The 57,671-nt window shown below is 39.9% G+C and carries 55 protein-coding genes (1 of these 55 running past the window's edge); 30 read left to right on the plus strand and 25 right to left on the minus strand.

What is annotated here, in order from left to right:
- Positions 1-162 precede the first annotated feature (162 nt).
- From AC1M9P_RS06880 to AC1M9P_RS06890, 3 genes are all read right to left on the minus strand, one after another.
- Positions 163-1,536, minus strand: coding sequence for a dihydrolipoyl dehydrogenase (locus tag AC1M9P_RS06880; RefSeq protein WP_481587133.1), 1,374 nt, complete (start codon positions 1,534-1,536; stop codon positions 163-165).
- A gap of 317 nt (positions 1,537-1,853) precedes the next feature.
- On the minus strand, positions 1,854-2,279 hold the full coding sequence (locus AC1M9P_RS06885) for a protein tyrosine phosphatase family protein (protein ID WP_092768903.1): 426 nt from the start codon (positions 2,277-2,279) through the stop codon (positions 1,854-1,856).
- On the minus strand, positions 2,272-2,607 hold the full coding sequence (locus tag AC1M9P_RS06890) for a protein tyrosine phosphatase family protein (protein ID WP_035269714.1): 336 nt from the start codon (positions 2,605-2,607) through the stop codon (positions 2,272-2,274). Before AC1M9P_RS06890 ends, AC1M9P_RS06885 begins: the two co-directional genes overlap by 8 nt.
- 123 nt (positions 2,608-2,730) lie before the next feature.
- On the opposite strand from AC1M9P_RS06890, the gene AC1M9P_RS06895 reads away from it, so the two are divergent.
- The 3 genes from AC1M9P_RS06895 to AC1M9P_RS06905 all read left to right on the plus strand — a co-directional run bounded on the left by AC1M9P_RS06895 (position 2,731) and on the right by AC1M9P_RS06905 (position 4,501).
- On the plus strand, positions 2,731-3,630 hold the full coding sequence (locus AC1M9P_RS06895) for an alpha/beta hydrolase (protein ID WP_481587134.1): 900 nt from the start codon (positions 2,731-2,733) through the stop codon (positions 3,628-3,630).
- Positions 3,627-4,052 carry a thioredoxin TrxC gene (trxC, locus tag AC1M9P_RS06900; protein WP_180000527.1) on the plus strand — a complete coding sequence of 142 codons (426 nt, stop codon included), beginning with the start codon at positions 3,627-3,629 and terminating at the stop codon, positions 4,050-4,052. Before AC1M9P_RS06895 ends, trxC begins: the two co-directional genes overlap by 4 nt.
- 80 nt (positions 4,053-4,132) lie before the next feature.
- Positions 4,133-4,501, plus strand: coding sequence for an acyl-CoA thioesterase (locus AC1M9P_RS06905; protein ID WP_218945426.1), 369 nt, complete (start codon positions 4,133-4,135; stop codon positions 4,499-4,501).
- A gap of 72 nt (positions 4,502-4,573) precedes the next feature.
- Here the strand turns inward: AC1M9P_RS06905 and AC1M9P_RS06910 are convergent, their stop codons facing one another.
- Positions 4,574-5,074, minus strand: a complete 501-nt coding sequence (locus tag AC1M9P_RS06910) for a DUF4442 domain-containing protein (RefSeq protein ID WP_481587135.1) — start codon at positions 5,072-5,074, stop codon at positions 4,574-4,576.
- Positions 5,075-5,102: 28 nt separating this feature from the next.
- On the minus strand, positions 5,103-5,591 hold the full coding sequence (locus AC1M9P_RS06915) for a YajQ family cyclic di-GMP-binding protein (RefSeq protein WP_035269703.1): 489 nt from the start codon (positions 5,589-5,591) through the stop codon (positions 5,103-5,105).
- Positions 5,592-5,682: 91 nt separating this feature from the next.
- Here AC1M9P_RS06915 and AC1M9P_RS06920 point away from each other — a divergent pair, with 91 nt between their 5' ends.
- Positions 5,683-5,994: a rhodanese-like domain-containing protein gene (locus AC1M9P_RS06920; protein ID WP_180000521.1), complete on the plus strand. Its 312-nt coding sequence runs from the start codon at positions 5,683-5,685 to the stop codon at positions 5,992-5,994.
- 48 nt (positions 5,995-6,042) lie between these two features.
- Here AC1M9P_RS06920 and mnmC read toward each other — a convergent pair whose 3' ends face one another.
- From mnmC to AC1M9P_RS06940, 4 genes are read right to left on the minus strand one after another with little or no spacing between them, the layout of a single operon-like run.
- Entirely contained in the window at positions 6,043-7,947 is a 1,905-nt protein-coding gene (mnmC, locus tag AC1M9P_RS06925) for a bifunctional tRNA (5-methylaminomethyl-2-thiouridine)(34)-methyltransferase MnmC2/FAD-dependent 5-carboxymethylaminomethyl-2-thiouridine(34) oxidoreductase MnmC1 (RefSeq protein ID WP_481587136.1), read from the minus strand.
- A gap of 32 nt (positions 7,948-7,979) precedes the next feature.
- Complete coding sequence (locus tag AC1M9P_RS06930; protein ID WP_481587235.1) at positions 7,980-8,414, minus strand: SH3 domain-containing protein; 435 nt, start codon at positions 8,412-8,414, stop codon at positions 7,980-7,982.
- Between the two features lies 1 nt (position 8,415).
- The gene (locus tag AC1M9P_RS06935; protein ID WP_481587137.1) at positions 8,416-8,718 is read right to left on the minus strand and encodes a YciI family protein; all 303 of its coding nucleotides are present in this window, start codon (positions 8,716-8,718) and stop codon (positions 8,416-8,418) included.
- A gap of 31 nt (positions 8,719-8,749) precedes the next feature.
- Positions 8,750-9,364, minus strand: coding sequence for an inner membrane-spanning protein YciB (locus AC1M9P_RS06940; protein ID WP_035269690.1), 615 nt, complete (start codon positions 9,362-9,364; stop codon positions 8,750-8,752).
- Positions 9,365-9,408: 44 nt separating this feature from the next.
- Here AC1M9P_RS06940 and AC1M9P_RS06945 point away from each other — a divergent pair, with 44 nt between their 5' ends.
- Entirely contained in the window at positions 9,409-10,263 is an 855-nt protein-coding gene (locus tag AC1M9P_RS06945) for a PHP domain-containing protein (RefSeq protein WP_035269688.1), read from the plus strand.
- Positions 10,264-10,327: 64 nt separating this feature from the next.
- Here AC1M9P_RS06945 and AC1M9P_RS06950 read toward each other — a convergent pair whose 3' ends face one another.
- Complete coding sequence (locus tag AC1M9P_RS06950) at positions 10,328-11,239, minus strand: bestrophin family protein (RefSeq protein ID WP_035269686.1); 912 nt, start codon at positions 11,237-11,239, stop codon at positions 10,328-10,330.
- Between the two features lie 103 nt (positions 11,240-11,342).
- Positions 11,343-12,029 carry a RadC family protein gene (gene radC / locus AC1M9P_RS06955; protein WP_035269684.1) on the minus strand — a complete coding sequence of 229 codons (687 nt, stop codon included), beginning with the start codon at positions 12,027-12,029 and terminating at the stop codon, positions 11,343-11,345.
- Positions 12,030-12,144: 115 nt separating this feature from the next.
- Between radC and coaBC the strand changes: the two genes are divergently transcribed.
- On the plus strand, positions 12,145-13,410 hold the full coding sequence (coaBC, locus tag AC1M9P_RS06960; RefSeq protein WP_481587138.1) for a bifunctional phosphopantothenoylcysteine decarboxylase/phosphopantothenate--cysteine ligase CoaBC: 1,266 nt from the start codon (positions 12,145-12,147) through the stop codon (positions 13,408-13,410).
- Between the two features lie 63 nt (positions 13,411-13,473).
- Here the strand turns inward: coaBC and secB are convergent, their stop codons facing one another.
- The 4 genes from secB to rsgA form a co-directional block, all read right to left on the minus strand.
- Positions 13,474-13,932: a protein-export chaperone SecB gene (gene secB / locus AC1M9P_RS06965; RefSeq protein ID WP_035270796.1), complete on the minus strand. Its 459-nt coding sequence runs from the start codon at positions 13,930-13,932 to the stop codon at positions 13,474-13,476.
- Between the two features lie 23 nt (positions 13,933-13,955).
- Positions 13,956-14,213 carry a glutaredoxin 3 gene (grxC, locus tag AC1M9P_RS06970; RefSeq protein WP_035270794.1) on the minus strand — a complete coding sequence of 86 codons (258 nt, stop codon included), beginning with the start codon at positions 14,211-14,213 and terminating at the stop codon, positions 13,956-13,958.
- Positions 14,214-14,225: 12 nt separating this feature from the next.
- Positions 14,226-14,639 carry a rhodanese-like domain-containing protein gene (locus AC1M9P_RS06975; protein ID WP_035270792.1) on the minus strand — a complete coding sequence of 138 codons (414 nt, stop codon included), beginning with the start codon at positions 14,637-14,639 and terminating at the stop codon, positions 14,226-14,228.
- A 92-nt stretch (positions 14,640-14,731) separates the two neighbouring features.
- Entirely contained in the window at positions 14,732-15,790 is a 1,059-nt protein-coding gene (rsgA, locus tag AC1M9P_RS06980; RefSeq protein ID WP_035270790.1) for a ribosome small subunit-dependent GTPase A, read from the minus strand.
- Positions 15,791-15,914: 124 nt separating this feature from the next.
- Here rsgA and orn point away from each other — a divergent pair, with 124 nt between their 5' ends.
- The 5 genes from orn to AC1M9P_RS07005 all read left to right on the plus strand — a co-directional run bounded on the left by orn (position 15,915) and on the right by AC1M9P_RS07005 (position 24,286).
- Entirely contained in the window at positions 15,915-16,469 is a 555-nt protein-coding gene (gene orn, locus AC1M9P_RS06985) for an oligoribonuclease (protein WP_035270788.1), read from the plus strand.
- A 180-nt stretch (positions 16,470-16,649) separates the two neighbouring features.
- Positions 16,650-17,384, plus strand: coding sequence for a Bax inhibitor-1/YccA family protein (locus AC1M9P_RS06990; RefSeq protein ID WP_481587139.1), 735 nt, complete (start codon positions 16,650-16,652; stop codon positions 17,382-17,384).
- A gap of 160 nt (positions 17,385-17,544) precedes the next feature.
- The gene (locus tag AC1M9P_RS06995; protein ID WP_092768909.1) at positions 17,545-18,348 is read left to right on the plus strand and encodes an enoyl-ACP reductase FabI; all 804 of its coding nucleotides are present in this window, start codon (positions 17,545-17,547) and stop codon (positions 18,346-18,348) included.
- A 162-nt stretch (positions 18,349-18,510) separates the two neighbouring features.
- Complete coding sequence (locus AC1M9P_RS07000; RefSeq protein WP_481587140.1) at positions 18,511-21,327, plus strand: type VI secretion system Vgr family protein; 2,817 nt, start codon at positions 18,511-18,513, stop codon at positions 21,325-21,327.
- Positions 21,320-24,286 carry a hypothetical protein gene (locus AC1M9P_RS07005; RefSeq protein WP_481587141.1) on the plus strand — a complete coding sequence of 989 codons (2,967 nt, stop codon included), beginning with the start codon at positions 21,320-21,322 and terminating at the stop codon, positions 24,284-24,286. The genes AC1M9P_RS07000 and AC1M9P_RS07005 overlap by 8 nt, the downstream gene beginning before the upstream one ends.
- A gap of 50 nt (positions 24,287-24,336) precedes the next feature.
- On the opposite strand, the gene AC1M9P_RS07010 is transcribed toward AC1M9P_RS07005, so the two are convergent.
- From AC1M9P_RS07010 to AC1M9P_RS07045, 8 genes are all read right to left on the minus strand, one after another.
- On the minus strand, positions 24,337-25,368 hold the full coding sequence (locus AC1M9P_RS07010; RefSeq protein ID WP_481587142.1) for a formylglycine-generating enzyme family protein: 1,032 nt from the start codon (positions 25,366-25,368) through the stop codon (positions 24,337-24,339).
- Between the two features lie 175 nt (positions 25,369-25,543).
- The gene (locus AC1M9P_RS07015) at positions 25,544-26,959 is read right to left on the minus strand and encodes an efflux transporter outer membrane subunit (protein ID WP_481587143.1); all 1,416 of its coding nucleotides are present in this window, start codon (positions 26,957-26,959) and stop codon (positions 25,544-25,546) included.
- Positions 26,960-26,971: 12 nt separating this feature from the next.
- On the minus strand, positions 26,972-28,948 hold the full coding sequence (locus AC1M9P_RS07020) for a MacB family efflux pump subunit (protein WP_035270153.1): 1,977 nt from the start codon (positions 28,946-28,948) through the stop codon (positions 26,972-26,974).
- Between the two features lie 2 nt (positions 28,949-28,950).
- Complete coding sequence (locus AC1M9P_RS07025; RefSeq protein WP_035270155.1) at positions 28,951-30,303, minus strand: MacA family efflux pump subunit; 1,353 nt, start codon at positions 30,301-30,303, stop codon at positions 28,951-28,953.
- Positions 30,304-30,426: 123 nt separating this feature from the next.
- Positions 30,427-31,413, minus strand: a complete 987-nt coding sequence (gene holA / locus AC1M9P_RS07030; protein ID WP_035270157.1) for a DNA polymerase III subunit delta — start codon at positions 31,411-31,413, stop codon at positions 30,427-30,429.
- A 6-nt stretch (positions 31,414-31,419) separates the two neighbouring features.
- Entirely contained in the window at positions 31,420-31,983 is a 564-nt protein-coding gene (locus tag AC1M9P_RS07035) for an LPS-assembly lipoprotein LptE (RefSeq protein WP_035270158.1), read from the minus strand.
- Between the two features lie 243 nt (positions 31,984-32,226).
- Positions 32,227-34,848: a leucine--tRNA ligase gene (gene leuS / locus AC1M9P_RS07040; protein WP_481587144.1), complete on the minus strand. Its 2,622-nt coding sequence runs from the start codon at positions 34,846-34,848 to the stop codon at positions 32,227-32,229.
- A gap of 122 nt (positions 34,849-34,970) precedes the next feature.
- Positions 34,971-35,330: a DUF4124 domain-containing protein gene (locus AC1M9P_RS07045; RefSeq protein ID WP_481587145.1), complete on the minus strand. Its 360-nt coding sequence runs from the start codon at positions 35,328-35,330 to the stop codon at positions 34,971-34,973.
- 554 nt (positions 35,331-35,884) lie between these two features.
- On the opposite strand from AC1M9P_RS07045, the gene AC1M9P_RS07050 reads away from it, so the two are divergent.
- The 19 genes from AC1M9P_RS07050 to AC1M9P_RS07140 all read left to right on the plus strand — a co-directional run bounded on the left by AC1M9P_RS07050 (position 35,885) and on the right by AC1M9P_RS07140 (position 54,871).
- Complete coding sequence (locus AC1M9P_RS07050; protein ID WP_035265632.1) at positions 35,885-37,612, plus strand: acetolactate synthase 3 large subunit; 1,728 nt, start codon at positions 35,885-35,887, stop codon at positions 37,610-37,612.
- Positions 37,609-38,100 (plus strand): acetolactate synthase small subunit, encoded by a 492-nt coding sequence (ilvN, locus tag AC1M9P_RS07055; RefSeq protein WP_035265631.1) that lies wholly within the window; start codon positions 37,609-37,611, stop codon positions 38,098-38,100. Before AC1M9P_RS07050 ends, ilvN begins: the two co-directional genes overlap by 4 nt.
- A 104-nt stretch (positions 38,101-38,204) precedes the next feature.
- Positions 38,205-39,221 carry a ketol-acid reductoisomerase gene (gene ilvC, locus AC1M9P_RS07060; protein WP_035265630.1) on the plus strand — a complete coding sequence of 339 codons (1,017 nt, stop codon included), beginning with the start codon at positions 38,205-38,207 and terminating at the stop codon, positions 39,219-39,221.
- A 242-nt stretch (positions 39,222-39,463) separates the two neighbouring features.
- Positions 39,464-40,552, plus strand: a complete 1,089-nt coding sequence (locus AC1M9P_RS07065) for a putative phage abortive infection protein (protein ID WP_481587146.1) — start codon at positions 39,464-39,466, stop codon at positions 40,550-40,552.
- Between the two features lie 238 nt (positions 40,553-40,790).
- On the plus strand, positions 40,791-40,982 hold the full coding sequence (locus AC1M9P_RS07070; protein ID WP_481587147.1) for a hypothetical protein: 192 nt from the start codon (positions 40,791-40,793) through the stop codon (positions 40,980-40,982).
- Positions 40,983-41,091: 109 nt separating this feature from the next.
- A complete protein-coding gene (locus AC1M9P_RS07075; protein WP_481587148.1) occupies positions 41,092-42,369 on the plus strand; it encodes a glycosyltransferase family 4 protein in 1,278 nt (425 codons plus the stop codon).
- Positions 42,370-42,525: 156 nt separating this feature from the next.
- Positions 42,526-43,797 (plus strand): glycosyltransferase family 4 protein, encoded by a 1,272-nt coding sequence (locus AC1M9P_RS07080; RefSeq protein WP_481587149.1) that lies wholly within the window; start codon positions 42,526-42,528, stop codon positions 43,795-43,797.
- A gap of 19 nt (positions 43,798-43,816) precedes the next feature.
- The gene (locus tag AC1M9P_RS07085) at positions 43,817-44,368 is read left to right on the plus strand and encodes a phosphatase PAP2 family protein (RefSeq protein ID WP_035265627.1); all 552 of its coding nucleotides are present in this window, start codon (positions 43,817-43,819) and stop codon (positions 44,366-44,368) included.
- Positions 44,369-44,479: 111 nt separating this feature from the next.
- A complete protein-coding gene (gene iscX / locus AC1M9P_RS07090) occupies positions 44,480-44,680 on the plus strand; it encodes a Fe-S cluster assembly protein IscX (protein ID WP_035265625.1) in 201 nt (66 codons plus the stop codon).
- A gap of 109 nt (positions 44,681-44,789) precedes the next feature.
- The gene (ndk, locus tag AC1M9P_RS07095; RefSeq protein WP_035265623.1) at positions 44,790-45,221 is read left to right on the plus strand and encodes a nucleoside-diphosphate kinase; all 432 of its coding nucleotides are present in this window, start codon (positions 44,790-44,792) and stop codon (positions 45,219-45,221) included.
- Positions 45,222-45,343: 122 nt separating this feature from the next.
- Positions 45,344-46,579 carry a dual-specificity RNA methyltransferase RlmN gene (rlmN, locus tag AC1M9P_RS07100; protein ID WP_481587150.1) on the plus strand — a complete coding sequence of 412 codons (1,236 nt, stop codon included), beginning with the start codon at positions 45,344-45,346 and terminating at the stop codon, positions 46,577-46,579.
- 56 nt (positions 46,580-46,635) lie between these two features.
- Positions 46,636-47,436, plus strand: a complete 801-nt coding sequence (gene pilW, locus AC1M9P_RS07105) for a type IV pilus biogenesis/stability protein PilW (RefSeq protein WP_179998933.1) — start codon at positions 46,636-46,638, stop codon at positions 47,434-47,436.
- Positions 47,427-48,227 carry a helix-turn-helix domain-containing protein gene (locus AC1M9P_RS07110; RefSeq protein ID WP_481587151.1) on the plus strand — a complete coding sequence of 267 codons (801 nt, stop codon included), beginning with the start codon at positions 47,427-47,429 and terminating at the stop codon, positions 48,225-48,227. The genes pilW and AC1M9P_RS07110 overlap by 10 nt, the downstream gene beginning before the upstream one ends.
- A gap of 18 nt (positions 48,228-48,245) precedes the next feature.
- The gene (gene ispG / locus AC1M9P_RS07115) at positions 48,246-49,367 is read left to right on the plus strand and encodes a flavodoxin-dependent (E)-4-hydroxy-3-methylbut-2-enyl-diphosphate synthase (protein ID WP_481587152.1); all 1,122 of its coding nucleotides are present in this window, start codon (positions 48,246-48,248) and stop codon (positions 49,365-49,367) included.
- A 3-nt stretch (positions 49,368-49,370) separates the two neighbouring features.
- Positions 49,371-50,666 (plus strand): histidine--tRNA ligase, encoded by a 1,296-nt coding sequence (gene hisS, locus AC1M9P_RS07120; protein WP_481587153.1) that lies wholly within the window; start codon positions 49,371-49,373, stop codon positions 50,664-50,666.
- A 29-nt stretch (positions 50,667-50,695) separates the two neighbouring features.
- A complete protein-coding gene (locus tag AC1M9P_RS07125) occupies positions 50,696-51,397 on the plus strand; it encodes a YfgM family protein (RefSeq protein ID WP_481587154.1) in 702 nt (233 codons plus the stop codon).
- Positions 51,397-52,545, plus strand: coding sequence for an outer membrane protein assembly factor BamB (bamB, locus tag AC1M9P_RS07130; protein ID WP_481587155.1), 1,149 nt, complete (start codon positions 51,397-51,399; stop codon positions 52,543-52,545). Before AC1M9P_RS07125 ends, bamB begins: the two co-directional genes overlap by 1 nt.
- A 170-nt stretch (positions 52,546-52,715) precedes the next feature.
- Entirely contained in the window at positions 52,716-54,128 is a 1,413-nt protein-coding gene (der, locus tag AC1M9P_RS07135) for a ribosome biogenesis GTPase Der (RefSeq protein WP_481587156.1), read from the plus strand.
- Between the two features lie 98 nt (positions 54,129-54,226).
- Positions 54,227-54,871, plus strand: coding sequence for a 4'-phosphopantetheinyl transferase family protein (locus tag AC1M9P_RS07140; protein WP_481587157.1), 645 nt, complete (start codon positions 54,227-54,229; stop codon positions 54,869-54,871).
- Between the two features lie 39 nt (positions 54,872-54,910).
- Here AC1M9P_RS07140 and secF read toward each other — a convergent pair whose 3' ends face one another.
- Both secF and secD read right to left on the minus strand, forming a co-directional pair.
- Positions 54,911-55,888, minus strand: a complete 978-nt coding sequence (gene secF / locus AC1M9P_RS07145; RefSeq protein ID WP_481587236.1) for a protein translocase subunit SecF — start codon at positions 55,886-55,888, stop codon at positions 54,911-54,913.
- A gap of 7 nt (positions 55,889-55,895) precedes the next feature.
- On the minus strand, positions 55,896-57,671 hold the 3' portion of the coding sequence (gene secD, locus AC1M9P_RS07150) for a protein translocase subunit SecD (protein WP_481587158.1). Its footprint extends 126 nt past the window's final position; only the last 1,776 of its 1,902 coding nucleotides appear in the window; the start codon falls outside the window, past its right edge — the gene reads right to left on this strand; the stop codon is at positions 55,896-55,898.

A 57,671-nucleotide genomic window follows, 5' to 3' on the forward strand; every position in this document is an offset into this window, starting at 1 on the left:
CTGATGGTAGTGTGGGGTTACCCATGTGAGAGTAAGTCATCGCCAGCTCATTATTCTAAACACCCCCTTCAATAGAAGGGGGTGTTTTTTTATGCAGTAAAGAATGAATTAAAGATATAAAAATAAAAGCCCTCATTAGAGGGCCTTGTATCAAATAATAGATTAAAGTTGTCGTCGAGCGTGTTTTAACGCAGTTCTTAGGCCTTCCTCTACCGTTGGATGGTAGAAAGGGTGATCTAGAATTTCATCAACAGTAAGATCACTGGAGATAGCCCAAGCGAGCAAATGTGCTAAATGTTCTGCTGAATAACAAAGAAATTCTGCTCCGAGAAGTTTACGTGAGTGTCGATCGACATAAACCTCTACAGCCCCAATATTTTGTCCATTTACAATCGCTCGTCCTTGCTTTTCGTAGGATACGATACCTGTAACGAACTCATGATTGGCTTTACGCAGTGTTTGATAATTGGAGCCGATCCCTGCCATTTCTGGCGAACTAAACATAATACCCAATGGGGTAAGACTTTTTTTCTGACTCGATTGATGTTGATTGAGGCAATTATGAACCGCCAATTTACCTTCATAAGACGCTTCATGCTGGATAGGCGTTGAAGTAAATGCATCACCTACAATGTAAATGGGGTAGTCACCAAGCTGTTTAGTGGTTGGATCAACAGGTAGTTGCTTTAGATCAATAAATTCATCATTTATATGTTGAATATTTAACGTATCTAAATTCGTAGTACGACCAGTCGCAGATAATAGGTAATCAACTTCTATAGCTTTATTGCTACCATTTTCGATAAAGTTAATTTGAACCTTATCTTCGCCTAATTTCTCAACCTGCTCGGGTAAAATCTCATATTTGATATTTAATTCTTTTGAGAATATTTCTTGAGCAAGCGTTTGTAAGTCTGGGCTAGTCAATGAACCAATTTTTTTACTGCGAGCAAAAACTGTTGTTTCTACACCTAGACGCTGCATGGCTTGTGCAAGTTCGATTGCAATGACACCGCTTCCAATTACAGCTAAACTTTTTGGTAAAGTAGGTATTTCAAAGACTTGATCAGAAGTTAAATATAAATGACCAAGTTTTTGTTGCCAATTTTGATTTACTGTTGGTCTTGAACCAACAGCGATAATGAACGATTTAGCTTGGTATTTCTTATTATTAACATTGATTGTGTTTGCATTTACAAATGTTGCGCGACCTGAAATTTTGTGCGCTGTAGGCCATGAATTAACGTCCTTCAATGTTGCTTTAGTAAATCGATCACGTAATTGCTGTACATGTTGCATAACATCTGTAGTGTCAATTTGAGAAGAAATTTTTAGCCCAAGTTGTTCTGAAGTTCTCGCATTATAGGCAAGATTAGCTGATGAAATTAGAACTTTACTCGGCATACAACCTACTCGAGCACAAGTGGTATCCCACGGACCGTCGTTCACAACAAGTATATTTTGTGTAGTTTTAATGGCTTCTTTATAAGCTGAAATACCAGCAGTACCAGCTCCAATAATAATGATATTGTACATATTGTATTGAATAAGAATGAGTTGAATTCACTATATAAAAAAACCTTCGATGAAGAAGGTTTTTTTTCAAATTATTACACTTAAACCTTTAACTTTTGGTGATATCCACATTATTGAAAATTTGTATTATTTAAAACTAAGTATTTTCATGGTTGTTATTGAAAGAAGATGAAAGAAAAAGGCGCTTGTGCGCCTTTAAAATGAATAAGATATATTCATCTTACAATGATGTACCTGCATGCACACCAACAGTTGGTTTTACATTCATCGATGTGCAACCGAATAAAAGAAACGAACAACATAATGCAATACAAATTTTATTCATGAATGAGTCCTAATGAATTTGCTTTATTAAATAGTAACGTAGAACGACTACCTGACTTACATACTAAAAGTATAGGTTTAGGTAGACTATTGTAATACTTCGCAAACTCATGAACATCTGCATCTGTTATTTGACCTGAAATAACAGGTTGGTAAATCAAACTGATTTTAGACTTTTCGGCTAAAGCTCTTAATTCACTTGCAGTTGTTTCGTTACCTGATTCTTGATCAGGACGGTTAACGATCACAGACTTAAATCCCTGCTGCATTAAGGCATTGAATTTTGTAGACGTCATATGGCCCGATACACTCACAGATGGATTAAGTGCTTTACTGAGCGGTTCTGATGCTGAATGACTTAGCGTTACGATACTAAAAATGAAGGTGGAAAGGATGAATCTAAACCACATCTTAGTCATCAAGCAAATCCATTTGTTTTGCTAATTGGTAGAGATTGTTAGAGCGATTTCCCGTACGACAGAACATTAATACTGGTTTTGGTAGCTCATTGAAATGATTTGCAAAAGTACGAACATCAAGCTCAGTAATTTGACCTGCAACTACAGGTTGATATACATAATCTAAGCCTTGAGCGCGTGCAGCTTCTTCAATTTGGGCACTTGTTGGCTGTTCTGGTCCGCCTTCCATATCGGGGCGATTATTAATCACAGATTTAAATCCTTTTTCAACAACTTGAACTAAATGTTCTGGCCCAATTTGACCAGCAAAACCTACATTTTCACTCATTGCGTCACTCCCAAAATAAATTAAAAGACTATGCTACTATCATAGCATCTCGCTCTGATATGAGCTGTGATCGACACAAAAAATTTAAAATAAAAATCGTATGAATACATGCATGGAGCACCTATGTACGATTACACCGTAGAGCCGCTGTACGTACAAAAAGCAAATGAATTGATCGCTGCTGACCTTTATTTGCCTGTCAAAGTTAAAAGACCTCCTGTGCTTATTATGGCGCATGGTTTTGCAGGATTACGTCAATTCAAATTAATCCAATATGCGCAACGTTTTGCTCAAGCAGGTTTTGCGGTTGTACTCTTTGACTATCGTTGTTGGGGAGGCAGTACGGGTAAACCAAGAGAAATGGTCTCTGTCCGTCAGCAGCTAGAAGATTGGTATGCTGTGATTGCGCATATCAAATTATTCCCTTTGGTTGATGGGCACCACCTTTTCTTATGGGGAACGGGTCTGAGTGGCGGATATGTTCTAAAACTTGCATCTGAGTTAAATGGGATTTGGGCTGCAATAGCGCAAGTACCCTTTGTGGATGGAAATGCCAGCGGTAAAATATATCCAATTCAACATATGGCGCAGGCTTTAAAGTTATCGAGTCAGGATTTAATGGCAGCCAAAGTTGGACGTATTGGAAAAACAATGCCTGTCGTTCATCCCTATGCATTAAGTTTCTACCCGAGTCAGGATAGTTATCAAGGGTATATGTCGATCGTCGATTCAAACTATTATTGGAGCGGTGAGGTGCCTGCAAGAGCTATGTTAGACGTCATACGATTTCGACCGATTACTACGGCAAGAAGTATTAAAATTCCTGTGTTATTTATAGCTGCCAAGAAAGATGCAATTATCCCCATAGAGATTAGTCGTGAAACTGCAACCAATATGGCACCTTATGTGGAATACCATGAGTGGAATATGACACATTTTGATATTTATCAAGCAAATTGGATGGAAAGCGCAATCAAGCTTCAATTAGAATTCTTAGATCAAAATAGAGGAGTAAACTCATGATTGTTGTTTGTCCATCTTGTGGCGCAAAAAATCGTGTACCTGAAGATAAAATCCAATCTCAGCCGAATTGTGGTCAATGTCATGAGCATTTGATTCCGCTTGCCCCTATTGAGCTGAATGAGCAAAACTTTAGTAACTTTATTACCAACAGTGATTTACCAGTATTGATTGATCTTTGGGCAGAATGGTGCGGACCTTGTAAAATGATGGCACCGCATTTTGCTGAAGTAGCTAAATCAAATCCGCATGTGGTTTTTGCGAAGATAGATACTGAAGCGAATCCGCGTTTAAGTGCTGCCTTTAATGTTCGTAGTATTCCAACGTTGGTATTGATGAATAAAACGAATGAAATTGCTAGAATAAGTGGTGCATTACGTGCAAATCAATTACAAGATTGGTTAGATCAGCAATTAAATGCTTAACCAATAGGCCAATATTTGGAGTAACTGTGTCAGATTCTCAACTTAAGCCAGAAGGTACATTATCCCTTCAAACCATTGCTATGCCTGCAGATACCAACTGGAGTGGGGATGTTTTTGGTGGTTGGATTGTTTCACAAATGGATTTGGCTGGAGCTATTCATGCAGAGCGTTATACAAAAGGTCGCTGTGCAACCATTGCAATTAATCAAATGACATTCCTTGTGCCTGTTAAGGTAGGTGATGTCATTAGTTGTTATACTAAAATTTTAAAGCTCGGAAATACCTCAATTCAAATGCAAATTGAAGTATGGGATAGTCACGACTCTTCACGTCCAGCGAAAAGAGTGACAGAAGGTGTTTTCACTTTTGTTGCGGTGGATGTAAAAGGGGCAAAACGTCAGATTCCAGATGATGTTAAACAAAAGTTTCAAGAATCTCTAAGCATCTAATCACAAAAAATCCCAACATTGTTGGGATTTTTTATTAGGGAAACTTTTTTAGGATCAATATGATCATGAGCTTTATTGCTTAAGTTGAGATTTCGAAATCCAAGCCCAGAGCATTTCACATTGAATTGGTTCTTCGCCAGACTCATCTGTCACGATCACTTTGACAAGGGTCTCACCTTTTTCAGACTCTTGCATCTGTTTTTGTTGATCATCAGTCAATGTAGCGACTGCGGTCATCGCACCTTTAGATGGGCGTTTGAAATCTACTTTTAAACTTTTTATTAATACAATTGAGGTATCGGGTACATTCATGCCGGTAACAAAGCCTGTAGCTGTTTCAGCGATCAGCGCCATTGCGCATGCATGCACTTGACCAATATGATTTTGCATTGCTTTATGGTTTTCGATTTTAACGACAACTTTAGCATGACTAACTTCAAGATAACGTAATTTGGCAGTTCCCACCATTGGAACGACACGGCCAAAAGCTTTGCTCCATAAAGTACTACGGATACCTTGTGGAAACTTAGATGTCGCTTTTACTAACTTAGATAAACGATTGCCTTTTGCCATGATCAGTTCCTATGATGGAGCAAAGAGATTAGTCTTTGAAATTGTTAAATTGAAGTGGGATACCGAATTGTTGTTCTTTTAAGAACGCCATAACTTGTTGTAATGTATCGCGCTTCTTGTCAGTGACTCGGATTTTATCGCCCTGAATAGAAGATTGCACTTTGATACCACTTTCTTTAATGGCTTTATTAATTTTTTTTGCTGTATCAGAGTCAAGACCGTCTTTAAGTTTAATCACTTGAATGACATTTTTGCCAGATGCTGTCATTTTTTGCGGATCTAGTGCTTGAACGTCGACTTTACGTTTATAAAAGTGATTTTCCAGCATGTTGTAAACTTGCTCACATTGGAAGTCACTTTCAGTCGAGATCTTAATTTCTTTATTTTTTTCGTTTAATTCGATCGAAACGTCTTGACCACGGAAGTCGAAACGCGTTCCGATTTCCTTTTGTGTGTTTTGAACTGCATGATTTACTTCAAAAATCTCTAATTCTGAAACAATATCGAAAGATGGCATAGTTTAGACCTTTACAAATAGAAAGAATATCTGAGATGCTAGGGATGTTTTCTTCATTTGCCAAGTGTTGTTTACATCAAAGGAGTGCGCAATGATCCGTAAACAAGAAATTACAACATTTGAGTTCCCAGCTGACGCGATTATCTGGGATGTACGTGATACAAGTGCTTATGCTGAAGCACATGTGAAAGGAGCGGTGAACCAACCGATTTCCACACTTTCAGCAGATAGTCTGACTCAAGTTGCAGCGGATCAACCGATTTACATTTTATGTGGCGGCGGAAGTAAAGCACCACGTGCTGCAGAACTATTAGAAGGCTTTGATAGTTCACGTGAATATGTGGTCTTAATGGGTGGTACTCGTGCTGCTCGTGAGGCAGGATTACCTTTAGAGCAAGGTTAATCATGGTTGAAAAAAAGCGCCTTATGGCGCTTTTTTAGTTTCAATAAATCATGGTGATTGAGTTTTAGCCTGAAAATATGGCTTCTTTATTCTTACTTTCTTTCTAAATCGATGAACATTGAGTTTATTGAGTAAAGTTTCAGATACAGGGCATGCTGTTTTTAAGATTTGAGCCACTAGAATTTCAGCACACAAAGGAGCAAATAAAAAGCCTTTAGAGCCCAAACCTGAGAGTGTATAAATTTCAGTATCAGATTCAACCTGACCTAAAAGCGGAAAATAATCCTGACTTTGTGCACGAACAGAAGCTCTACCATGCCAAGAATGATGGTCAGGAAATTGTGCAGCAATATCTGGTGCGAAATCTGCAAGTAACCTGTAGTTATGTTCATGATCTTCATCAAGAACATCTTGATCATCTCGATTAGGGTAAAAAGAAGCACCTAAAATGATTTGATGATCATTTAAAGGCATACAGTAGCCACCATAGCTATATGCTTCATGTTTCTTGAACTGTGTGGATGAAACATGGTTAAACCAGCTAACTTGACCACGTATTGGTTTTAAAATCGGGAAATCATCAAAAAGATTCATACTTTCACGGGCACAACAAATAATCACATGGTCAAATTGATATTGTTGTCCAACATGATCTGTTATACCGACTTGATGATTGGCAAGTAGATCCCACGATTTGATTGTAGCTTGCTGAAATTCGATCAGTTCATTCGATAATATTTCTTTAGCCAAATCATGTGGTCTGATTGTTCCAGCCTGTTTCAAGGTGAGGAATGCTTGGTTGAACAGGCTGTTTTTAGCAGCACAATTTGCTTCGAGTATGTTTTCTGGATATTGATTTGCAAGATCGAGAAGTTCATCAGCGTGTTTAAGAGGGATTTGATGGACTTGCGCGGCGTCAAAGGCTTCAAATTTTGAATAATGGTTCATTGCATGTTGCCATGCTAATGTCATTAAATGATCGGCACTTTGTTCAATTGGACAGAGCTTGGGATTCAATAAAGCCAGAGGATTTCCTGACGCGCCACTTAATGGCTCATGGCGGTCAAATAGGCTGACGCGGTGACCTCTTAATGCAAAGGCATAGGCACAACTTAAACCCGCAATTCCAGCGCCTACAATGCCTATACGGCGTTGAGAACTTGAGTGTGGTTTGTATTGGTAATCTTCGGGAGAGAGCTCACTTTTTTCAGCCTCTTCGTCTAAAGGCAGTAAAACTCCCTTTAGCATTTCACGTTTGTGTCCGAACCCTTTTGGGCGTGTAATTTTCACGCCGTGTTTTTTTAATCCTCTTTTGAGGATTCCAGCAACACTGAAAGAGGCAAAAGTAGTTCCAATATCTGATAGTCGAATAATTTGATTCAGAACTTGATCTTCCCACATATCTGGATTACAGGCAGGAGCAAATCCATCTAAAAACCATGCATTGACAGTGCTAGTTTTGGCAATGACTGGAAAAACATCATGTGCATCACCTAACCAAATATCAATACTAAAACGCTCATCTGGAAAATGAAGGCGGTGGCATCCTGCAATCGGCAGTGGATATTGGGCAATGAGTTGATCTGATAAATGTTTCAGTTCAGGCCAAGCATTTAAAGCTCGGATCAGATCAGCCTTGCTCAGTGGAAATTTTTCCACCGTAATGACATGCAGTTGACTATGATTATTTGGACGAATTAATTGCCAAAGTTGCCAAAGAGTGAGGATATTTAAACCCGTGCCGAAGCCAGTTTCTCCGACTGTGAAATGTTCAAATGGTTTTAAGTCCGATAGGCGTTCATGTAGATCATTACCATTGATAAAGACATGACGAGTTTCAAGAAGGCCATTGGCTTTTGAAAAATAAACATCACCGAAAATTTTAGAAACTGGAATATCGATTCCATCAACGAGTTGCCAATCGAGATCAGCAGTTTGAATGGCCTGAGTCAAAATTTGAAACCTTTGAAAAGCGTGTCAGTGGTTTACCACTGACGACGTCGTTTTGTATAGATGTAACTGGCAATAATAAAGCCGACAAAAATACCGACAGCCATTGTTGCTGCACCGTACAAAAACATTTGAGCACTACGTTCACTTTGAAGCACCTGAATTTGTACACCTAAATTATCATTTTTTAGTTGTAATTCTTGATTCTGTGCTAAAGCTTCTAGGTTTGCTTTTTCAAGCTGTTGGAGACGTGTTGCTTGGTCTTTGACTAAAGCCTTTACTTTTGCTTCTTGAAGCGCTTTATTTCGTGCAATTTGTTCAGCTGTAAGTGGCTTTGCAGGCGTAGCTGTTGCTGGCTGAGACTGTGCAACTGGATTCGCTGGTGCAGCAGTAGTTGCTGCGGGTTCAGCCCAAGCTGAAGATACCAATGCAAAACTGATGAAAAGAGCAGAGCGTGTCAAATTCATCATCTTATTCATGTGGTAATGCTTTATTAAAAGGTTTTACGTCAATGCTGGCATAAATACCTTCTTTTAAAAAAGGCTCATCTGCTAACCATTCATCTAACGCTTCACGGCTTTCAAAATCTAAAATAAGGGTGCTGCCATAAAATCCAGCTTGTGGGTTATTACGAACTTTTGGCATCGCGCCAGCGACGATTACGCGACCTTCCTCAGCCAGTTTTTCAAGGCGTGCAAGGTGTTGTGGGCGTGTTGCTAAGCGTTTTTCAACAGTACCTTCTTGGTCGGTACACGTCACTACAAATAAGGGCATGGCGAAATCTCTATATCCTCTTTCAACACGATTATTCTTCTGCAGATTTAAAGTGTTTTCGTAAAATGATGAATTGAATAATGATAAATGAAAACATCACAATCATGTCACCAAAAGCAGTAAATTCACCCCAATATTTTCCATCCATGAACACGAAAGCAAAGAAAATATGCAATGATGCCATACCAACAAACATCGCGGCCCAAGCATAGTTTAAATTTTTCCATCCCTGCGGTGTTAAATTTAAAATAGGACCAAATAAGCGTTGAATGAGAGGTTTGCGGTCTTTACCAAAATAAGGTGAAATTAAGAAAGCACCAGCAAATACAAAATTCAAGATCGCTGCTTTGAGACGAATATAAAAATCATCACTCAACATGAGAGTAATCCCACCAAAAATCACCGTCATAAATAAAACAATCCATTGTTGTTTATCAAGGTGAAATTTTTGACGGACAAATAATGCGCCGTAGACCACGAGCATAGAAATGATTAAGCCCGTTGTAGCAACGAGAATATGGTTATTATCGACGCCACCTGCAGAGCCGATCCATTGCAGTAAAGGGTGATTGTTATCTTTGGGATCGACAGTTTTGTAAAGCCAAAAGAAAATTATGAGTGGCACAAAGTCTAAAAGTGCTTTCATGTTAAAGTATCTATGCAGTTCAGGTGGATGGATTAGTATAAAAGATGCAAGGCGTAGATTTACACACACATAGTAATATTTCTGATGGAACTTTGTCGCCAGAGTTACTGGTTCAAGCTGCGCTCGAAAAAGGGATACATACCCTTGCACTGACTGACCACGATAGCATGGATGGTTTGGTTTTGGCTGAAAAAGTTGCAAAAAATCAACCAATTCAAATTATTTCAGGTGTGGAAATTTCAAGTCAGTGGTCTAGACCTTCGACCAAAAAAAGTTATGGTGTGCATGTGGTCGCACTGAATATGCAATCACCTGATCCTTTGCATAAGCTACTAGAACAACAAAAGATAATTCGAGCTGAACGTGCTCAACTCATCTGTGAATTGTTGAAGCCTCTTATTGGAGAGGATATTTACGCGGATGTGGTTGCGAAGGTCGAGGGTATACCTGATCGTGTGACACGAACCCATATTGCGAAGACGCTGGTCGAGAAGGGTCATGTTTCACGTCCGCAACAAGCTTTTGACAAATATATCAAGGAAGGTAAAAAAGCTTATGTTCAGTTTGAAGGACTTGGTCTGGAGGAAACGATACGTGTAATTCATGAGGCTCAAGGGTTTGCTGTTTTGGCACATCCTACCCGTTATGATTTATCTGCGACGAACATTCGTTATTTGATTGAAATATTTGCACGTTACGGAGGCGACGCAGTTGAGTTGCCACCTGCGATTGAGCCTACCTCGACGCGACAAATGGTAGACCGAATGATTGCCGAATTTGGGCTTAAAGTATCAGTTGGAAGTGATTTCCATGGAGATAATATGCCATGGATAAAATTGGGGAATATCCCTCAAGTGAAAGAGGGACAGGTTGGCATCTGGGAAAGTTTTATTGTATAGAAATTCTCTTATAACAACGGATAAGAGAATTTTAGGCGTTGATCAGACATTAAGTTGTCATGAATCAAAGTAAGTTGTGATCTTGGGCTTGGATCGGTGGAGGAGTTGGTTTTCCTAAAGTCCCGAGTAGTTCAATCTCGATTGTACGAACCATGGCATCGAGTGGAAGATCATTACTTTGCGTACCAAAAGGCTCTTCTATTTCAGAGCTGAGCGCATCAAGCCCCAAAAACGTATATGCTAAAATACCGACTAAAAGTGGCGTCGCCAAACCGAGCACCGAGCCTAAACTAAATGGAAGCATAAAACAGAAAAAATAAACGGTACGGTTTAAGAGTACTGAATAAGCATAAGGTAAAGGAGTTGTAGCAATACGATCACAGCCTGTTTGAACCAAACTTAATTCAGTTACATGTTGGTTCATTTGTGTATAAATAATGTCTGAAATTTCGCCTTCTTTCAGTGACTGCATCAACTCCCATTGAATCAAACTTAATGTGTATTGTGGTGCATTGGCTTGCTGGTAAAGTTGAGTTAAAGCTTGTGGGCTCATGCCACTGGTTTGATGCAAAGCATCGGGACTGACTGTTTGATGACGAAGACGGTCACGCAGTACGTTAGCAAAAACAATCATATGCTGAATTACACGTTCACGACGACCTTGCGGCAAGATCCGGCAGTCTCGATCGAAATGTCGAGCATTGGCGATTAAGCTTCCCCATAATTTACGCGCTTCCCACCAACGGTCATAACATGCCGAATTTTTGAAACCTAAAAAAATCGACAATACTACTCCGATCAGTGTAAACCCAACCAAAGGAATTTCAGGGAATCTATAGAGATTTATATATTCAATTCCCCCCACGATTGCTGAAATCAGCATAACGATTCCAAGTGGAGGTAATACCTTCGGTAAGATGGTTCCACGCCATGAAAATAATAGTTTTAGCGTATCGGTTTGATCACGAACAATCATGTAAATCAATCTTTCATTTTTCTATGATCTTCACTAGTTCAGCGAGTATTGTCAATGATAAAAAATGGAAACTTCGAGCAATTTTATTCTGTAATTTATAGACTTATTCTCGGATCAGTTGGTGCTCCATAAAAGAGTAGCTGCCTTCGGTGGAAATGATGACATGATCGAGTAATTTAACCTCAATTAAATTGCAAGCTCTACTTAAAGATTTCGTCAAATTGATATCGTCAATTGAGGGCTGAGGAATTCCTAAAGGATGATTGTGTGCAATAATCACAGCACTCGCCTGAGTGTGGATGATATGTCGAATAAACTGATTAATTGAAACTGCACAGTGGTTAGTAGAACCAAAGAATAATTTTTTAAAATTAATTTTTCTGAGCCTTGCATCTAAACAGAGTACCGCGAAAATCTCTTGAGATTCGCCAATAAGTTCATAGCGAAGATAATCTTGAATTAAATCAGAGCGACTTAAATCAATTTGTTGGTTCAATTGATGTTGCAAGTAACGCCGTCCAAGCTCTTTTACAGCCATCAATTGAGAGTATTTAGTGTCTCCCATGCCATGGAACATGCGAATTTCGTCTATCGATGCATCAAACACTGCATTTAAGCTTCCAAAATGTTGCAACATCAATCTTGCTAATTCGACCGCAGAATGTTGTTGAGATCCTGATCTTAAAAAGATGGCGAGGAGTTCTGCATCAGAGAGGCTATGAGCACCTTGGCGGAGTAATCTTTCTCGCGGTCGTTCTTGTTCGGGCCATTGTTTGATCGAATTATTCATTATTATTCACTGTTTTAAATTATTTTAACTTTTGAATATTCACCAAGGTATATCTTGGGTGGCAGAATATTTAATGCTATTGTGAGCGCCACTGCAATAAAAAGGTGACGTGATCTTGAGTTTTGATCTTAGTGTGTTCTCCAATAAAAATATTATTCTTGCTGTTACTGGTGGTATTGCTGCTTATAAAAGTGCCATCTTAGTACGCCGACTTAAAGATTACGGATTTAATGTCCGAGTTGTAATGACTCAAGGTGCCCAAGCTTTTATTACGCCGCTTACCTTTCAAGCATTGTCGGGTAATCCAGTACATACTGAACTTCTAGATACAGAAGCTGAAGCTGGAATGGGGCATATCGAATTAGCACGATGGGCGGATTTGGTGCTTGTCGCTCCTGCCAGTTGTGACAGTATTGCTAAATTTGCTTGCGGACTAGCGGATGATTTACTCAGTACACTCTATTTGGCAACAAAAGCACCTGTTTGGATCGCACCAGCCATGAATCAACAAATGTGGGCGGCTAAAGCAACACAGCGCAATTTGAGTACTTTGGTCGATGATGGTGTGCATGTCATTATGCCTGAGGCGGGTTCTCAAGCGTGTGGCGATGTTGGATTAGGACGTATGCCTGAGCCTGAAGATTTAGCTGAACAGGTACGAGAATATTTCCATAAAGCGCAGCGTGCAATTGCAGAAAAATTTGGCTTGCTGGCGGGTAAAAAAGTGACGATTACAGCAGGTCCCACTCGAGAGGCAATTGATCCAGTGCGCTATATTTCAAATCACAGCACTGGAAAAATGGGGTTTGCTATTGCTGCTGCATGTTATTCAGCAGGTGCTGAGGTGACACTGATCGCGGGTCCTGTCAGTTTAGATACACCGAATGGGGTGAAGCGTTTAAATATATCTTCAGCGAGGCAGATGCTTGATTTAAGCATGAATCAGTTGGAAACAGGATGTGATGTATTTATTGCGACAGCTGCCGTAGCGGATTATCGTGTTGCAGAAGTTGCGGAACATAAAATCAAAAAAGCTGGTGATGAGTTAGCTGTCTCTCTTGTTAAAAATCCTGATATCGTGGCGACGATAGCTTTGCAAGACAAACGTCCATTTATGGTCGGTTTTGCAGCTGAAACGCGTAATGTTGAAGAATATGCCGCAGGTAAATTGGTGGCTAAGAAACTAGATATGATCGCATGCAATGATGTTTCAAGAGCGGATATTGGTTTTGCTTCAGATGAAAATGCGATGACTGTGTTTTTTGCTGAACAATATGAAATGGAAAAACGTGATCTTGAAAAAGCTTCAAAGCAAGAAATTGCACAACAATTGGTTGAAGCTATCCATGATGCATTACATCAAGAAAAACGACCTGTTTAAATGTAGGATATAAAAAAGACCGCAAATGCGGTCTTTTTTATAAGGGTAAACTTAATCAGACGATTAAGCTTGACCTTCAGCAGCTGCAGCTTGAGCGCGTTGCATGTTCGCCTCAAACTCAGCATCAAAGTTAATCGGTGTAAGAAGTAATTGAGGGAAGCTACCTTTAGTTACAAGATCGTTCACCGCTTCACGAAGGAATGGGAACAAAATATTAGGGCAATAAGCACCAAGAATGTACGGAAGACGTTCATCTTCAACGCCATCAATCAAGAAAATACCTGATTGTGTTACGTCTACGATAAATGCAGTTTCACCTGCATTCGCAGCTTGTACAACCACTTTTAAAGAAACTTCAAAATGAGTTGGATCTACTTTTTCAGCTGATGAAGAAAGATTGATGTTTAACTCAGGTTGCCATTCTTTTGTAAAAACCGCAGCACCAGGAACTTCAAAAGAAATGTCTTTTGTATAAATACGTTCTAATGCTAATTGTGGTTGAACTTGTTGTTCTTCACTCATTCTTAATTCCTTAGATTTAGTGATTATGCCAATAATTCGTCTAGTTTACCTTCACGCTCTAAAGCATAAAGTTGGTCGAAACCACCGATGAATTGATCTTTAATGAAAATTTGTGGCACTGTGCGGTGGTTGGTTTTTTGCATTAACTCAACACGAACCTCAGGTGCTTCTTTTGATAAATTAATTTCTTTGTACTCAATGCCTTTACGTTCAAGGAGTTGCTTTGCACGTACGCAATAAGGACACATCGTTGTTGAATATACAGTCACTTGAGCTGTCATTTTACAAACTCCTTAAGCTTTTTTGCTTTTTACTAAAGGTAAGCCTTGAGCTTTCCAGTTACTGATGCCACCGTCTAAACGATAACTATCTGTATGACCGACTTGTTGTAGAGCAGAGCCTGCAACTTGGCCTAAATTACAAATGAATACCAATGGACGGTCCGCAGCTTTTAATTCTTCAACATTTGCAGCAATTTGACTATATGGAATATTACGACTACCGCTAATATGACCTTCACGGAAATCTTTAGCATCGCGCAAATCAATCAGCATCGCATTTTTAGCTTTCACTAAAATTCCGAGCGATTGTGGAGAAATTTTACGACCACTACGTTGTCCTTCAAAAACGAAAAACAAAACAATAAGGGCCCCTAAAATTGCAAATAAAAAGGGGTGATTCCCCATAAATTCGAACCAACGTTCCACAAATCACCTAATGACTAATTAAAAACTGCGTTGAGTATAACGTATATATATGGTGATCAAAATCACCGCTTCAAGGGTGCACTTAAAGAAAACTAATTTTTTTGTTGCGCCTCAGTAATCTCATCAATTAGACGTAAATAACTTTCTAAACGTCTTTGTAAAATATCACCATTTTTGACACCTTCTTTAAGCGCACATTGCTTTTCGTGCGTATGGGTGCAATTGCGATACTGACAATGTCCTAAGAGTGCAGAAATTTCAGGAAAGCCACCATCGATTTTCTCATGATCTAGATGCCATAAGCCAAATTCACGAATACCTGGGGAATCGATTAAAGCACCATTTTCACCAAAACGAATTAAACGTGTTGAGGTCGTGGTATGTTGACCGAGTGCGGAGTTTTCTGAAATGACATTGGTTTTTTGATCAGCATCAGGAATGATGGCATTAATAAGTGTACTTTTCCCAACACCTGATTGACCTACAAATGCAACAGTTTGGTTGTCAATACGTTGAATCAACTCATCTAAATTACCATTGGATTGGGTCAGGATGAAATCATAACCAAGTTGACGATATTCTTCTGCTAACAGCAAAATTGGATCATTTTCTTTCAGTAAATCACATTTGTTTAATACTAATAAAGCAGGAATATTGGCATCTTCACATGCAACCAAATAACGATCAATTAGGGTTGGTGCAGGTTCTGGTAACGGTGCAATCACAATGACGATCAGGCTGATATTTGCAGCTACAGGTTTTACTTTGTGATAACGATCTGGGCGAGTCAACAAGGATTGTCGCGGTTGAATCGCTGTGATAATACCTAAGCCAGTATTTGGATCTGCTTGCCATTTTACGCGATCACCTGTAACCAATAATTCTAAATTGGTACGGGTATGACAACGCCAAACGCTATTCAGCTCAATAGGTTTCCAAAAAGGTTCTGGCTCACCTTCTTTGGTATCTGGTTTTATTGGATGTTGATCAGGCAAGGAGAGGGCTTGTACTTCGAGTTGTCGACCATAGTGTTGGACGACTAAGCCTTCTAAGTCGTGAGACGTGTCGAGTTCTTCTTGACGTGTTTGATGTTGTTTCTGAATACGACGTTGTTGTTGCTCTGTCAAACGACGCTTACGAATTAAAGCCATTCACAACCTAAAAAACCTTGAAATTTAGATGGCAAAAATAGCATGATGAGCCATGGATTTACAGCCAAGATCGGAATAATTTGCTACTATCCATCTTTAATTTAGCCCAATAAGATTGCACTTTATGAGCAGCACCCCTGATACCCGCTTAATTTGGATCGACCTTGAAATGACAGGGTTAGATACAGACAATGATCAGATTATTGAAATTGCAACGATTATTACGGATGATCATTTAAATATTCTTGCTGAAGGCCCAGTGTTAGCTGTACATCAGTCAGATATTATTTTAAATGCGATGGATGAATGGAATACACGTCAGCACGGGCAATCTGGACTTATTGAACGCGTACGCCGTAGTAAGTTAACTGCGCAAGATGCTGAGCAACAAACACTTGAATTCTTAAAAAAATGGGTCAATCCAAAATCATCTCCAATGTGTGGAAACTCAATTTGCCAAGATCGCCGTTTCTTACATCGTTTAATGCCAGAGCTTGAGCAGTTCTTCCATTACCGTAATTTGGATGTGTCTTCTGTTAAAGAGTTAGCAAAACGCTGGCGCCCAGAAATTATGAGTGGTTTAAAGAAAAATGCTTCTCATCTTGCGATGGATGATATTCGTGACTCAATTGCTGAATTGAAGTATTACCGTCAATATTTTTTCATCTCAAATAATTAAAACGTTCTGTTGAAATTTTAGAAAAGGGGCTAAGGCCTCTTTTTTATAGATTTTATAAATGATCTAAAGAACAAAGTATTAATTAAAATGTTTAAAAGTTGATAGCAAAAAATAAACTGACTTTTATGCTGATAGATCCCAGAATAGTGAAAATTTAAGAATGATAACAGAGACTAAGTTATGCAAAGTAGTAATCCGATTTTAACCCGTGTAGAGACTGTATCCAATTATCAACAACCCATGACCATTCAAGGCGCGATTCAGAAATCAGTTGTATTAACTGTGATTTCTGCAGCGGTGGGTATCGCGCTGTTTATTTATAGCTTTATGACTTTAAATGTCTCACTCGCTTATGCCAGTGCGATGGTGGGGGCGATTGGTGGATTCATTCTGGCACTCATTACTACTTTTAAGCCGAATACTGCTCGAACTTTGGCTATTCCATATGCTTTATTTCAAGGTGCATTTTTAGGGGGGATTTCAGTCATATTTCAACTGAAATATCCTGGTGTTCCTTTAAAGGCTTTGCTCGCAACATTTGTCACGACTTTGGTGATGTTCACGCTTTATCGTTTTCAAATTATTCGTGCGACTGAGAAATTTAAAGCGGTTGTGTTGTCAGCCACCATTGCGATTGCGATTGTATTTGTTCTCCAATTTATTATGAGTCTAGCTTTTGGTTCGAGCATTCCATATATATTTGATAATAATTGGCTAGGTTTAGGATTTGCAGCTTTTGTGGCCATTATTGCATCATTAAATCTAATTTTAGATTTCGACTTGATTGAAAATGCCGCAGCTCAATACGCGCCTAAAGCGATGGAGTGGCTATGCGGTATTGCCTTGTTAGCCACTTTAGTTTGGATGTATTTCTCTTTCTTGCGTTTAATTGGTCTACTGTCTAGTAATGACTAATGTCGTTCAGCTAAGGCGTGTAAAAAGATCAGACTGATGTCTGATCTTTTTTTAGCGTCTAATTCGGTTTAACAATTTTTTGAAAAAAGATGCATTATGCAATTTCGTAAATGCTCTAGACTTGGCATCATGCATGAAAATTAATTTAAGTGAGAGTCACATGGCACAAGGACTATTAGCAGGTAAACGTTTTTTAATCGCGGGTGTTGCGAGTAAATTGTCGATTGCATTCGGTGTTGCAGAAGCTTTACACCGTGAAGGTGCAGAATTGGCATTTACCTATCCTAATGAAAAAATGAAGAAGCGTGTTGATGACTTTGCTGAACAGTTTGGTTCAAAACTAGTTTTTCCATGTGATGTTGCTGTTGATGCTGAAATCGAACAGGCATTTGCTGAATTAGCAAAACATTGGGATGGTTTGGATGGCGTAGTGCATTCAATTGGTTTTGCACCAGCACATACTTTAGATGGTGATTTTACTGAAGTTACTGATCGTGAAGGTTTTAAAATCGCGCATGACATCAGTGCCTATAGCTTTATTGCCATGGCTCGTGCGGCAAAACCACTTTTAACTGCTCGTCAGGGCTGTTTGCTCACACTCACTTACCAAGGTTCAGAGCGTGTGATGCCAAACTATAATGTTATGGGATTGGCGAAAGCATCTTTAGAGGCTGGCGTTCGTTACTTGGCTTCAAGTTTGGGTGCTGAAGGAATTCGTGTAAATGCGATTTCAGCTGGTCCAATTCGTACGCTTGCGGCTTCAGGTATCAAGTCTTTCCGTAAGATGCTTGATCTGAATGAAAAGGTTGCACCTTTAAAGCGTAATGTCACGATTGAAGATGTAGGTAATGCGGCATTGTTCTTGTGTTCACCATGGGCAAATGGTATTACTGGCGAAATTTTATATGTAGATGCTGGTTACAATACGGTTGGTATGAGTGCAGATTTAATGCTAACAGAATAAATCTCATCGTAAGAAGAAATAAAAATCGGCAATTTTATTGCCGATTTTTTTACATTTTTTAAAGTTCATTTATGTAACCAAGACTAGGTAAATCGTATTTTTTTTGATTAAATATTAAGAAATTCTTTAGCTTTATTAAATTATAAAAGACAGATAATAACCATGCTTGCCAACATCTTTTCGGCATTGGAACAGCTCGGCCTAACCGCCCAAAACAGAGCCCTCCACATCCAATTCAGTCATTCACAGCTGAATAGCCAAGTCTTCCTACAACGTATCGATGGCAGCCATGCCCTTAACGAAGGCGTGCAAGCAGAACTCGTCTGTCTCTCGACCAATGCCTTAATTCCACTCAAACAATTCATCGGCACACAAGTCGCCGTCGATCAAGTCACTGATCAAGGAACCCTGTTTAGAACCACTGGCATCATCACCGAAGCCTCACAAGGACAAAGCGATGGGGCACTGACCCTCTACAAACTCACGCTCAACGATGCAACAAACTTGTGGCACAAACGCCGCAACAGCCGCGTATTTATGAATAAATCCGTGGTCGAAGTGGTGGAAATCCTCTTTGAAGAATGGCAAAACAAAAGCCCACTCTTTGCCTCGAGCCTCAGCCTAGACCACAGTGGACTACAACAACAATACGACATCCGACCCTTCATCATGCAAAGCAACGAAAGCGACTACGACTTTCTGACTCGCTTACTACGCAGTGAAGGCATTAACTGGCTCATTGATGAAGCCCAACTGATTGTACCGAGCAACAACAGCCCGATCGAAGCACAAAAGCTCCGCCTGATTGACGACAACAGCCAATACCAAGCCCTTAACCGACGCAACATCCGCTACCACCGTAGTGATGCGACAGAACAATTTGATACCATTACCAGCTTTATCGGACAACGCAGCCTACAGCCCACTGCAGTCCACCTACAACGCTGGCAAGCCACAGCCCTCGAACAAGAAGAAGGCGCAGGCTCAGTACAAAGCAAACACCAACACAGTGACCACCAAGACAATGCCAGCCTAGGCCTCGAACAAGCATGGCACATCAGCCCTGCATGGATCCAAGACCTCAAAGGCGAAGACCAAGCCACCGCATCAGGCAACAGCCAAGTCGAAAAACTCAACCAACACCTCAGCGACTACTACGCCGGACAAAGCAAACAATTCATCGCCAAAGCCAGCGTCAGAGACAGCCAAGTCGGCTACTGGTTCAAACTCGATGGACACCCAGAAATTGCACAACACAGCGGAGCTGACCAAGAATTCCTCATTGTTGGCAAACGCTACTACAACCAAAACAACCTACCCAAAGACTTAGACCAACAAGTCCAACAACTGCTACAACGCAGCCAATGGACGCCAAAACACAAGACAAACACCAACCAAGCAACCCACAAGGATCAAGAACGCCAAGCCAGCGAACTCATCCTACAACGACGCAACATCAAAACCGTACCCGAATACAACCCCTTACAACATCGACCCAGCACCCATCCGCAACGCGCCAAAGTGGTGGGACCTGCAGGAGAAGAAATCCATGTCGATGAATGGGGACGCATCAAAGTACGCTTCCTGTTTACCCGAGCAGAAGACCACCAATTTGATGGCGGTGCCGGCAGTAACAACAACGACACCGATTCAGCTTGGGTCGATGTACTGACCCCATGGGCAGGCGAAGGCTATGGCGCACGCTTCCTTCCTCGAATCAATGAAATCGTGGTTATCGACTTCTTTGACGGCAACATCGACCGTCCCTTTGTGGTGGGCCGCCTACATGAAGCCCAACGCAGCCCAACCCGATTCGACAGTCAAGGCCAACTGCCGGACACCAAAAAACTCGCAGGGATTAAAAGTAAAGAAGTCCAAGGCGAAGGTTATGGACAACTCCGCTTTGATGACACCACAGGACAAATTTCCACTCAACTGCAAAACACCCACGGGGCGAGCCAACTTAACCTAGGGAATCTCAGTCATCCCAAAGCAACCGCAGAAAGTGAAGGACGAGGCGAAGGCTTCGAACTCAGAACTGACCAATGGGGTGCAGTACGAGCGGGAGAAGGCATACTCATCTCCACCTACAAACAAGAACAAGCCAAAGCAAACCATTTAGATGCAAGTGAAGCTAAACAACAACTCGAAAGTAGCTTAAACAACGCCAAAGCCTTAAGTGAAGTGGCAAAAAATCAACAAACTGATCCACTCAGCTTACTCGAAAACCTACAGGGCTATCTCAAGAACTTAGAGAGCGAAGACCAAAGCAAAGCCGCAGCTTTCAAACAAGCGATCATGCTCTTGGCTTCACCAAGTTCAATTGCAATAGAAAGTAACGAAGACATCCACCTCAGTGCAGATGGGCAGATCAACCAGATTGCACAAGGAAGCGTTAACACCAGCACCCAAGACAGCATCCTCAGTCATGCCAGTAAAAAGATCAGCTTATTTGCCGCTCAAGAAGGAGCACGACTGTATGCAGGGAAAGGCAAGATCGAGATTCAAGCTCAAGGGGATGGTGCTGATCTGATTGCCAGAAAGGGTGTGCAGATTATTTCCACGGAAGATACGATTTATATCACCAGTCCGAATGAAATTAATCTAACTGCAGGCGGCTCTCAAGTGAAACTAAATAGTTCTGGGATATTACCAACCACGGGCGGGAAGTTTGAAGCGAAGGCGGGGCAACATAAGTTTATTGGAGGTGAGAAAGTCAATACACGACAGCCTGAATTAGCTTTACTACCTGATTATTATCTAACCTATATTGCAAAAAATGCCGTAGGTAAACCTATAAAAAATCGTAAGTATGTAATTACTTTGCCAAGTGGTGAGGAAATAGCAGGTAAAACTAATGATCAGGGTAGAACGAAAAAAATTGTTACAAAAGGACCACAGCAAGTGTCTATTACACTTGAGGATTTACCAGAAGAAAATAATAGCTATCAAATCTTAAGAGAAAATACAAATGAGTAAAATAAGATTAAAATTATTTATTAAAGAGTTACCGACTGGTAAGGTTACAAATATTTCAAATACAAATTATATAATTACTAAATATGATCAGAGTATAAATGATTTTGAAAAAGAAAAACAAAATTCTATTTTTGGTATACCTACACTAGCTAATATTGAGAAAGCTGAACATAATGTTAAAGAGTTTAATAAATATATATTAGATCAAAAAATAAAATTAGGTAACCCAAAAAATATATTTCCTGATAGAAAAGAGATTATTTCTCATTATAAAAGTAGATCTTCAAAGACAAATAATGATGGCTATACAGAAATTATTGATTTACCCATAGGTAAGTATGCAATATGGTTATCACGAAATGGTCAAACTAATAAGATTTCACGGATTAAACAAAACTCTGATATTTTATTGCATGGTTTTGAAATCACTAAAAATGTTAATTCATTAATAAGTTTAGATATTCAAGTGAAGCAGTACTATTGCTATAAGCTTATCGATGCAAATACTCAAAAACCATTATCAAATGTAGAATTTGATTTATATACATTGGAAAATAACAAACCTAAAAAAATTTCTAGAAGTGATATAAAAATTAAAAAGACAAATATTAAGGGGTTAACTCCTGTTATTTATACCATTAAAGGTGAGGTGATTTTTGTAAAATTTAAAAAGGGGGAGATTGAAAAACAAGTGGAATTAGATTCGATTACGCCATATTTTTCATTTTCAACAAATAATTATCAAACTATAAAATGGCCTGCTGTTAAAGCTCAAACTGAAAAACCTGCTGATACAAAAGCAAATTTGCAACAATCTACAAAATTACCGTTTCTATTTGATTTGTTAAACTGTGAAGTATGTGTTTTAGATCCTCAAAATTTTGCAAAGTTTGAGAAAGAAAGTTCGGAATTGGAGACTGTTATATATAATTCAGTCGAGCTTAAAGAAAGAAGAGCTTTATTGCTAGAGAACCGTGAAGCAAATCAAGCAGAGATTGCGAAATTAGATAAAGAGATAGATGAAGTAGATAAAAAAATACAAACTCATTTAAATACAAATTATAAAGCCAAAAATGATTTGGTGGAATTATTTGTTGCTACGTCGCATTCCGTTAAAGATTCTAATCGAGTTCAATCGGGCTTTAAACGCAAATATCTGAGAATGTCTCGTTACCAAAAATACAAGCTTGAACGTCTTAACAAAGCTAATTTTAAAATAGATAAATTGACCCAAGGACTTCAAGATTCTGTTAAGAATAAGAAAATCACGCCAGAATTACAAAAGGCTGGATTTGAAGAACTTAAGAAAGTGAATTTAGATCTGGTTAAATATGAATGGTTTAAAAAAGATGGGTATGCAGATTGGCCAAATGGTGTAGGTGGCGCTTTCTATGAGAATATTCAACATTCCGATTCGTTTGATACAACTAGGGATGCGCAATGGTTAAGAGCAGTAGGTGGCGCATCTGCATCAGGTAGTGCTAATTGGAATCCTCTAAAAGGAGAGATTGGAGTTAAAGTTAATGCAACTGCACAAGGAAAGCTTGTACTAGTTGAAAAAGCCTTCAAAGCTAATTTATGTATTCCCAGTCGAGCAGGATTTAGTCTTAAATATAGAGATATTTATTTGGGAGCGATGAGATCTATAATTAGTGGTGAAGTAAGTGCCTTTGTAGGTGCTAAGGCTGCTTTGGGAATTGGTCTTAATTTAGGTTTCAGTTTAGCAGGTGAACCTGAGCTTTCTGCAGATGGGAACATAGAGCATAATTCAAGTTCATTATCAGAAAACTATGATAATAGGAATAAACGCCCGACTTTTGTTGTTGCTAAAGAAGGGGAAGAAGTTAAATCACAGAAAGGTGTGAATGCTAATGCTAAAGCAGGAATAGATGTATTTGCTGGTGCAGAGGGAGGGATAAAAGTTGGAGTAGGCCTAGAATGGCTGTCACCAGAATCCAAAAAATTTGAAAATATTGCGTCTGTAACACCAAAATTAACTGGTCAGATTGGTGGTGGCGCAGGATATAATTTTGAAATTTATTTTAGAGATGGGCAATTTCGAGTTAAAGCTAAAGCCTCACTTTGTGCAGGCGTTGGAGCTAAAGGGGAAATTGAACTAACTGTCGGTGCAAATACGTTAGTTCAATTCAATAAATGTTTAAATTATCAACTAATTCAAAATGGGACTAAATTATTACCTTATATTGCTGAAGATGCATTTACTTATTGGAAGGAAATTCAGCTGGTAACAATTATTGAGGGTATAAAACTTGCGTACCATACAGTTGAACAAATTGAAGAAATGTATATCACTTTATCTAATAAGTTCAAAAAATCGAGAGAGATAAAAGAACTTGCTATAAGAATTAATAATAGTTCTAACTTTTTACTTTATGCGACACCTGAAGCAAAAGGTATTTTGTTATTTGCATTAATGAATGACGAGACTTTTTCAAATCTATTCGATCGGCCAAAAATAGACGTAAATAATATAGAACTGCATTTCATGCCTGAGCGGAAAAAAGCGATTATAACAATTTTTAAATCTATTGTGACTAAATCAGCTTGGGATAATACATTGCAACATATGACTCCTAATGGTGCGAAGTCTAAAGAGTCAATTGCTTGGATGGAGTCTCGAGTTATCTTCTTTCTCAATAATGGTAGAATGTTAGCCAACCAGTATGAGGTAAATGATGCAATTAGTGAAGGTCGATCATGTATATCCCCACCAAAAACAGGCAATTCACTCTTAGATGAGTATATTCGACTCAGATGCTCGTTAATAGAAAAATATCCATTAGGTGCAGCAATTGTAACTCTAGATAGCCCAGAATATAACTTAATTGCTTTTGAAAGTGATAATTCTGGTAGTGACAATGATTTACTAATAGCTTCAGATATAGAAATGTTTGATGATTTAGAAAATGATAATCCTCATCAATCTTATAACGCTTAATTTCATGAGATTCTAAATTTAAATTAGGAAATTAGAATCTCATTAAAAATTTAAGCTGTGCATCTAAATGAAAAAGATTTACTTGCATCGCGGATTTTACCATCAGTGCCTTCACTTACAGCTTTAGGATCAGCTTTTTTCCTAACTATGTTGATACCCTCTCCATGTTTTGCATTATCACCTCCTTGAGCCGCTGAACTTCTTACAGATTTAAATTGTCCAAATTTAGGTCCTTTAGGGTTATTTATCTCGGATGTTTTATAATAATCTTCATCATACCAATCGAGGACCCATTCTTTATTATTAGTGACCATATCATAGAAACCTAAAGGATTAGGTGGAGTTTCTCCTAATACAGGCAGGTGACTAAAGTTATGATATCCATATTTCTCACCAATTTCTCTATATTGAGAAAAGCTGAAAACATTAACGCCATTTTCTATATTGCCATTGTTGGTTGCATAGGCAACATATTGCCCTTTATTACGAGCTGCATATTCCCATTGTGCTTCAGTTGGCAAATTCATTTTTTTCCCTATTTGTTTACCTAACCATATACAATAATTTTGACTTTGTTGCCAATTGGCACCAGCTGGCAATTTATCGAATACTGCTTTAGGATAATCGTCTAAATATTCTGGATGAGTAATGTTATTTGCATCTAGATAAATTAAAAAATCAGCTAATGTAATTTTATTATTAGTCATTTCAAATGAATCAAGTATTACCTTGTGAGGAGGCTTATTATCATCATCAGGAGTAAAAGGTAGTTTTTGTTCGTGAGGATCTAAAGTATTTCCTTTTGGATTTTTTAAAGCTGCACTATTTGGAACAGTTTTTTCAAGTTCAGGAGTAACAAGTCCGAAGTCTCCCATGAGATATTCGCCACCTTCAACAAAAATCATATTCTTTTTAGTTTTTTCAACTAGCTGATCAATTCTCTTTTGTAAAACAGGGTCTTGTTTAGAACTTACAGAATGTTTTGATGTTGGCTCTGAAATTGCTGATTCAGTCTTAGATTTTGCACAAGCAGTCAGAGCAATTGTAGAACATAAAAGAGCAACTAAATTTTGTTTGATCATCTTATTATTCAGCAAATTAAAGAAATTATATTAGATATCATAATAAAAGTATAAAAATAGAGAAAGTTCGGTTTTGTAATATTGTGATGATCAAATTTTTGGTATTTGTAGTTTGAAAGACAACTTGAAAATAGATCAGTTTAAAAAAAGCCCTTGCGGGCTTTTTTACTTGAAATCACGGTAACTGCTGAATCGGACTGCCACCCAATGCTTGCAGTAACATCACATAAGCATTGTACTGAGTCTGTTTGGCTTGAACCAAACTCAAACGTGCTTCACGAGTAGTGCGCTGGGCATCGATCAAGTTCTTCAGCGCAATCGCACCATTCTTATAACGCACTTGCGTGAGTTGTTCCGTTTTCTCAGCGAGTTGAACATTACGTTCTTGTAAAGCGACTTGTTTGTCTATTTCATTGCGTGCAGATAACGCATTTTCAACATCGGCAAAAGCTTTGTATAAGGTCTGACGGTATTGAATAATTGACTTTTCATAATCCAATTCGTTCACACGTAAATCACGTTTCATGTCATTCCATTGCAAGAAGGGTAGTGTAAGACCCGCACCCAATATTGCCGCAGGATTCGACAGAACATTGCTGAGCGAAGTGCTTGAGCCTCCAGTAGCTATACTACCCGTTAAATTAATCGAAGGGTAATAACTGGCTTTATTCGCATCTTTATTGGCAAGTGCTTTGCGTAAACGTAACTCGGCTGCTTGCAAATCAGGACGGCGCGATAAAAGCTCAGCTGGTAAGCCCGATTGAATTTGCGGTAGGGCAGAGTGTGGTAAACGCTGTGGCTCCGAGATATTCAACTGTTGCACAGGTTGATTGAGCAATACCGCAAGAGCAGTTCGAGTTTCAACTTTTTGCTGTTCGATCTGACTTAACGTAGCTTTTTGACTTTGAACAGCTTGTTCAGCTGATGTTAAATCAAGACCTGATACCGCCCCAGCTCGATACTGGGTTTGCACTAATTCATAAGTTTTCTGCGTACTCGCCAAATTTTGTTGAGCCACAGATAGGCGTTCGTTGAGATATCCCAATTGCCAATACAATTGTGCAGTTGTCGCAATCAGGCTTTGTGCAGTGGCTTGTAAATCTTGCTCAGTCGCAAGCGCTTCCCATCGAGAGGCTTCAGTTTGATTGGCCAATTTACCGAACAAGTCTAGCTCATAGCTTAAGCCAGGATAGTTCAGTGAAATACCATTTGAAGAATCGCCATCACCATCTAAACTAAAGCGATGACCGACCGATGCACCTGCATTGCCAATACGCACACCTTGCTGACTTTCAGATTGCTTGGCTTGAATGCGTGCTTGTTGCAAATTAATCCCAGCAACAGCTAAATCAGTATTACGGGCAATTACTTGTTCAACCAATTGGTTGAGCTGTGCATCACCAAATAATGTCCACCATTGATCATGAAAAGCCTGTTGGTGGATATTTTGGCTGAGTTGCTGGCTGTTTTGAAAGCCCTGTGGAATATTGACTGCAGGAGCTTGATAAGGCGTTTTCACTACAGCCGCACAGCCGACTAAAGAGCCTGTTAATGCTAAGGTCATGAACAGTTTATGAAGTTGATTACGCATAGTTATACCTTATTATTCTCTTGACAGTGCATCGACAGGATTTAAACGAGCAGCATTTCGTGCTGGGATAAAACCGAATACGATCCCGATTAAACTTGAACAAACGAATGCAGCTATTATTGATGTGGTTGAATACGCCATTTGGAACGTGCCACCAGCAAAGTGTGTAATCAGTTGACCAATTCCCAGGGACAACAACACCCCAAGGATACCGCCTAAAATACAGACCAATACGGCTTCAATCAGGAATTGTTGCAAAATATCGCTTTGTCGAGCACCCACGGCCATTCGTACACCAATTTCTTGCGTTCGTTCAGTGACAGACACCAACATAATGTTCATGACACCGATACCACCAACGACCAAAGAAATCACAGCAATCGCAGAAATAAGTAAAGTCATTGTAGCGGTAGTTTGCTGGATGGTTTCACGAATACTGTCCGCATTTTGTGTGAAGACATCTTGAGCACCATGACGTTGAACGAGTAAATTCAAGATTGCATTTTCAGCAGCTGTGCTTGAATATTCATCTTTTACACGAACGATGATGCTTCTCACATTCGATTGTCCAAGCATTCGACTCATGACGGTTGAGTAAGGGAGATAGACATTGAGACTATCTGAATTACCCATTGCACCTTGTTGAGCATCTACAATACCAATAATACGACTAGGTACACTGCCCAATAGAATTACTTGACCAATAGGATCCGTACCATCGCTAAAGAATGTCTTTTGGGTATTGGTATCAATCACAACATCTTGGGCTTGTTCAGTAACACTATGTTTGTCAAATGGTTGACCTGATTTAAATGTTAAACCACGCACATAGAAAAAGTCTTCACTCACGCCATTGACTGTCGTGGATGCCTCTACATCTTTATATCTTCCCGTGACAGAACTATTGACTGAAGGACTTACACCATCTACGTAAGGCTGTTCCGCTAACGCATCAGCATCAGCAGGGATTAAGGTCTTAGCCTGAGAAGATCGGGAGTTATCACCAAAACCACGTCCTTGGTAGACCGTAATGGTATTGGTGCCCAAACTACTAATATTTTCTAAAATTTGTTTTTGTGATCCATTACCAAGTGCGACAACCGAAACGACAGATGCGATCCCGATAATGATTCCGAGCATGGTCAAAAAAGTACGCATTCGATGAGCATTCATGGCCAGAAGCGCCATGCGGAAAGCTTCACCTAAACGGTCTAAAGCTGAACGCCAAGACGATGTTTTCTTTTGCTCAGCACGAATCAATTCTTCACGTTCAAAGCCATCATCAATCTCAGGAACATTGGGTTCATCTGAAATAATATTACCGTCTGAAATCTCAATAATACGAGTCGCATTTTTGGCAACATTGTGATCATGAGTAACGAGAATGATGGTATGACCTTTGGCATTCAGTTCGCGTAAAATACGCATCACTTCAATACCGCTGTTTTTATCTAATGCCCCAGTAGGCTCATCGGCGAGAATAACATCACCGCCATTCATCAACGCGCGAGCAATTGAGACACGCTGTTGCTGACCGCCCGAAAGTTGGCTCGGGCGGTTTTGGGTTTTTTCACCTAGACCTAAATCGGACAAAAGCTGAACTGCACGATCATGGCGTTCAGAAGCCTCAGCGCCGGCATAGATCGCAGGGACTTCGACATTACCAGCTGCATTTAAGTCACCAAGTAAATGGTAGCGCTGGAAGATGAATCCAAAATATTCACGGCGTAATTGAGCAAGTTCATCAGGTTCTAGCTCACGTGTTTCGCGGCCCTTAACCTTGTAGCTACCATTGGTCGGTTTATCTAAACATCCTAAGATGTTCATCAGTGTTGATTTTCCTGAGCCTGATTGACCTACAATGGCAACCAATTCTCCAGGATAAATCTCAAGATTTACCCCTTTTAGAATTTGCACAGTAGATTCACCAGCAGGGAATTCACGGGTCAGGTTTTTGACCTCGAGTAGAGGTGTTCTCGTCTGACTCATAATTACATTCTCATTGGACCAGCGCCACCACGTGCGCCACGTTTAGCTGAGTCATTTGATGAATCAGAGCCATCCGCAATTACAACTTTATCGCCTAATTTTAAACCGCGTAAAACTTGTGCTGTTGCACGGTTATTTAGACCGATAAGAACAGGGGTCGGTTTGGCTGTGCCATCTGCTTGAAGTACGCGTACCATAGCCATGGAAGCTTTACCTTGATCGACTAATTTCTTTTCCTCAGCGGTTAATTCTAAACGCTTAGGACGATCAGCTGATGAACGTTCGGCACGCCCTTCACCACGAGCTTGTTCATTACGTTCTTGAGCATTGGAACCCGCATTTGCACCACGCTGGCGAGCAGGACGATTAGAGCTTTGAACAGCAGAAGATGGAATAGTCAGTGCATTCTTTACTTCATCTAACACGATATAAACTTGAGCAGTCATATCAATACGCAATTTTCCATCTTCATTAGGAACATCGAATAGAGCGTTGTAATACACAGCTGTGCTTGATGAAGATGAATTTGAGTTGTTGGTTTCTGTATTGATTGAGTTAGGTGCAGGTTCAACTTGACGCAGTGTTGCGTAATGCTTTTTCTCGCTATTACCTAAAGTAGTGAAATAAACAGTTTGACCTTCCTCAACACGCATAACATCTGCTTCAGAAATTTCAGCCTTAACCGTCATGGTGTCAAGTTTTGCTAATTTCACGATGGTTGGCGCGCTTTGATTCGCGTTCACTGTTTGACCTTCTTCAGTCACAATTGCCACAATTGTGCCATCCATCGGAGCAACGATACGGGTATAGCCTAAATCTTCTTTGGTCGTCGCCAGTGACAATCGAGATTGCTCGATTTGAGCATTCATCGCGACGATATCGGCTTGAGCAGTTTTATAACTTGCTAATGCGGACTCATATTCGGCACGAGAAGTTGCATCTTGGGCATACATGGCTTTTTGGCGATTATATTCCGCCTCAACTTTAGTCAGATTTGCTTGTTTGACTGCCAATTGAGCCAACTGATTTTTAATGCTGGCTTCAGCTGTTTTTAGATCATTTTCCTGACGAACGGAGTCGATTTGAGCAATCAGTTGACCTTGTTTGACTTGGTCGCCCAATTGCACATACATTTTTTTCACCTGACCTGAAACCTGTGCACCAACGCTAACCATTTTGGTCGCTTCTAATACACCTGTTGCAAGGACAGAGTTTTCAATATCACCACGTGTCACTTCAGCGGTAATAAACTGAGGTTGCTCATCTTTAGGTTTAAAGAAATACCAAGCTAAAGCGATAGCTGCAATCGTAATGATCGCGATGATAATCAATTTCGTTGGTTTTATTTTTTGCATGGCGATATTGAAAAATGACGGAAATTAAGCGAATTATAATGATGAAATAAGGATAAAAAGTGTATTTTTCTTAAATAAAATCAATAATCATTTTTATAGTTATAAATAGACCTTGCTCGTTAACTAAGCAAACAAGGTTTTTCCACATAATTCAGCAATGGCTTGTTGCATGAGGTGTTCTGGATTTTCATTATTTTTGCCTTTGATGGCAGCATCGATTCTTAATAGCAATTGTGGCCATGTGAGAAATTGCTTGGGATTAAGACGTCTCAAGGCTTGTTGATAAAGACTGACTTTGGTTTTCCAGATGCCGAGTTGTAATGCATTTTGTGGTTGCTCAAAAAGTTGCATCAGTAAGCGCATTTCTTTGCTTACCGTCCATAATACTAAACTGTGTGGTTCGCCAGCTTCGACTAAATATTGGTATATTTTGATCGCTTGACTTAGGTTGCCTGAAATTAATGCATCGCTTAAGTCAAAAGTGGTATAGCGTGATTGATCTTGTAAGCATTCGAGCAAATGTTGCATTTCAAGATGCTGTACATCGGGGAACGTGTCTGCCAGACGCATTAAGCTGTTTTTAGCAGCCAATAAATTATGTTCGTGGTGGACTTCGAGCCATTGCCATGCATCTTGGCTCAGTTGAATCCCAATTTTATCAGCTTCTATGCTGAGTATACGCTGACGATCTTGCGCATAAGTTGCTGTAAGAGGAACCAAGACGCCATTGGCTTCAATCGTTTGAAAAAACGCCGACTTTAAGCTACTGCTATCTTGCTTAGGCATAATGATCAACAACAAGTTGTGTTCATTATGCTGGATATAATGCTTGAGTAACTTTAACGCATTGGCATCTGGCTTAATGTTGCCATGGACCTCTACTGCGAGATTTTGTGAAAAAAGAGAAAGGCTGTTGAGTGCATTAAATACATTTTTCCAATCAGCAACGCTTTGGATGTCATAGCGTTCTCTTTCCACGTGATTGATGATCCAACTTTGACGGAAAGCATCTAAAAGATTTTGCTCAAGTAAAGGTTCTTGACCATGTAATACCCATGCACCACGTGCTTCGTTTACACGTTTTAATGCTTGTAGATAATCTAACTTCATTCTGAGTTACGGATTTTCAGAGGCAGTAGGTTCAAAAGTTTGTTGCACAGGTAACAGTACATTTGCTTCTGCTTTTGGCAGACGGTTTGCAGCAATTTGACGAGAGATCTGTTGAGCAACATCGTCAATTAAGATTTCACTGAGATATTTATTTTGTTGATCATCTGTGTTCACGGTTGCAACATTATATTGATATGTACGTGTCGCAGTTAAAGTTCGAGGTTTTGTCACCAAGTTACCTTGACGATCTTCGATTTGGAAAGTCACAGAAAGTCTGAGTAGAACTTCAATGAGTTTGCCGTTGAGCTCATGGCGAATTGGCTTATAGTCGATGATACGTAATACATATGCATCGTTGGAATTACTCAGTTGCACACCTGCAGCAGTGAGATAAACACTGAGTTTACGCTCTAAATCTGAAGTATTGGCAGGGAGTGCCAATTCAAGCTTTGTATAAGCCAGTGGCGTTGAAGTTGGATTGGTCCCTTTTAGATGAAATCCACAGCCGACCATAGTTGCGCTTAAGCCTAAAGTTAGAACAGCAATAGCTAAACGTTTGCTCAAATGCATTGTAGATCCTCTGTGTATTTCCTGAGACGCAGGATAAATTTTGAATATTCTGATTGTATGTGCAAAGCCCGTTGACTGGCAACGGGCTTTGTTTGGGAATTGTGAAATCCTTATATTCCCCTCCTTTTAAAAGAGGTGAGAAGCAATGCTTCGCAAGGGAGATTAAATCCCTCCAAACCTCCCTTTCTTGCGCTTTGATCTAAAGCTGTGCTTTATATCTTACTCAGTGAGGCTTTAAGGTTCTTAAACCACCAAATTCACTAATTTATTCGGAACAACGATTTCTTTCTTGGTTGGACCTGTTAAGAATTGTTGTACTTCAGGCAATGCTTTTGCTTGCGCCAGAATGTCATCTTTCGATGCATCGACAGGCACTTCAAGTTTGCCACGAAGCTTACCGTTCACTTGAACCACGATGGTTTGTGTATTACGTGTTAATGCAGATTCATCCACTTGAGGGAATAATGTTGCATTTAACTCGATACCAAACTGCGCCAATAACGTTTCACTTAAATGCGGTGCAAATGGTGCAAGCAAAGTTAAAAGCGTTGTAATAGATTCACGTGCAACAGCAACATCGTTGTCATCTTTCGCTTCAAACTTATTGTTCGCATTCAGAAGTTCCATCATCGCTGCAATCGCAGTGTTAAATGCATGACGACGTTCGATGTCATCACCCACTTTTTGGATGGTTTCGTGAGTCTTACGACGTAAGTCTTGAGCCGCAGTTGAAAGCGCAGCTTTATCAATCGCTGATGCAGTATTACCTTGTTCAAGGAAACCAGTTGCCAAGCGCCATACACGTTTTAAGAAGCGGTTTGCACCTTCCACACCTGCATCTGACCATTCAAGTGATTGATCAGGTGGTGCAGCGAACATCATAAATACACGTGCAGTATCTGCGCCGTATTGGTCAATAATCGCTTGTGGGTCGATACCGTTATTTTTCGATTTCGACATTTTTTCTTGACCGCCAACGATAACGTCTTGACCATCACCTTTGTATTTTGCAGATGTGATACGACCTTTTTCATCACGCTCAAGTTCGATGTCAGCAGGGTTGAACCACGTTTTTTTACCTGATTCAGATTCGCGGTAATAGGTATCAGCAAGTACCATACCTTGCGTTAACAAGTTGGTGAATGGTTCGTTACCTTGTACCACGCCTTCATCACGCATCAATTTGTGGAAGAAGCGTGCATATAACAAATGCAGAATCGCGTGTTCAACGCCACCGATGTATTGGTTTACAGGCAACCACGTTTGACCTGCTTCAGGTTTTACCATGCCGCCAGTAAAGTCTGGAGATGCATAACGTGCATAGTACCAAGATGATTCTACAAATGTATCCAGCGTATCTGTTTCACGACGTGCATCACCGTTACAGCTTGGACATTTCGTTTCATAGAACTCAGGCATCTTGTTGAGAGGGTTACCTGAACCATCAGGTACAACGTCAGTTGGAAGTACAACAGGAAGTTGATCTTCAGGAACTGGCACTTGACCACAGGTTGGGCAGTTAATCATTGGAATCGGACAACCCCAATAACGCTGACGAGATACACCCCAGTCACGTAAACGGAATTGAACTTTTACATTCGCAAGACCTTGTGGTTCAAGTTTTGCCAAGAACGCATCAAATGCACCTTGGAAGTCTAAACCGTCAAATTCGCCTGAATTGACCAATTTACCTTCTTTTGAACCGTACCATTCTTGCCACTCTTTCGCATCAAAATCATTATCATCAGCGCCTTTCGCATCAATGACTTGCTTAATGGTTAAGCCATACTTATTGGCAAATTCGAAGTCACGTTCATCGTGTGATGGAACCGCCATCACCGCACCTGAACCGTATGACATCAAAACATAGTTTGCGATCCAAACAGGAACTTCTTCGCCTGTTACAGGGTGCTTCACAGAAAGACCTGTTGCCATGCCTTTTTTCTCAGCAGTTGCAAGGTCAGCTTCTGCCACTGAACCCATACGGCATTCTTCGATAAATGCAGCAAGTTCAGGGTTATTTTCCGCAGCTTTTAATGCCATTGGATGTTCTGCTGCAACTGCAACATAAGTCACACCCATTAAGGTATCGGCACGTGTGGTAAATACTGTTAAACCATCTGCATAAACGTCTGGGTTCGCTGAAGGGAAGGTGATTTCCATCCCTTGTGAGCGACCAATCCAGTTACGTTGCATCGTAAGGACTTGTTGTGGCCAACCGTCTTTGAGTGTGTCTAAGTCATCAAGTAATTCTTGCGCATAGTCGGTAATGCGGAAGTAGTACATTGGAATATCACGTTTTTCTACCAATGCACCTGAACGCCAACCACGACCATTTTCTACTTGTTCATTTGCAAGTACAGTTTGGTCTACAGGGTCCCAATTTACCGTTGAAAGCTTACGGTAGATTAAGCCTTTTTTATAAAGTTGAACAAATAACCATTGTTCCCAGCGATAATATTCTGGTGTACACGTTGCAAATTCACGATCCCAATCCACCGCAAGACCTAATTTTTTAAGCTGATTACGCATGTAATCGATATTTTCGAAGGTCCATTTTGCCGGTGCAACTTGGTGTGCAATCGCAGCATTTTCAGCAGGTAAACCAAACGCATCCCAACCCATAGGTTGTAATACAGTTTCACCTTTGAGACGGTGGAAGCGGCTGATCACGTCACCAATCGTGTAGTTACGTACATGACCCATATGCAGTTTGCCACTTGGGTAAGGGAACATCGAGAGGATATATCGACGTGGACCTTCTACAGTGTCGGCAACTTTAAAGGCTTTGCGAGATTCCCAGTCCTGTTGAACTTGGGGCTCAATCGCACTGGCTTGGTATTCAGAGTCAATGTGAGTAGTCATATACGTAATACAAGAGAACGGTTAAAAAATTTAGCGCACAGCATAGCGCAAAAAGCACCTAAAAGTGAATTTTACAGACTGAAAATGGATGCAAAACTTAAATTAAGATCAAAAAGACAATTTCACTCATTTGAAACTTGAGTTTCGCTTAATGGAGCAGCATTTGTGTTTTGTGACTCAGTATTTGAAGCACCGTTTGTTTGCTGTTGCGTTGGTATCGTTTGAGTCTGTGAGGTTTGAGGAGCTTCGCTCGGATTTGTATTGGTATTGACTGATGTTGTTGGTGCTTTCCAACCATATGTTTCAACTTTACCTTTCTTTTTTGCTGATTTTGGTGGCGGGGTAGTGGTGTAGTGGGTTGAACCATTTTGATCGACCCATTTGTAATATTCTTTTGCCTGCACCATAGATGAATAAATAGAAACGAAAACAACCGTTGATGCTAAACAAGAAAGTTTTAAAGATGATGCTAGTGAATTCATGACTTCACCTATAAAGAAATATGAGGGGAGTGAGTTCTTTTACACGTTTATATCGCAGCATTTTGCTGGATACTGATGACGATTAATTGGTTTTATTTTAATCAAAAAAATCATTTTGCGTATAAATTGTTTTATATAAATATTAAAAATAAGTGTTTGAAATTTTTTTTATAAATCATCCAACCAAAAGTTATCGTTTGAAAAATAATCGGTTGGTAAATAAACAATAAAAAGGTTTCGGCAAACCTTGACTTTGGTCGTGAAAAAACTAAAAATGCTGCTCTAGTTTTATATGTTTTGTTCGATCACCCTTCGAATAAATATCATGGCTTGCAATAACGTTGTCTCTAAGCCGAGACAATGAAATAGCAGAAATATGTTTATCCCAACATGTTGAATATGCAGTCGCAACTCAAACGGTTGTGATCGAAAAATTTTATTATTGCAGCAAAAACGATGAAATATGTGTGCTATAACAGTGCATACAAACGAATGAATGAAACACGACTTATGTCTCCCATAACCGTCGTGGAAATAAGATTAGGGTGAATACGTTGGAACTTTTATCTGGTGGTGAAATGCTTGTTCGCGCATTGGCGGACGAAGGCGTTGAACATGTTTTTGGATATCCAGGCGGCGCAGTTTTACACATTTACGACGCGCTATTCAAACAAGACAAAATTAATCATTACCTCGTGCGTCATGAGCAAGCTGCTGGTCATATGGCAGATGCATACTCGCGCGTAACAGGTAAGACAGGTGTTGTACTGGTGACCTCGGGTCCAGGTGCGACTAACACTGTGACACCAATCGCGACAGCTTACATGGACTCAATCCCAATGGTGATTTTGTCTGGTCAGGTTGCAAGCCATTTGATTGGTGAAGATGCATTCCAAGAAACGGATATGGTTGGTATTTCTCGTCCAATCGTGAAACACAGTTTCCAAGTGCGTCATGCGAGTGAAATTCCAGCGGTTATTAAAAAAGCTTTCTATATCGCATCATCAGGTCGTCCAGGTCCTGTGGTTGTTGATATTCCAAAAGATGCAACAAACCCTGCTGAAAAATTTGCATACGAATATCCTGAAAAAGTAAAAATGCGCTCTTACCAGCCGCCACATCGTGGTCATACTGGTCAGATCCGCAAAGCTATTGATGAATTGATCAATGCTAAACGTCCTATTATTTATACGGGCGGTGGTGTTGTTCAAGGCAATGCATCACATTTATTGACTGAATTAGCACATCTATTGGGTTATCCAGTAACCAATACATTGATGGGGCTAGGTGCATTCCCTGGTAATGATCCTCAATTTATTGGTATGTTGGGTATGCATGGGACATATGAAGCGAACATGACCATGGGTCACGCTGATGTGATTCTATGTGTTGGTGCGCGTTTCGATGACCGTGTAACCAATAATCCTGCAAAATTCTGTCCAAATGCGAAAGTGATTCACATTGATATCGATCCTGCGACGATTTCAAAAACAATCATGGCGCATATCCCAATCGTGGGTGCGGTAGAGCCAGTTCTTCAAGAAATGTTAGCGCAATTAAAACAGCTGAATATTTCTAAGCCGAACCCTGAAGCTATTGCGGATTGGTGGAAACAAATCAATGAGTGGCGTCAGGTTCATGGTTTGAAATATGAAAAACCAACTGACGGTACGATGAAACCTCAACAAGTTGTTCAAGCTTTAGATAAAGTAACGAACAGCCAAGCAATCATCACTTCTGACGTTGGTCAACATCAGATGTTTGGTGCGTTGTATTACAAATACACACGTCCACGTCAATGGATTAACTCAGGTGGCTTAGGCACGATGGGTGTTGGTCTTCCATATGCGATGGCGGCTAAGCTTGCATTCCCTGACCAACAAGTTGTTTGTATTACAGGTGAAGCATCCATTCAGATGTGTATCCAAGAGCTTTCAACATGTAAGCAATATGGCCTAAATGTTAAAATCTTGTGCTTAAACAACCGTGCTTTAGGTATGGTGAAACAATGGCAAGATATGAATTATGAAGGTCGTCACTCAAGTTCATATGTTGAGTCATTGCCTGACTTTGCGAAGTTGATGGAAGCTTACGGACATGTAGGTATTCAAATTGATCATGCCGATGAGCTTGAATCGAAGCTTGCAGAAGCAATGGCGATTAATGATAAATGTGTATTCATCAACGTGATGGTTGACCGTACTGAGCATGTTTATCCGATGTTAATCGCGGGTCAATCTATGACAGATATGTGGTTATCTAAAGGGGAGCGCACAGCATGAGACATATCATCTCTGTTCTCATTGAGAACGAATCTGGCGCGCTTTCACGTTTAGTGGGTTTGTTCTCACAACGTGGCTATAACATTGAAACTTTGAACGTTGCGCCAACAGAAGACCCAACAATGTCTCGTTTGACATTGACGACTTATGGTGATGATCACAAGATTGAGCAAATCACAAAACAACTCAACAAACTTGTTGAAGTGGTTAAGGTGGTTGACCTTTCTGAAGGTTCACACATTGAACGTGAATTGATGTTAATCAAAGTAAAAGCATTGGGGTCTGCGCGTGCTGAAATTAAACGCACAGCAGATATCTTCCGCGGACAAATCGTGGATGTAACACCAACGACTTACACGATTCAAATCGCGGGTACAACTGAGAAAATTGATGGTTTTATTGATGCGTTGGCAGAAAATACCATTCTTGAAGTTGTGCGTTCAGGTGTGTCTGGTATCGCACGTGGCGAAAAAGTTTTAACAATCTAATTTTTTATTAACAAATTCTTCCCTCCTCCGAGAGGAGGGGGTTGGCGAACCACATTAACATTCGCTAATCAAACGGAAGCCAAAGCATTTTAGCGGAGACAGCAATGCAAATTTTTTATGATAAAGACTGCGACTTATCTATCATCCAATCTAAGAAAGTAGCAATCATTGGTTACGGTTCACAAGGTCACGCTCACGCGCTTAACCTTAAAGATTCTGGCGTTGACGTAACTGTTGGTTTACGTGCTGGTTCTGCTTCTTGGAAAAAAGCTGAAAATTCTGGTCTTAAAGTTGCTGAAGTTCCTGCTGCTGTAGCTCAAGCTGACGTAGTAATGATCTTGACTCCAGATGAATTCCAAGCTCAACTTTACCGTGATGTAATTGAGCCAAACATCAAGCAAGGTGCTACTCTTGCATTTGCTCATGGTTTCTCTGTTCTTTATAACCAAGTTGTTCCACGTGCTGACTTAGACGTAATCATGGTTGCTCCAAAAGCACCTGGTCACACTGTACGTTCTGAATATCAACGTGGTTCAGGTGTTCCTGATCTTATCGCGATTCACCAAGATGCTTCTGGTAATGCACGTAATCTTGCGCTTTCTTACGCTTCAGGTGTTGGTGGCGGTCGTACAGGTATTATCGAAACTTCTTTCCGTGAAGAAACTGAAACTGACCTTTTCGGTGAGCAAGCAGTTCTTTGTGGTGGTGCTGTTGAATTGGTTAAAATGGGCTTCGAAACTCTTGTTGAAGCTGGTTATGCGCCAGAAATGGCTTACTTCGAATGTCTACACGAACTTAAATTGATCGTTGACTTAATGTTCGAAGGCGGTATCGCGGACATGAACTACTCTGTATCTAACAATGCTGAGTACGGTGAATATGTAACTGGCGTTGAAGTAATCAATGAACAGTCTCGTGAAGCGATGCGTAATGCGCTTAAACGTATTCAATCTGGTGAATATGCGAAGATGTTCATCCAAGAAGGTGCATTGAACTACCCATCTATGACTGCTCGTCGTCGTCAAAACGCTGCTCACGGTATCGAAGTCACTGGTGCTAAATTGCGTGCGATGATGCCTTGGATTCAAGCAAACAAAATCGTTGATAAAGAGAAAAACTAATTTCTCGAATCATCTGATTTGAATGCGAAAGCCCACTCAAAATGAGTGGGCTTTTTGTGTCCTGCAAAATGGTTCATATTGTTAGTTAAAATTGTGCACCTCAAAGTAAGGCAAGGCAGTGCTTTACCTTATTTTTCATACTTTAGATTTAAGCGAACAAAATCGTTGATCAAGAGAAAACAAATTTTCTTATCTAGCTGATTTTTATGCTATAAAACCCTGCGAAAGCGGGGTTTTATTTTATGAATCAAAATAATAGTAATTTTTCGAAAATAATTGCGGGACTGATCCTATATGGTTTCTTTTTGCTGGCAATTTTTGTTGCTAATTTTTCTATTTTAGATATTTCAAAAGATGTATCGGAGTGGGGCTCCGTTGGAGATTACTTTGGTGGTTTACTCAATCCTTTATTTGCTTTTCTTGGTTTTATAGGAGTTTTATGGACTATACGAGAAAATCAAAAATCCCAAGATTTTCAGAATTTTGAAAATTTATTCACGAATCTAATATCTGAACTATCAAATAAAATTAATTATTTATATCCTATGAAAGTGGAGGAAATTAATAAAAAAATATTTGCAGAATACGATTTAAACGATAGAAAAAGACAACTAATTATTGATGATCATAATTTCTCGGTATTTTTTATATTTTTATATCAGCTTTTAAAACATATAGACACAAGTTTGTCTAATGAAATTACTAAAAAGAAATATGCAAATATTGTTAGAAGCCTTATACCGGATGAAATTTTACAACTATTGCTAATAAATTGTTTTTTAGATACTGAAGAACATAATTTTCATAGATATAAGGATTTAATTGAAAAATTTGAATTTTTTGAGCATATGTCTTTATATGATGACACATGTTTAATGAAAACATCCCTATTGCTGAGTGTGGCTACTCATTATGAAATTAATGCTTTTGGTCAAAATAGAGCTTTTATTAATTTTAGTAAGAATTTGATTTTTGACGAAATTAAAAAAAATAATCTTTTAGAAGTTTTACGAAATATTGCTAATAATTCTATTGAAGTTAAGCGTGAACGCCTCATAGAAGGAGAGAATCATAATTTATTTTATGTTCGTGATGGCGATGATTGTCCAAATATAGCTTGTGTATGGTCAACTCAAAAAAAATGCTTCACACATTTAAATTTACTTGATCAAAGGGTTGAAAAAATTAAAATAGATTCAGAGAAAATTTATCTATTCTCTGAATCGTATCCAAAAGGGATCGGTATTTCCTTGGAAAAAGACAGTTCAGGAAAAGTAAGAATCCTAAAAGAAAATATTTTTGATTACGTTGTGCCAACTTTAGAGAGATAAGGAAAATGATCGCTTAATATCAATTTTAAATCAGACATTATTTTCCATCTACTAAAATAAGGCATAGAATAAAACGCTTCAAGATCGTCGTTTTATTTACTGGATTTATGATTCTGTTCAACAAAAAATTAACCGTGCAGAGCATGACGAGCAAATCGTTGGATTTCCACTGTTACATGGTGATAAGCAACACATCGATTTTTCTAATGGACAGGTTTATACAATTGTTGAAGGCAGTTTGAAACCAGTTGCAGTTAATGCTGAACAAGAAACTAAACAATTAGAAGATCGGACATCATCAGAATCCTCTGTAGCACTTCAACGAGAAAACTTGGAAAAACGGATTGAAGAACCACCAGTTAACTCTGGTCAAAAGCAAGAGAATGAGCTAGGCAGCGATGTAGATCGTGTTCAAGAGCAAGAGCCTTAAAAATGTGAAAATCTGAATGAGCCTTATGACAAGGCTGTCATGAAACCATCATCATATTGAAATTATGTTCTTTTAAATTTTAGGGATAACATTAATAAAAGGTGTGATGATGGCACTCCTAAACATGCAAGTAATAAAACAAAAAAAACTCTTTGAATTATTGGATATCAAAAAAAATACGTCATTTGAGGATTTTATTATTCTTCCTGATGCTGATCAGCATAAGCGACATCCTCAATTAAAAATTGCCATTGTGACTGAGACATGGTCACCAGAGATTAATGGTGTTGCAAACTCACTGATGAATTTATGTCTGGGTTTGCAGAAGCGAGGTCATCAAATTTTGTTAATACGTCCTCAACCCAAAGTGAAATGTAAACGGTTTAAACCTGATATGGAGTGTTGGGTGCATGCTCAGGCGATTCCGAAATATCCCGCCTTACAGTTCGGTTGGCCACAGTTTTCTAAAATCTCAAAAGCGGTTGAAGTATTTCAGCCAGATGTTGTACATATTGTGACAGAGGGACCATTGGGATTTGCGAGTCTAATGGTGGCTAAGTCTCAGAATATTCCTGTTTCAAGTGGTTTTCACTCTGCCTTTCAAGAGTTTAGTCGGTACTTTGAGTTTCCTTTTCTCGTTAAACCTATCTCAAAGTATTTAACATGGTTTCACAATAAGACAGACGTGACTTGTGTGCCAAGTTTAGATACACAGCATGCTTTAAAACAAATGGGAGTAAGCGGTGAGTTAAGGGTGGTGGGGAGAGGTGTTGATATCCAATTATTTAATCCGAATAAAAGATCGGAGTTGCTCAGAGAGCAATGGACTGCAAATGAGCATACACGAGTGCTGATTTCCGTTGGTCGGTTGTCACCTGAAAAAGAAGTAGACCAGATTATTCGGACTTTTTTGAAAAAGAAAGGTGAGGTTGAGCATTATAATAAATTGGTAATTGTCGGAGATGGGCCAGATCGAGTAAGGCTTGAAGCCCTTGCGGGTCATCATCCCGATATTATTTTTATGGGAAGTTTGACTGGCGAAGACTTGGCTTGTGCATATGCCAGTGCAGATGTGTTTATCTTTCCAAGTCAAGTTGAAACCTTTGGAAATGTCGCGCTTGAAGCATTGGCAAGTGGCTTGCCTGTGGTGGCTTATGATTATGCATGTGCCAAACTGCATGTTGTGCACAATGAAACGGGATGGCTGATCCCTCTAGGTGATCTAGATATGTTCGAACGAGCAATGACAGCAACATTGAATCAACCCGATTTAAAAATAATGGGTGAGAAAGCGCATCTTGCAGTTGCTGCAACAGGATGGTTGAAACCTGTTATTGATTTTGAGCAAGCGTTATTTTTTGCTGTGCATCGTACTTTATTTCACTAAATTATTTTGAATTCGTAGTTTCTTGTCGGGTGTTTTGAGGGTGGTCGGTGAATCAGTCATCTATTCTAATTATGACAAGTATTTAATGAAATCATCATCATAATGAAATGATCCATCTCTAAAGTAAAAGTATGAAAAAAATACAAAAGAGGTGTGATGATGGGAATCATGGACACTGTATTGCCTAGATCGACAACGCAATATGATCACCAGAGGCTAAAAATTAAAAATCAAAACTCCGATCGGGATGTATCGGTGCTTGAGCAATTGGGGCGATCTAGATTAAAAATAGCTGTCGTTACGGAGACATGGCCGCCAGAACTGAATGGTGTTTCATTGTCTTTACTACAGATTTGCAAAGGTCTACAGAAACTTGGTCACAAAATTCTATTGGTACGACCTTCACAAAAACAAATATGTTCGGAATTTTCACCGAACCGTGAGTGTTTGGTGAATGGTCAAACCATTCCGAAGTATGCCCATATGCAATTTGGCTGGCCACAGTATGGCAAAGTGGCTAAAGCATTTGATGAATTTCAACCAGATTTGGTGCATATCGTGACGGAAGGACCATTAGGTTTAGCGGTACTTCAGCTCTCAAAAAACAAAAAGATTCCTGTGAGTAGTGGTTTTCATTCTGCTTTTCATGACTTTAGTCGGTTTTATGATCTTGCTTTTATGGTCAAGCCGATTCAGCACTATCTCAAATGGTTTCATAACAATACGCAATTGACCTGTGTGCCAAGTCAGGACTCGGCTGATGCGATACGTAACTTTGGTGTTACATGTCAAGTTGAAGTGATTAAAACTGGGGTGGATGTTGAAAAGTTTTCACCTACTTTTCGAAGTGTGCAACTCAGACGACAATGGGATGCTTGTGAAAATACAACTGTGCTACTTTATGTTGGTCGTGTTTCACCTGAAAAAGAAATTCAGGTGTTAATTGATGCCTATTTAAAACTTAAAACACAAACAACGCGCAGATTTAAGTTGGTCATCGTGGGGGATGGGCCCGATTATTCGCGTTTGGTTCGTCAAAGCAAACATACCGATATCATCTTTACTGGAAGCTTAAGTGGTACAAATCTTGCTGAATCTTTTGCAAGCGCAGATGTATTTGTTTTTGCCAGTCAAGTAGAGACATTTGGCAATGTCGTGCTTGAAGCGATGGCGAGTGCATTGCCTGTCGTTGCTTATGATTATGCTTGTGCTAAGCAGTATTTAGATGCGGAAACAGCATGGTTAGCACCTTTGGGTGAGCCTGCAACCTTGATTCAATATATTGTTAATCTGCCCCAAAACAAACGCTTGCATGCAATGGGGATGCAAGCAATGAAAAAAGTACAACAAGTCGGATGGCAACATCCAGTTCAACAACTCGAACATGCATTTTATCGTGTCGTGCAGCAGAAAACGCTCATGGCTTGAACGATAGGAGTAGAGTGAAATGAATTTTAAAAATACCAAAATAAAAATACTTGATCTTGATCTAAGAGGATGTCTCTATTTCAATAATCTATCGCATACACAAAGTATTGCACTCATATTTAAAATTATTAGTCGGCTCGGAGATGGAGTTTTTTGGTACATGATGGTGGCGTTGGTGTGGCTACTGCAAGGACCGCAATACACTATTCAAATTTTATATATTGTTGTTGCTGCTTCGTTAGGTACGCTGATTTATAAAATTTTAAAAACAAAAACAGTACGTCCACGACCATACCAAGTTCACCAAGTTATTCATATTGGCGAAAGACCACTAGATCATTTTAGTTTTCCTTCTGGTCATACATTGCATGCAGTAATGGCAACAATCGTATTGGGTTATGTAGAGCCTGTCTTGCTGGTGATGATGATGCCATTTACCATTTTGGTTGCGTTGTCGCGCATGGTATTGGGATTGCATTACCCAACTGATGTTTTAGTTGGAGCCTTAATTGGGGCGACGGTTGCGAGTGGTATTATCTTAGCTGCTCCAGCATTGAATATCATATTGTGAGGGTAAGTTGATTGCATGATAAGGCGTACAAAAGCAATATAATTGTACGTCTTGATTTGCTTTTTGCTAAAATTAAGCCATGAATTTACCAAAGATGATTTAGGAATAAGTATGGGTTTACGTTGGACAGACACCCTTGATATCGCAATTGAACTGTATGAAGCCCATCCAGATGTAGATCCACAATGGATCCGTTTTACTGATCTTCATGCATGGGTTTGTGCGCTTCCAGAGTTCGAAGATGATCCAAACAAATCAACAGAAGGATTGTTAGAAGCAATTCAAATGGCTTGGATTGACGAAGCTCGATAATTCATCGATCGAAAAAAACCATTTTTTTACACGCGAAAAGCAGATAATCGCGCATTATTCGGTATAATGCGCCAAAATTTTCATGTCAATTTGACTAAAGGAGCCAATCATGGCTATTGAACGTACTTTATCTATCGTTAAACCAGATGCAGTTGCTAAAAACCACATCGGAGACATCTTTGCTCGTTTCGAAAAAGCTGGTCTTAAAATCGTTGCGACTAAAATGAAACATTTAACTCAAGCTGAAGCTGAAGGCTTCTATGCTGAGCACAAAGAACGTGGTTTCTTTGCTGACCTCGTTGCGTTCATGACTTCTGGTCCAGTTGTTGTATCAGTTCTTGAAGGTGAAAACGCAGTTCTTGCTCACCGTGACATCCTTGGCGCTACTAACCCTAAAGAAGCTGCTCCAGGTACAATCCGCGCTGACTTCGCTGTAAGCATCGACGAAAATGCTGCTCACGGTTCTGACTCTGTAGCATCTGCTGATCGTGAAGTTAACTACTTCTTCGCTCAAACTGAGATCGCTCCACGTACTCGTTAATTCGCAGTATTCAAACCAGATAAGTGCTATACTGCTTATCTGGTTTTTTTATTTCTGAAAGATTTTATTGCTTGAAAATTGAGCATGTTCTTTTATCCCACATTATGGTTTAGGTAATACTCATGAATTCTGAAGTTGTCGCTTCATCCGTCAATTTAGATGAACAACAGCCCACTACTGTTCAAGTACAGCAGGCTGATACTGTACAGAAAGTGAATTTACTTGGCCTGTCACGTCCGCAAATGGAAAAATTCTTTGAGGAAATGGGGGAGAAAAAGTTCCGTGCGGGTCAGGTGATGAAATGGATTCATCAGTTCTTCGTTACTGATTTTGCTGAAATGACTAATATTTCAGGGAAATTACGTGAAAAACTTGAAAAGATTTGTGAAATTAAAGCACCAGAAGTCGTGCTTAAAAACTATTCTAAAGATGGAACACGTAAGTGGGTATTTCGTGTAGGTGATGGTGCGGGTTCTTTGGTTGAAACAGTATTGATTCCTGCTGAGGATAAAACGGGTTCGCGTAAAACCTTATGTATTTCATCACAAGTCGGTTGTGCTTTGGACTGTTCGTTCTGTTCAACAGGAAAACAAGGTTTCCAACGCGATTTAACACAGGCTGAAATTATTGGTCAGTTGTGGATGGCGAACTATTCCTATATGGAAGATGTGCCAGTTGCTGAGCGTGAGCGTTCTGTGACCAACGTGGTAATGATGGGTATGGGCGAGCCATTACTGAACTATGATGCTGTGCTTAACTCAATGCGTATCATGCTTGATGATTTCGCCTATGGAATGTCTAAACGCCGTGTCACACTGTCAACTTCAGGGGTTGTGCCGAAGATAGATCAATTGGCTCAAGACATTGATGTTGCTCTTGCAATTTCATTGCATGCAACCAATGATGAGTTACGTAACGAATTAGTACCAATTAATAAAAAATATCCGTTAGACCAACTCATTGCAGCTTGTCAGCGTTACATCACTAAAGATGGTAATGAAAGTGCACGTAAGCATGTCACAATTGAGTATGTCATGTTAGACGGGGTCAACGATCATCCTGAACATGCACAGCAGATGATTAAGTTGTTGAAAAATTTACCAAGTAAAATTAACTTGATTCCATTTAATCCATTCCCACATGCACCATACGGGCGTTCGAGCCGAAATCGCATCATTTCTTTCCAAAAAACTTTGTCTGATGCTGGTTTTGTGTGTACGATTCGTCAGACACGTGGGGATGATATTGACGCAGCTTGTGGTCAATTGGTTGGTCAAGTGGCTGACCGTACTCGTCGTGCAGAACAATGGAAGAAAAAAGTGCTAGAACGTAATGAAATTATGCGTTCACAAGGCTAGTTGTATCATTTAGATGTGAATGATTAAAAAGAGGGAGGCATCATTTGAGCAAGCCGATGTATAAAAAAATAGTCATGACGATGACAGTCGCTTTATCTGGATTGCTTTTCTTTGGATGCCAAACTACCAGTGGCGATACGAGCAAAAAGGATCCTGAGAAATCAGTGAAAGTTCGTACCCAAATGGCGGCTGAATATATTCGGAATGGGAATTTAGATGCTGCCAAACGTGTGCTTGATCAGGCATTAGAGGTTAATTCGCGCGATTCAACTGCAAATATGATGATGGGGGTGTTGCTTCAGCAAGAAGGAAGTGACATCAACATGCAACGTGCAGATCATTATTTTTCTCGTGCGATATCAATTGATCCTAAAAATGCGCAAGCACGTAACAACTATGGTACGTATTTGTATCAAGTGAAACGATATAATGATGCTGTTAAACAGCTTTCAATTGCAGGCGCAACGCTTGGATATGACCAACGTCATCGTGCGTTAGAAAACCTTGGACGGATTTATCTCATTCTAGGGGATATACCGAATGCTGAAAAAACGTTCAAACAAGCACTGCAAGTCAATCGTGACTCGACTGTTTCAATGATAGAGTTAGCAGAGATATTTTATCTGCAAAAGAATAATATTGCCGCGCGTCAGCTATATGAGCAATTTGTACTCAAAGTTGGCCAGCAAAATCAAGGTGCGCGAGCACTCTGGATTGGTTTACGTATCGCACGTGCCAATGGTGATAGAACGGGAATGTATGTGCTGGTGAATCAGTTGCGTACTTTATTTCCAAATAGTCAAGAATTTCAACGTTATTTGCAATTACAGTTCAATACTGAGGCCGTATGGAAGTAAATCCTAATTCACAGCAACCTACTGGTTCAAACGTAGCACCTAATGCTTTAGGAAATATTCAACGCCCTGGCGAGTATTTGCGTCAAATCCGTATTTCTCAACAACGTGATCTGGTCAAAGTTGCTGGTGATTTGAAAATGCCAGTAAAAACGCTTGAAGCGTTAGAGCAAGACGAATACAAATCGTTGCCAGAAGCGACTTTCATTAAGGGATATTATCGTTCGTATGCGAAGTATCTCAAAGTTGATGCCTCTGCTTTGATTCAACGTTTTGATGAAATCTATCAAAATGATACAGGTTTACTGCCAAATCATGCTTTGAACAATTCTCCAATTAAAATTATGGGGAAACTTCCTGGCTCGAAAAGCGTCCGTAATCGCAAGTGGATTAAACGCATCGTGATTGCGTTAATTATTTTGGGCGTGGCTTGGTTATTAATCTCTGCAATCCAAAAATGGGCGGCTAAAGGCGATTCGTCAAATACTGATACGAATCAGTCCAATAATGTCCAAATTCTGACCTTAAACAATGGTGCAGGCACGACTGAAGCAGTATCAGGCGATACGATGAATCTCAGTTTTAGCCGCCCTACATCAGTACACATTGTGGACAGTACGGGTAAAGTTTTAGCAACTGGACGCCAATCAACTGCGATTAGTTTGAATGGACAGTCTCCATTCCAAATTCGATTAGATGATGCTCAAGCCGTTTCATTAAGTTTAAATAATGAAAATATTTCATTGTCACCATATACCGTAAACGGAAAAGCTGAATTCCGTTTATCACGTTAATGGGTTAAAGGTAAAACGATGATCGAGAATCCGATTCGACGCAAACCAACACGTAAAATTCGCGTAGGTTCTGTGTATGTGGGTGGCGATGCGCCAATCAGTATTCAAAGCATGACCAATACTGAAACTTGTGATGTAGCTGCAACAGTTGCACAAATTCAACGTTGTGTGGATGCTGGCGCAGATATTATGCGTGTGTCTGTACCGAGTATGGAAGCCGCTGCTGCTTTTGGAGAAATCCGTAAACAAGTGCAAGTTCCACTCGTTGCCGATATCCATTTTGACTATAAAATTGCTTTAGCTGTTGCAGATTTGGGTGCAGATTGTCTGCGTATTAACCCGGGGAATATCGGTTCAGAAGCAAAAATTCGCGAAGTGGTTGCTGCGGCTCGTCACAACGATATTTCAATGCGAATTGGTGTCAATGCAGGCTCTCTCGAAAAAGATATTCAAAAGAAATATGGTGAGCCAACAGGTCAAGCTTTGCTTGAGTCAGCAATGCGTCATATTGATATCTTAGATCGTTTGGATTTCCAAGAGTTTAAAGTGTCAGTGAAAGCATCGAATGTCTTTTTGACGATGGATGCTTATCGCTTGTTGTCACAACAAATTGACAACCCGTTACATTTAGGAGTGACTGAAGCTGGAATTTACCGTACTGGTTCGGTGAAGTCGGCAATTGCACTGGGCGGATTGTTAATGGAAGGCATTGGTGACACCATGCGAATTTCATTGGCAGCGGAACCTGAGGAAGAAGTCAAAATTGGTTTTGATATTCTTAAATCTTTGGGCTTACGTTCAAATGGTATTAACTTTATTGCTTGCCCAAGTTGTTCACGTCAAGAATTTAATGTCATCAAAGTGATGCAAATGCTTGAAGAGCGTTTGGAAGATGTACGTACTCCAATGGATGTTTCTGTCATCGGGTGTAAAGTCAACGGTCCTGGTGAAGCTAAAGAAGCTGATATTGGTGTAGTAGGTGCAAGTCCACGTTCACTGGTGTATCGTAATGGTGAAAAGAGTCATTTAATTGACACAAATCAATTGGTTGATGAAATCGAAAATATGGTTCGTCAACGTGTTAACGAGCTTGAAAAAGCTAAATCAAAAGAGATTATTCGCACAGGTTTTTCTGAGTAGATCATGAGTTCAATCGTCGCAATCAAAGGTTTTAATGACATTCTCCCAACGCAAACCCCAGCTTGGAGACGTCTTGAACAGCATCTATCTGGTTTGATGGATGCCTATGGCTATCAACAAATTCGTTTGCCGATGGTTGAACAGACAAACTTGTTCAAGCGTTCTATTGGTGATGCAACGGATATCGTTGAAAAAGAGATGTATACGTTCTTAGATAAAGGTAATCCTCCTGAGTCTTTGACCTTACGTCCAGAAGGTACTGCGGGTTGTGTGCGTGCTATGCTCGAACACAATTTGCTTCGTGGTGCGACACCGCGTGTTTGGTATATTGGACCGATGTTCCGTTATGAAAAACCGCAAAAAGGTCGTTACCGTCAATTCCATCAATTTGGTGTGGAAACGTTTGGTGTTGCAACTCCTGATCAAGATGCTGAACTGATTTTGATGACTGCGCGTCTGTGGAAACGGATGGGTGTTGCGGACAAAGTTCAATTAGAAATCAATACTTTAGGTGAGTCAGATGAGCGTGCAGCTTATCGTGCAGCCTTGGTTGAGTTTTTAGAATCACATAAGCCAGATCTAGATGAAGATTCGCAGCGTCGTTTAACAACGAATCCACTGCGTATTTTGGACTCTAAAGATGCAAAAACTCAAAGCATTTTAGAAAATGCGCCTAAACTTCATGACTTTATGGGTGAAGAGACGCTGGCACATTTCCAACAATTACAGCAATATCTAACTGATGCAGGTATTTCATTTGTCATTAACCAAAAGTTGGTTCGTGGCTTGGATTACTATAATAAAACCGTATTTGAATGGACGACGACACATCTCGGTTCACAGGGTACGGTTTGTGCTGGTGGTCGTTATGATGGTTTAGTGGGCCAGTTAAAAGGTAAACCAGATCAATCGGTTCCTGCGGTTGGTTTTGCAATGGGTATTGAGCGTTTATTGCTTCTTTTAGAACAAGTAGAAGACAATACACCAGTACGTGATTGTGAAGTATTTTTACTTGCAGATCCTGCGACGCAAGGCAAAGCTTTAGTTCTGGCTGAACAAATCCGAGATCAATTTGAAGCTGCAAGCAGTTCAGTGCGTCTGAAAGTTGGTTCTCAAGGCTCGATGAAAAGCCAAATGAAAAAAGCGGATCAGTCTGGTGCAATTTATGCCTTAATCTTTGGTGAGCGTGAAGCTGAAGCGCAACAACTTTCAGTCAAAGAGTTGGCTACAGCAGAGCAGACACAAGTAGCGGTCAATGACATTGTGCCGTTCATCATTGATAAACTATCTTCAAAATAAATTTAAGAACACAAGGAAAGGGCGATCATATGAGCGCAATGACTGACGAAGAACAACTGCATACAGCAAAGTCGTTTTTTAAGAAATATGGATCGGCGTTGATTACGCTGATTCTTCTTGCCCTGATCGCCTTCTTCGGATGGGAATATTGGAAAAAGAAAAACGCAGCAGAAGATCAAATACAGACTGCTAAAGTACAGCTCTTGGTTGATGAAGCGAAAGCTGCAACAACTGATCCTAAAGTAGCGACTGCTTTGGATGGAACTGCTGAAAAAATTGTAAAAGAAAATCCTGATTCGATTCATGCGGTTCAAACGCAATTTGTAATGGCAAAATTGGCTTATGACCAAGAGAATTATCCAAAAGCTGAACGTGAATTGAAAAAAATTGAAAATGCTCAAATCAAAGATGAAGGTTTACAACACATCATTAAGCTTCGTTTAGCAGATGCTCAACTGGCACAAAAAAAATATGATGAGGCTTTAAAAACATTGTCTGATTTGACTTTGCCCGCGTTCAAAACAACTGTAGATGAAGCGCGTGGCGATATTTATATTGCTAAGAATGATATTGAAAATGCGAAAAAAGCTTATCAGAGCGCATGGGATAACTTAATTGCAACTAAACAAGAACGCCAAATCTTACAAATTAAACTCGAAAGTGTTGGCATATTAGTAGAAGATCCTGAAATTGAGCGCCCAATTTTAGATATACAAACGGATGAGTCTTAATGGATAGAAAGTATAAAATTTCTTTTGTTCTAGCGACATTGTCGTGTGCACTAATGGCGTGTACAAGCAATACGGTGAAAGAAGAAAAGGTGAAACCTAATCCGTTGCCTAAAATTCAGCAATCGGTGAGCTTAGCACCTATTTTTTCACATAATGTTTCAGCGACGGATGCTGCTGATCCATTGCGTTTGAGAATGGCGAATGATCAAGGTGTTTTATACTTTTTAGATCCTAAGGGACAGGTTTCTGCATATCAAGATAAGCAGCGTGTCTGGGAAAAACAAGTTACAAAGCTTGGTTTAAGTTCAGGTGTTGAAGCGGCTAACGGATTAGTAATCGTCGGCAACAAGAAAGGTCAGCTGTTTGCTCTTGATCAAAAAACGGGTGATATCCGTTGGACTGCGCAATTAAGCGGTGCAATTTTGAGTGCGGCGCTTATTCAGACTGGTCGAGTGATCGTTGTTGCAAATGACGGTACGGTGTTTGGTCTGGATGAAAAAACAGGTCAACAAGTGTGGACTTATCGTATGCCAAACGAACAATTGAGCTTACGTGGTCAAGCTTCACCTGTGCGCTTAGACCCACGAACAGTTTTAGTGGCCTCGTCAAATGCATACGTATACGCAATTGATAGTCTCACTGGAACTTTGCGTATGCAAAGACGTGTGGCAGTCAGCGATGGTCGTTCTGATATACAGCGTTTAGTTGATGTGGATGCAGATCCAATTGTTGCAGGACAATTGGTTGTAACCACCAGCTATCAAGGTCAAGTCACTGTACTAGATCTAGTTTCACAACGTGTGATTTGGAGTGAAGATGCAAGCAGTATTAACCGTGCTGAAGTTGCAGGTCGCCAAGTCTTCGTCACGCAAACAGATGGTAAAATTGTATCGTTTGATCTGGTGACGGGTCAGCCATTATGGACTAATGATCAATTGCTTAACCGTCAATTAAGCAACCCCGTAATGTTGGGACAGTATTTAGTGGTAGGTGATTATGAGGGGGTACTCCACCTTGTAGATCCTAAAAATGGTCAACTTGTTGGTCGCGAAAAAACGCGTGGTGAAGTACGTTCGTTACGTGTAGTAAACAATCAGCTTTACTCAGTGACACGTACAGGCGCACTTACAATTTGGCAGAATCGTTAATTTTTTCTCTGCTTATGGTAAACTAGTCGCTGAATACATATTTTAAGTTCGGGGTGTTGAATTTTCAGACCCCGACATTTTTATTTTTAAGTAGATGATTCGTCTAACTTCTTCCACAGTTTCTGATGTTCAGGCCAATTGAGTTGGCTGATCTTGTTAAAGGTTAATCTATGAAACCCGTTATTGCGCTCATTGGTCGTCCGAACGTCGGAAAATCAACGCTGTTTAACCAGATTACCAAAAGTCGTGACGCGCTTGTTGCAGACTTTGCCGGTCTTACTCGTGACCGTAAATATGGTGATGCAGTTTATCAAAATAAATCATTTATCGTTGTAGATACTGGCGGTATCGGCGAAAACGAAGGTGGGATCGACTCTTACATGGCAGAGCAGTCTAAAACTGCGATTCATGAAGCAGATATGATCATCTTTGTTGTTGATGCGCGTGCAGGTCTTTTAGCATCTGATGAACAGATTGCGCGTGAGTTGCGTTCACTCGGTAAAAAAGTATTTTTAGTTGCCAACAAAGTCGATGGTGTCCATGCAGAGGCAGCATTGGTTGAGTTCTTTAAGTTGGGTATGGGTGAACCGATGCAAGTGGCTGCAAGCCATGGGCGTGGTGTTCAACAAATGCTCGAAGAAGTGCTTGAAGATGTGCCAGAAGATGACTTAAGTGAACAGCGCGATGAAGATACTGGGCTTCGTCTAGCGATTATTGGTCGTCCTAACGTAGGTAAGTCAACATTGGTCAATCGCTTGCTGGGCGAAGAACGTGTCGTTGCTTTTGACCAGCCTGGTACTACACGTGACTCAATTTACATCCCATTTGAGCGTGATGGTCGAAAATATACGCTCATTGACACTGCTGGTGTTCGTCGTAAAGGCAAAGTGGATGAAATGATTGAGAAATTCTCAATCGTAAAGACTTTACAAGCAATGAAAGATGCCAACGTTGTCGTTGTTGTTGTTGATGCGCGTGAAGGTATTGTTGAGCAAGACTTGCATTTGATTGGATATGCGATTGAAGCTGGTCGTGCGATGGTGATTGCGATCAATAAATGGGACAATATGTCAGAATATGATCGCAAACAATGTAAATTGGATGTTGAGCGTCGTTTTGACTTTATTCCATGGGCAAAAATCCATTTAATTTCTGCTTTGCATGGTACAGGTGTGGGTGAGCTTTATCCTTCAATTCATCGTGCATATGAATCTTCACGTTTGAAAGTATCTCCAGCGAAAATCACTGAGATCTTAAAAGATGCAACAGATGCGCATCATCCACCTAAAGTTCAAGGTCGCGCAATTAAAATGCGTTATGCGCATATTGGCGGTCAAAACCCACCTACGATTGTGATTCACGGTAATAAAGTTGATAAAACACCAGCTGACTATCGTCGTTACTTAGAAAACGTGTTCCGTAAAGTGTATAAACTTGAAGGTACACCTGTAAAAATTGAATTCAAAACTTCAGAAAACCCATTTGAAGGTCGTAAATCTCAAATTGATGAACGTACTGCGGCACGAAAACGTCGTTATGTACAGAAGTTTAAGAAAGCCGAGAAGAAGTTCAAACGCGGTTAATCAATTGTAAATTCAGTTCAGAAAGCCCAAATGTGAAGTTTGGGCTTTTTTTATGATGCGAATAAATTAAGATAAATGAAATCATTGAGAACCCTATTATGACCCGTCATATTCAAATTGATATTTCAAAAATTTCTTCTTTTTTACAAATTCCTAAAAATATCACACGTGCAGAAGAAATCAGTCTTAGAAAAAACATGATTTACCAATATCGCAACTGCTTACTAGGAAGTAAATTAAACAGAACAATAAAAAATGAGGATATTGACCTAACAAAAGATGGAAAACCTTTTTTGAAGGAATTTTCAGACTTTCAGTTTAATCATAGTCATAGTCAACATTATTATGCTTTAGCTACCTCACATCACATTCGAGATTTGGGTGTGGATATTGAGGAGCTGAATCGATCAATTCGATTCGAAGCCTTAGCCAAACATGCATTTCATCCAAATGAATATGCGATATGGGCATCATTGGATTTTGATACTCGCTATTGGTTTAAAGTCTGGACCATTAAGGAAGCAGTTTTGAAGGCACATGGGATGGGAATCCGCATGAGCTTAAATGAGTTGAATACCAATGCCCATACCACACACATGGGTGGGGTTTGTGAGCATCCAGTCTTAGGGGTATTTGCTTATCAGAATTTTGAAGTCATGGATTGTATGCTGACAGTCGCATGGCGAAGTGAATACTCTTGCCGTGGTTTTGCAATTCCTCAAATTCAAATCACTCAACATTAAAAAAGCCCATCATTTGATGGGCTTTTTTTTACTGAATGTTTATTGAGGAATTTCTTCTTCCTCTTCAAATTCAGGTTTTACTTGAACAATAAAGTCTTGGCGGTTCAGACCACGCCACAATGCAAATGCAGTACCGATATAAATCGAAGAATATGTTCCGACAAAAACACCGACAAACATTGCAATCGAGAACCATTTCAAACCATCGCCGCCCATGATCATCATAGCAACGACCACAAGCAATAGCGTCATCGAAGTGTGGATGGTACGACGTAAGGTTTCAGTCAATGCAATATTGATGATCTCAAGAGGTTCTGCCCCACGAATTTTACGGAAGTTCTCACGAATACGATCCGAGACAACAATATTATCGTTTAATGAGAAACCAATAATTGCTAGAAGAGCAGCTAAAACGGTTAGGTCAAAAGGCCATTGCATGAGGGCGAAAATCCCAAGTGTTACCACAATATCGTGGAACAAAGAGAGTACGGCACCCATCGCCAACTTGAATTCGAAGCGAATCGTCACATAAATCAGCATGATAATCAGTGCCAAAGCCACAGCACCTGCTGATTTAATGTAAAGTTCGTTTCCGACTTGACCACCAACAACATCTACCTTAGGTACAGTCACGGTATTATTGTCTAATTGAACTGCGGTGGTAATTGCTTTGGTTAGATCTTCCGCTTCAATATCTTCTTGTACGGGCATACGAACCATTAAATCTCGTTCAGAACCTAAGGTTTGAACAACAGCATCATTAAAACCCGCATCACTTAATGCTTGCGTCACTTCAGAGGGTTTTACAGGATTGGCATAATTCAGTTCAGCTGCAACACCGCCAGTAAAGTCTAATCCTAAATTCAGACCTTTAGTCGCGATAAAGAAGATACTTGCAATAGTCAGGATGATTGAAAGCCAAGCTGCTGGCTTTGCAATCTTCATGAAAGGAATTACGCGTTCGTTGTCTGGACGGCCGTACTGTTTTGATTCGAGTTGAGTATTTTCAGTCATGATAGATCTCCTAAATGCTCAACTTTTTCAAGTTACGTTTTTTACCGTAAATGATCTGTACAATTGCTCGCGTTACTGTAATCGCAGTAAACATCGAGCAAACAATACCAATCATGAGTGTCACGGCAAATCCTTTGATCGGACCAGTACCAATGGCAAAGAGAATAAATGCAACAAGGAATGTGGTTAAGTTCGAGTCAAAGATGGTGTTATAAGCTCGATCATAACCTGCAACAATCGCCTGTTTAGGCGATGCCCCCCATTTAAGTTCCTCGCGTATTCGCTCGCAAATCAGAACGTTTGCATCCACTGCCATACCGATGGTAATCACGATACCTGCAATACCTGGCAGCGTTAATGAAGCACCGATCCAAGACATAACCGTCAAGATCATGGCTAAGTTGAATACTAGAGCGAAGTTCGCAATGACACCGAATAAGCGGAAGAATACCACCATCCAAATTGCGACTAGGATAAATCCAATTTGAGTGGATAGTACGCCCTTATCGATGTTTTCTTGACCTAGGCTTGGACCGATAACACGCTCTTCAACAAAGTACATTGGTGCAGCGAGCGCACCTGCACGAAGCATTAAAGCTAGCTCAGCTGCTTCTTGAGGTGAATCTAAACCAGTAATACGGAACTGTGAACCCAGTACTGCTTGAATATTCGCTGCATTAATGACGACAGATTCAGTATATGGTGTGCGTACTTCAGTTTGTGCACCTGTTTCAGGATCTTCAACGTAACTGATACGTTGTTTATTCTCAATGAACAGTACCGCCATACGCTTACCAACAGCGCTACGAGTCGCATCTGACATTAACTTACCACCTGCATTATCAAGGGTAATGTTAACTTCTGCTGTACCACTATCTTGTCCAAAGCCTGAAGAAGCATTTTGTACACGCTCACCCGTCAGAATACGATTACGGTTAAGTAAAAGTTCACGACCACTGTCTAAAGACTCATAGGCGAATACTTCTGTCCCTGGAGGTAAGGGTTGACCATTATATTTCCCTGAATAAGGATCAATATATTGATCATTTAGATCAGATACCAAACGGAATTCTAAGTTTGCTGTACGACCTAAGATACGTTTTGCTTCAGCTGTGTCTTGGACACCTGGTAATTCAACCACGATACGGTTGCTACCTTGGGTTTGAACCAATGCTTCTGCAACACCAAGTTCATTAATACGATTACGAAGTGTTGTTAAGTTTTGATCTAACGCATACGACTGAATTTCTTGCTTTGTGGTATCTGTATAGGTTAAACGAAGACTGGCACCATTTTCAGTTGCAAGTGCTTGTTGAGTATATTTATTACCGTTACTACGAAGTTGATCCATCGCTGCTGCACGATCTTCATTGTTAGCAAATTGAACAGTGATCGCATTGTTATTCAATGAAAGACTATTGAATTTGATCTTGTTCTCACGGAATTCGCGTCGCAAATCAGCAGCCGATGTTTCCATGCGCTGCGCAATCGCTTTGTCCATATCCACCTCAAGGAGGAAGTGGACACCACCACGCAAATCAAGACCAAGTTTCATTGGTCGTGCACCGATTTTCTGTAACCATTCAGGTGTTGTTGGCGCGAGGTTTAATGCAACAACATAGTTTTCACCCAGACCTTCACGTAGGATATCTTTTGCTTTTAATTGGGCTTCAGAACTGTCTAAACGTAGAAGGGCAGCATTTTGAGTAAAGCTGTTATTGTGGGATTGGATATTGTTGCTTTTTAATAGTTGCTCTGCTTTTTGAATCACTGTGTCATCAATGAC

It is taken from the genome of Acinetobacter sp. 25-47-122, from assembly GCF_056779695.1.

Bases quoted from the DNA above. Each gene is read 5' to 3' on its own strand.
- AC1M9P_RS06880 (WP_481587133.1), bottom strand. From the start codon at position 1,536: ATGTACAATATCATTATTATTGGAGCTGGTACTGCTGGTATTTCAGCT.
- AC1M9P_RS06885 (WP_092768903.1), bottom strand. From the start codon at position 2,279: ATGACTAAGATGTGGTTTAGATTCATCCTTTCCACCTTCATTTTTAGT.
- AC1M9P_RS06890 (WP_035269714.1), bottom strand. From the start codon at position 2,607: ATGAGTGAAAATGTAGGTTTTGCTGGTCAAATTGGGCCAGAACATTTA.
- AC1M9P_RS06895 (WP_481587134.1), top strand. From the start codon at position 2,731: ATGTACGATTACACCGTAGAGCCGCTGTACGTACAAAAAGCAAATGAA.
- trxC (WP_180000527.1), top strand. From the start codon at position 3,627: ATGATTGTTGTTTGTCCATCTTGTGGCGCAAAAAATCGTGTACCTGAA.
- AC1M9P_RS06905 (WP_218945426.1), top strand. From the start codon at position 4,133: ATGCCTGCAGATACCAACTGGAGTGGGGATGTTTTTGGTGGTTGGATT.
- AC1M9P_RS06910 (WP_481587135.1), bottom strand. From the start codon at position 5,074: ATGGCAAAAGGCAATCGTTTATCTAAGTTAGTAAAAGCGACATCTAAG.
- AC1M9P_RS06915 (WP_035269703.1), bottom strand. From the start codon at position 5,591: ATGCCATCTTTCGATATTGTTTCAGAATTAGAGATTTTTGAAGTAAAT.
- AC1M9P_RS06920 (WP_180000521.1), top strand. From the start codon at position 5,683: ATGATCCGTAAACAAGAAATTACAACATTTGAGTTCCCAGCTGACGCG.
- AC1M9P_RS06930 (WP_481587235.1), bottom strand. From the start codon at position 8,414: ATGATGAATTTGACACGCTCTGCTCTTTTCATCAGTTTTGCATTGGTA.
- AC1M9P_RS06935 (WP_481587137.1), bottom strand. From the start codon at position 8,718: ATGCCCTTATTTGTAGTGACGTGTACCGACCAAGAAGGTACTGTTGAA.
- AC1M9P_RS06940 (WP_035269690.1), bottom strand. From the start codon at position 9,364: ATGAAAGCACTTTTAGACTTTGTGCCACTCATAATTTTCTTTTGGCTT.
- AC1M9P_RS06945 (WP_035269688.1), top strand. From the start codon at position 9,409: ATGCAAGGCGTAGATTTACACACACATAGTAATATTTCTGATGGAACT.
- AC1M9P_RS06950 (WP_035269686.1), bottom strand. From the start codon at position 11,239: ATGATTGTTCGTGATCAAACCGATACGCTAAAACTATTATTTTCATGG.
- radC (WP_035269684.1), bottom strand. From the start codon at position 12,029: ATGAATAATTCGATCAAACAATGGCCCGAACAAGAACGACCGCGAGAA.
- secB (WP_035270796.1), bottom strand. From the start codon at position 13,932: ATGAGTGAAGAACAACAAGTTCAACCACAATTAGCATTAGAACGTATT.
- grxC (WP_035270794.1), bottom strand. From the start codon at position 14,213: ATGACAGCTCAAGTGACTGTATATTCAACAACGATGTGTCCTTATTGC.
- rsgA (WP_035270790.1), bottom strand. From the start codon at position 15,790: ATGGCTTTAATTCGTAAGCGTCGTTTGACAGAGCAACAACAACGTCGT.
- orn (WP_035270788.1), top strand. From the start codon at position 15,915: ATGAGCAGCACCCCTGATACCCGCTTAATTTGGATCGACCTTGAAATG.
- AC1M9P_RS06990 (WP_481587139.1), top strand. From the start codon at position 16,650: ATGCAAAGTAGTAATCCGATTTTAACCCGTGTAGAGACTGTATCCAAT.
- AC1M9P_RS06995 (WP_092768909.1), top strand. From the start codon at position 17,545: ATGGCACAAGGACTATTAGCAGGTAAACGTTTTTTAATCGCGGGTGTT.
- AC1M9P_RS07000 (WP_481587140.1), top strand. From the start codon at position 18,511: ATGCTTGCCAACATCTTTTCGGCATTGGAACAGCTCGGCCTAACCGCC.
- AC1M9P_RS07005 (WP_481587141.1), top strand. From the start codon at position 21,320: ATGAGTAAAATAAGATTAAAATTATTTATTAAAGAGTTACCGACTGGT.
- AC1M9P_RS07010 (WP_481587142.1), bottom strand. From the start codon at position 25,368: ATGATCAAACAAAATTTAGTTGCTCTTTTATGTTCTACAATTGCTCTG.
- AC1M9P_RS07015 (WP_481587143.1), bottom strand. From the start codon at position 26,959: ATGCGTAATCAACTTCATAAACTGTTCATGACCTTAGCATTAACAGGC.
- AC1M9P_RS07020 (WP_035270153.1), bottom strand. From the start codon at position 28,948: ATGAGTCAGACGAGAACACCTCTACTCGAGGTCAAAAACCTGACCCGT.
- AC1M9P_RS07025 (WP_035270155.1), bottom strand. From the start codon at position 30,303: ATGCAAAAAATAAAACCAACGAAATTGATTATCATCGCGATCATTACG.
- holA (WP_035270157.1), bottom strand. From the start codon at position 31,413: ATGAAGTTAGATTATCTACAAGCATTAAAACGTGTAAACGAAGCACGT.
- AC1M9P_RS07035 (WP_035270158.1), bottom strand. From the start codon at position 31,983: ATGCATTTGAGCAAACGTTTAGCTATTGCTGTTCTAACTTTAGGCTTA.
- leuS (WP_481587144.1), bottom strand. From the start codon at position 34,848: ATGACTACTCACATTGACTCTGAATACCAAGCCAGTGCGATTGAGCCC.
- AC1M9P_RS07045 (WP_481587145.1), bottom strand. From the start codon at position 35,330: ATGAATTCACTAGCATCATCTTTAAAACTTTCTTGTTTAGCATCAACG.
- ilvN (WP_035265631.1), top strand. From the start codon at position 37,609: ATGAGACATATCATCTCTGTTCTCATTGAGAACGAATCTGGCGCGCTT.
- ilvC (WP_035265630.1), top strand. From the start codon at position 38,205: ATGCAAATTTTTTATGATAAAGACTGCGACTTATCTATCATCCAATCT.
- AC1M9P_RS07065 (WP_481587146.1), top strand. From the start codon at position 39,464: ATGAATCAAAATAATAGTAATTTTTCGAAAATAATTGCGGGACTGATC.
- AC1M9P_RS07075 (WP_481587148.1), top strand. From the start codon at position 41,092: ATGGCACTCCTAAACATGCAAGTAATAAAACAAAAAAAACTCTTTGAA.
- AC1M9P_RS07080 (WP_481587149.1), top strand. From the start codon at position 42,526: ATGATGGGAATCATGGACACTGTATTGCCTAGATCGACAACGCAATAT.
- AC1M9P_RS07085 (WP_035265627.1), top strand. From the start codon at position 43,817: ATGAATTTTAAAAATACCAAAATAAAAATACTTGATCTTGATCTAAGA.
- iscX (WP_035265625.1), top strand. From the start codon at position 44,480: ATGGGTTTACGTTGGACAGACACCCTTGATATCGCAATTGAACTGTAT.
- ndk (WP_035265623.1), top strand. From the start codon at position 44,790: ATGGCTATTGAACGTACTTTATCTATCGTTAAACCAGATGCAGTTGCT.
- rlmN (WP_481587150.1), top strand. From the start codon at position 45,344: ATGAATTCTGAAGTTGTCGCTTCATCCGTCAATTTAGATGAACAACAG.
- pilW (WP_179998933.1), top strand. From the start codon at position 46,636: ATGTATAAAAAAATAGTCATGACGATGACAGTCGCTTTATCTGGATTG.
- AC1M9P_RS07110 (WP_481587151.1), top strand. From the start codon at position 47,427: ATGGAAGTAAATCCTAATTCACAGCAACCTACTGGTTCAAACGTAGCA.
- ispG (WP_481587152.1), top strand. From the start codon at position 48,246: ATGATCGAGAATCCGATTCGACGCAAACCAACACGTAAAATTCGCGTA.
- hisS (WP_481587153.1), top strand. From the start codon at position 49,371: ATGAGTTCAATCGTCGCAATCAAAGGTTTTAATGACATTCTCCCAACG.
- AC1M9P_RS07125 (WP_481587154.1), top strand. From the start codon at position 50,696: ATGAGCGCAATGACTGACGAAGAACAACTGCATACAGCAAAGTCGTTT.
- bamB (WP_481587155.1), top strand. From the start codon at position 51,397: ATGGATAGAAAGTATAAAATTTCTTTTGTTCTAGCGACATTGTCGTGT.
- der (WP_481587156.1), top strand. From the start codon at position 52,716: ATGAAACCCGTTATTGCGCTCATTGGTCGTCCGAACGTCGGAAAATCA.
- AC1M9P_RS07140 (WP_481587157.1), top strand. From the start codon at position 54,227: ATGACCCGTCATATTCAAATTGATATTTCAAAAATTTCTTCTTTTTTA.